This window comes from Paenibacillus vandeheii, assembly GCF_030433635.1.
Classification (GTDB): domain Bacteria; phylum Bacillota; class Bacilli; order Paenibacillales; family Paenibacillaceae; genus Paenibacillus; species Paenibacillus vandeheii.
Genome location: NZ_JAROCD010000006.1, coordinates 1 through 57,671, shown reverse-complemented (window position 1 = coordinate 57,671; position 57,671 = coordinate 1). Strand labels below are relative to the sequence as shown.

At 44.8% G+C, this 57,671-nt stretch carries 46 protein-coding genes (1 of these 46 running past the window's edge); 15 read left to right on the top strand and 31 right to left on the bottom strand.

Features of this window, described 5'->3' with window-relative positions:
* A protein-coding gene (locus P5G61_RS12830; protein ID WP_301246837.1) for an aldo/keto reductase crosses the window boundary here: on the bottom strand, window positions 1-864 show its 5' portion. 120 nt of this gene lie to the left of the window's left edge; 864 of the gene's 984 nt are visible here — the first part of the coding sequence; the start codon lies at window positions 862-864; its stop codon lies beyond the left edge, outside the window.
* 181 nt (window positions 865-1,045) lie between these two features.
* Here P5G61_RS12830 and P5G61_RS12825 point away from each other — a divergent pair, with 181 nt between their 5' ends.
* Entirely contained in the window at window positions 1,046-1,927 is an 882-nt protein-coding gene (locus P5G61_RS12825; RefSeq protein WP_301246836.1) for a LysR family transcriptional regulator, read from the top strand.
* 195 nt (window positions 1,928-2,122) lie between these two features.
* On the opposite strand, the gene P5G61_RS12820 is transcribed toward P5G61_RS12825, so the two are convergent.
* Complete coding sequence (locus P5G61_RS12820; RefSeq protein WP_301246834.1) at window positions 2,123-2,500, bottom strand: hypothetical protein; 378 nt, start codon at window positions 2,498-2,500, stop codon at window positions 2,123-2,125.
* A gap of 536 nt (window positions 2,501-3,036) precedes the next feature.
* Entirely contained in the window at window positions 3,037-5,160 is a 2,124-nt protein-coding gene (locus tag P5G61_RS12815) for a 5'-nucleotidase C-terminal domain-containing protein (RefSeq protein ID WP_301246832.1), read from the bottom strand.
* A gap of 285 nt (window positions 5,161-5,445) precedes the next feature.
* Between P5G61_RS12815 and P5G61_RS12810 the strand changes: the two genes are divergently transcribed.
* The 5 genes from P5G61_RS12810 to P5G61_RS12790 all read left to right on the top strand — a co-directional run bounded on the left by P5G61_RS12810 (window position 5,446) and on the right by P5G61_RS12790 (window position 10,558).
* The gene (locus tag P5G61_RS12810; protein ID WP_079345270.1) at window positions 5,446-6,015 is read left to right on the top strand and encodes a TetR/AcrR family transcriptional regulator; all 570 of its coding nucleotides are present in this window, start codon (window positions 5,446-5,448) and stop codon (window positions 6,013-6,015) included.
* Between the two features lie 7 nt (window positions 6,016-6,022).
* Complete coding sequence (map, locus tag P5G61_RS12805; protein WP_285075560.1) at window positions 6,023-6,769, top strand: type I methionyl aminopeptidase; 747 nt, start codon at window positions 6,023-6,025, stop codon at window positions 6,767-6,769.
* Window positions 6,770-7,063: 294 nt separating this feature from the next.
* Entirely contained in the window at window positions 7,064-8,668 is a 1,605-nt protein-coding gene (locus P5G61_RS12800; RefSeq protein WP_301246828.1) for a type 2 periplasmic-binding domain-containing protein, read from the top strand.
* Between the two features lie 93 nt (window positions 8,669-8,761).
* Window positions 8,762-9,652: an ABC transporter permease gene (locus P5G61_RS12795; RefSeq protein ID WP_079345264.1), complete on the top strand. Its 891-nt coding sequence runs from the start codon at window positions 8,762-8,764 to the stop codon at window positions 9,650-9,652.
* A 15-nt stretch (window positions 9,653-9,667) separates the two neighbouring features.
* Window positions 9,668-10,558, top strand: a complete 891-nt coding sequence (locus P5G61_RS12790) for a carbohydrate ABC transporter permease (RefSeq protein WP_301246826.1) — start codon at window positions 9,668-9,670, stop codon at window positions 10,556-10,558.
* Between the two features lie 73 nt (window positions 10,559-10,631).
* Here the strand turns inward: P5G61_RS12790 and P5G61_RS12785 are convergent, their stop codons facing one another.
* Entirely contained in the window at window positions 10,632-12,296 is a 1,665-nt protein-coding gene (locus tag P5G61_RS12785) for a cache domain-containing sensor histidine kinase (RefSeq protein ID WP_301246825.1), read from the bottom strand.
* A 103-nt stretch (window positions 12,297-12,399) separates the two neighbouring features.
* Window positions 12,400-14,025 carry a helix-turn-helix domain-containing protein gene (locus P5G61_RS12780; RefSeq protein ID WP_301246823.1) on the bottom strand — a complete coding sequence of 542 codons (1,626 nt, stop codon included), beginning with the start codon at window positions 14,023-14,025 and terminating at the stop codon, window positions 12,400-12,402.
* A gap of 244 nt (window positions 14,026-14,269) precedes the next feature.
* Between P5G61_RS12780 and P5G61_RS12775 the strand changes: the two genes are divergently transcribed.
* The 3 genes from P5G61_RS12775 (at window position 14,270) to P5G61_RS12765 (ending at window position 17,042) form a co-directional block, all read left to right on the top strand.
* Window positions 14,270-15,151 carry an AraC family transcriptional regulator gene (locus tag P5G61_RS12775; RefSeq protein WP_301246822.1) on the top strand — a complete coding sequence of 294 codons (882 nt, stop codon included), beginning with the start codon at window positions 14,270-14,272 and terminating at the stop codon, window positions 15,149-15,151.
* Window positions 15,152-15,260: 109 nt separating this feature from the next.
* Entirely contained in the window at window positions 15,261-16,541 is a 1,281-nt protein-coding gene (locus tag P5G61_RS12770) for a glycoside hydrolase family 27 protein (RefSeq protein WP_301246820.1), read from the top strand.
* A gap of 240 nt (window positions 16,542-16,781) precedes the next feature.
* Window positions 16,782-17,042, top strand: a complete 261-nt coding sequence (locus P5G61_RS12765; protein WP_301246818.1) for a hypothetical protein — start codon at window positions 16,782-16,784, stop codon at window positions 17,040-17,042.
* A gap of 83 nt (window positions 17,043-17,125) precedes the next feature.
* Here P5G61_RS12765 and P5G61_RS12760 read toward each other — a convergent pair whose 3' ends face one another.
* The gene (locus P5G61_RS12760; protein WP_301246817.1) at window positions 17,126-18,085 is read right to left on the bottom strand and encodes an AraC family transcriptional regulator; all 960 of its coding nucleotides are present in this window, start codon (window positions 18,083-18,085) and stop codon (window positions 17,126-17,128) included.
* A 164-nt stretch (window positions 18,086-18,249) separates the two neighbouring features.
* Between P5G61_RS12760 and P5G61_RS12755 the strand changes: the two genes are divergently transcribed.
* Window positions 18,250-19,008, top strand: coding sequence for an SDR family oxidoreductase (locus P5G61_RS12755; protein ID WP_301246816.1), 759 nt, complete (start codon window positions 18,250-18,252; stop codon window positions 19,006-19,008).
* Window positions 19,009-19,212: 204 nt separating this feature from the next.
* Here the strand turns inward: P5G61_RS12755 and P5G61_RS12750 are convergent, their stop codons facing one another.
* Complete coding sequence (locus P5G61_RS12750; protein ID WP_435874176.1) at window positions 19,213-20,379, bottom strand: chromate transporter; 1,167 nt, start codon at window positions 20,377-20,379, stop codon at window positions 19,213-19,215.
* A gap of 380 nt (window positions 20,380-20,759) precedes the next feature.
* Entirely contained in the window at window positions 20,760-21,371 is a 612-nt protein-coding gene (locus P5G61_RS12745) for a GNAT family N-acetyltransferase (protein ID WP_301246814.1), read from the bottom strand.
* 383 nt (window positions 21,372-21,754) lie between these two features.
* On the opposite strand from P5G61_RS12745, the gene P5G61_RS12740 reads away from it, so the two are divergent.
* Window positions 21,755-22,156 carry a VOC family protein gene (locus tag P5G61_RS12740; protein WP_301246813.1) on the top strand — a complete coding sequence of 134 codons (402 nt, stop codon included), beginning with the start codon at window positions 21,755-21,757 and terminating at the stop codon, window positions 22,154-22,156.
* Window positions 22,157-22,387: 231 nt separating this feature from the next.
* Here P5G61_RS12740 and P5G61_RS12735 read toward each other — a convergent pair whose 3' ends face one another.
* The 5 genes from P5G61_RS12735 to P5G61_RS12715 are packed head-to-tail and all read right to left on the bottom strand — an operon-like array spanning window position 22,388 to window position 24,719.
* A complete protein-coding gene (locus P5G61_RS12735; protein WP_079345245.1) occupies window positions 22,388-22,699 on the bottom strand; it encodes a spore coat protein in 312 nt (103 codons plus the stop codon).
* Window positions 22,696-22,905: a hypothetical protein gene (locus P5G61_RS12730; RefSeq protein WP_079345243.1), complete on the bottom strand. Its 210-nt coding sequence runs from the start codon at window positions 22,903-22,905 to the stop codon at window positions 22,696-22,698. Before P5G61_RS12730 ends, P5G61_RS12735 begins: the two co-directional genes overlap by 4 nt.
* 32 nt (window positions 22,906-22,937) lie before the next feature.
* A complete protein-coding gene (locus P5G61_RS12725; RefSeq protein ID WP_079345424.1) occupies window positions 22,938-24,074 on the bottom strand; it encodes a zinc-dependent alcohol dehydrogenase in 1,137 nt (378 codons plus the stop codon).
* Window positions 24,074-24,460 (bottom strand): spore coat protein, encoded by a 387-nt coding sequence (locus tag P5G61_RS12720; protein WP_006210206.1) that lies wholly within the window; start codon window positions 24,458-24,460, stop codon window positions 24,074-24,076. Before P5G61_RS12720 ends, P5G61_RS12725 begins: the two co-directional genes overlap by 1 nt.
* 13 nt (window positions 24,461-24,473) lie before the next feature.
* Window positions 24,474-24,719 carry a hypothetical protein gene (locus P5G61_RS12715; protein ID WP_024629944.1) on the bottom strand — a complete coding sequence of 82 codons (246 nt, stop codon included), beginning with the start codon at window positions 24,717-24,719 and terminating at the stop codon, window positions 24,474-24,476.
* 260 nt (window positions 24,720-24,979) lie between these two features.
* Here P5G61_RS12715 and P5G61_RS12710 point away from each other — a divergent pair, with 260 nt between their 5' ends.
* Window positions 24,980-26,476, top strand: a complete 1,497-nt coding sequence (locus P5G61_RS12710; RefSeq protein WP_301246809.1) for an amidohydrolase family protein — start codon at window positions 24,980-24,982, stop codon at window positions 26,474-26,476.
* Window positions 26,477-26,631: 155 nt separating this feature from the next.
* On the opposite strand, the gene P5G61_RS12705 is transcribed toward P5G61_RS12710, so the two are convergent.
* The 9 genes from P5G61_RS12705 to P5G61_RS12665 form a co-directional block, all read right to left on the bottom strand.
* A complete protein-coding gene (locus P5G61_RS12705; RefSeq protein ID WP_301246808.1) occupies window positions 26,632-31,659 on the bottom strand; it encodes a golvesin C-terminal-like domain-containing protein in 5,028 nt (1,675 codons plus the stop codon).
* 300 nt (window positions 31,660-31,959) lie between these two features.
* Window positions 31,960-33,168, bottom strand: coding sequence for an SGNH/GDSL hydrolase family protein (locus P5G61_RS12700; protein WP_301246806.1), 1,209 nt, complete (start codon window positions 33,166-33,168; stop codon window positions 31,960-31,962).
* A 17-nt stretch (window positions 33,169-33,185) separates the two neighbouring features.
* Entirely contained in the window at window positions 33,186-35,417 is a 2,232-nt protein-coding gene (locus tag P5G61_RS12695; protein WP_301246805.1) for an FAD-dependent oxidoreductase, read from the bottom strand.
* Window positions 35,418-35,501: 84 nt separating this feature from the next.
* Window positions 35,502-37,124: a response regulator transcription factor gene (locus P5G61_RS12690; protein ID WP_301246803.1), complete on the bottom strand. Its 1,623-nt coding sequence runs from the start codon at window positions 37,122-37,124 to the stop codon at window positions 35,502-35,504.
* Window positions 37,124-38,779, bottom strand: coding sequence for a sensor histidine kinase (locus P5G61_RS12685; RefSeq protein ID WP_301246801.1), 1,656 nt, complete (start codon window positions 38,777-38,779; stop codon window positions 37,124-37,126). The genes P5G61_RS12690 and P5G61_RS12685 overlap by 1 nt, the downstream gene beginning before the upstream one ends.
* 178 nt (window positions 38,780-38,957) lie before the next feature.
* The gene (locus P5G61_RS12680; protein WP_301246799.1) at window positions 38,958-40,544 is read right to left on the bottom strand and encodes an extracellular solute-binding protein; all 1,587 of its coding nucleotides are present in this window, start codon (window positions 40,542-40,544) and stop codon (window positions 38,958-38,960) included.
* Window positions 40,545-40,609: 65 nt separating this feature from the next.
* Complete coding sequence (locus tag P5G61_RS12675) at window positions 40,610-41,479, bottom strand: carbohydrate ABC transporter permease (RefSeq protein WP_301246798.1); 870 nt, start codon at window positions 41,477-41,479, stop codon at window positions 40,610-40,612.
* Between the two features lie 13 nt (window positions 41,480-41,492).
* Window positions 41,493-42,440 (bottom strand): ABC transporter permease, encoded by a 948-nt coding sequence (locus P5G61_RS12670; protein WP_301246797.1) that lies wholly within the window; start codon window positions 42,438-42,440, stop codon window positions 41,493-41,495.
* 316 nt (window positions 42,441-42,756) lie between these two features.
* Window positions 42,757-43,587, bottom strand: a complete 831-nt coding sequence (locus P5G61_RS12665) for an SDR family oxidoreductase (RefSeq protein WP_079345217.1) — start codon at window positions 43,585-43,587, stop codon at window positions 42,757-42,759.
* A gap of 97 nt (window positions 43,588-43,684) precedes the next feature.
* Here P5G61_RS12665 and P5G61_RS12660 point away from each other — a divergent pair, with 97 nt between their 5' ends.
* Window positions 43,685-44,098 carry a MerR family transcriptional regulator gene (locus P5G61_RS12660; RefSeq protein WP_301246794.1) on the top strand — a complete coding sequence of 138 codons (414 nt, stop codon included), beginning with the start codon at window positions 43,685-43,687 and terminating at the stop codon, window positions 44,096-44,098.
* Window positions 44,099-44,202: 104 nt separating this feature from the next.
* Here P5G61_RS12660 and P5G61_RS12655 read toward each other — a convergent pair whose 3' ends face one another.
* The 9 genes from P5G61_RS12655 to P5G61_RS12615 form a co-directional block, all read right to left on the bottom strand.
* Entirely contained in the window at window positions 44,203-44,958 is a 756-nt protein-coding gene (locus P5G61_RS12655; RefSeq protein WP_301246793.1) for a class I SAM-dependent methyltransferase, read from the bottom strand.
* A 17-nt stretch (window positions 44,959-44,975) separates the two neighbouring features.
* Window positions 44,976-47,264, bottom strand: coding sequence for an accessory Sec system translocase SecA2 (secA2, locus tag P5G61_RS12650; RefSeq protein ID WP_301246792.1), 2,289 nt, complete (start codon window positions 47,262-47,264; stop codon window positions 44,976-44,978).
* Between the two features lie 244 nt (window positions 47,265-47,508).
* On the bottom strand, window positions 47,509-49,809 hold the full coding sequence (locus P5G61_RS12645) for a stalk domain-containing protein (protein WP_301246790.1): 2,301 nt from the start codon (window positions 49,807-49,809) through the stop codon (window positions 47,509-47,511).
* A 332-nt stretch (window positions 49,810-50,141) separates the two neighbouring features.
* Window positions 50,142-50,864, bottom strand: coding sequence for a GntR family transcriptional regulator (locus tag P5G61_RS12640; RefSeq protein ID WP_301247221.1), 723 nt, complete (start codon window positions 50,862-50,864; stop codon window positions 50,142-50,144).
* A 10-nt stretch (window positions 50,865-50,874) separates the two neighbouring features.
* Complete coding sequence (locus tag P5G61_RS12635) at window positions 50,875-51,888, bottom strand: sugar kinase (protein ID WP_301246788.1); 1,014 nt, start codon at window positions 51,886-51,888, stop codon at window positions 50,875-50,877.
* On the bottom strand, window positions 51,881-52,636 hold the full coding sequence (gene dagF / locus P5G61_RS12630) for a 2-dehydro-3-deoxy-phosphogluconate aldolase (RefSeq protein WP_301246787.1): 756 nt from the start codon (window positions 52,634-52,636) through the stop codon (window positions 51,881-51,883). The genes P5G61_RS12635 and dagF overlap by 8 nt, the downstream gene beginning before the upstream one ends.
* Window positions 52,629-53,741, bottom strand: coding sequence for a DgaE family pyridoxal phosphate-dependent ammonia lyase (locus P5G61_RS12625; protein ID WP_301246785.1), 1,113 nt, complete (start codon window positions 53,739-53,741; stop codon window positions 52,629-52,631). Before P5G61_RS12625 ends, dagF begins: the two co-directional genes overlap by 8 nt.
* The gene (locus tag P5G61_RS12620; RefSeq protein ID WP_301247220.1) at window positions 53,719-54,768 is read right to left on the bottom strand and encodes an amidohydrolase/deacetylase family metallohydrolase; all 1,050 of its coding nucleotides are present in this window, start codon (window positions 54,766-54,768) and stop codon (window positions 53,719-53,721) included. Before P5G61_RS12620 ends, P5G61_RS12625 begins: the two co-directional genes overlap by 23 nt.
* Before the next feature lie 760 nt (window positions 54,769-55,528).
* The gene (locus tag P5G61_RS12615) at window positions 55,529-56,068 is read right to left on the bottom strand and encodes a cysteine hydrolase family protein (protein WP_301246783.1); all 540 of its coding nucleotides are present in this window, start codon (window positions 56,066-56,068) and stop codon (window positions 55,529-55,531) included.
* A 221-nt stretch (window positions 56,069-56,289) separates the two neighbouring features.
* On the opposite strand from P5G61_RS12615, the gene P5G61_RS12610 reads away from it, so the two are divergent.
* Together P5G61_RS12610 and P5G61_RS12605 are read left to right on the top strand one after the other, a co-directional pair.
* On the top strand, window positions 56,290-56,901 hold the full coding sequence (locus P5G61_RS12610; RefSeq protein ID WP_301246782.1) for a CPBP family intramembrane glutamic endopeptidase: 612 nt from the start codon (window positions 56,290-56,292) through the stop codon (window positions 56,899-56,901).
* Between the two features lie 21 nt (window positions 56,902-56,922).
* The coding region (locus P5G61_RS12605) for a MerR family transcriptional regulator (protein ID WP_301246781.1) at window positions 56,923-57,671 on the top strand (749 nt) is incomplete at its 3' end.

Below are 57,671 nucleotides of genomic sequence, written 5' to 3'. Positions count from 1 at the left end.
GACATTTTCTGAGATTCTATTAACATTTGTTGTCCCTGGAATAGGAACAATATACGGTTTCTGAGCAAGAATCCATGCTAGTGCAACTTGTGCTGTGGTTACGTTTTTCACCTCAGCCAGTTTACTCAAATAATCAACAATCACCTGATTCGCTTCCATCGCTTCCTTAGTAAACCGCGGAAGCTCGCCCCTGTTATCGTTCTCGGTGAAAGAAGCATTCTTGTCTAACTTCCCGGTAAGAAATCCACGCCCAAGGGGACTATAGGCTACCAAGCCGATCCCCAATTCTTCGAGTACGGGGAAAATATCGCTTTCAATTTCTCGCCACCAAATCGAGTATTCACTCTCCACTGCAGTCAATGGTTCAACGCAATGTGCGCGACGAATCGTTTCAGCGCTTGCCTCTGACAACCCCCAATGAAGGATCTTTCCTTCTTTTTTCAACTGCTGCATGGTCAAAGCCACTTCCTCAATAGGAACCTTGGGATCTACGCGATGGATGTAGTATAAATCGATATAATCCGTTTGTAATCTTTTTAATGACCCTTCAACCGAAAGGTGAATTGATTCTGGCCGGCTGTCAAGCTCATTCGTTAAGCCAGTGATCTTAAAGCCGCCTTTTGTTGCAATCTGCACCTTACTTCGCTGCCCTGCGAGCGCCTCACCAACAAGCTCCTCATTTGTGTAAGGCCCATAAACTTCAGCTGTATCGAACATTGTGATGCCCGCATCAATAGCTGAGTGTACAACGGAAATCATTTCGCGACGGTCTTTTGCCGGCCCCCGATGGTAGTTTAGTCCCATACATCCAAATCCAACTTCAGAAGTCTCCAAACCGTTGTTTCCCAGAATTCTTTTCTTCATAATCGTTTCCTTTCCTAAGCGTTTTTTTAAACCGTAAATTTGTGTATTTTATATACTCTCATGGTAATTTCCAGAGTGAATAATTTCTAATGCTTATGGTGAATGTTTTATCATGCCTAATATGTATCGTATAATACTAAGTAAACAATTCATCAGATGAAATACGGAAGGATGATATGAATTGGATATTCGTGTGTTTAAGTATTTTTTAACGGTGGCTAACGTTGGTAATATAACAAAAGCAGCAGAAATCCTTCATATTACACAGCCCACTCTAAGCAGGCAGCTTATGGATCTTGAAGAAGAATTGGGTACTCGTTTATTTGTACGTGGCAAGAGACAGATCACACTAACAAATAGCGGACTTTTGTTTCAGCAAAGAGTAAAAGAAATTGTTTCCCTCTTGGACAAGACAGAAAGGGATCTGGTGGAACAAAAAGATATGATTGGTGGAATTGTTTCTGTTGGTTGTGTAGAGTCCACTGTATCCCGAGCTTTGCCAGAGCTGTTAGAGGAATTTTCTAATCAACACCCCAGGGTACAATATGAATTATATAGTGCAGACGGAGATGACATTCGGGAGAAACTTGACCGGGGAAATATAGATATCGGAATATTACTGGAACCGATTGAAACAGCAAAATATGACTATATTCGATTACCTCATCAGGAAAAGTGGGGAGTTCTGATGAGACGTGATGATCCTCTCGCCCAGAAAAAATATGTTCGTATCCAAGACATCCTTTCCTTGCCCTTGATTATACCCCGACGTACAATTGTACAAAACGAAATTACAAGCTGGCTTGGTGTTGAGAATGATAGCCTTTGTATCTATGCATCCCATAATTTATTGACGAATGCGATGCTGTTGGTGGAAAGGAAACTTGGATATGCCATCTGTGTGAGTGGAGCATATACGATCCGGGAAAGTAATAGCACTTGTTTTGTTCCTTTTGAACCTGAACGAATAACGACTCATGTCATCGCCTGGAAAAAAAATAAGATTTTCAGTTCAGCTACTGCACACTTTATCCAATTTATAAAGGAAACCTATCCTTCGTAATATTCATTATCGATACTAAATGTGGCTATACTCCACGCTATTCTTGTCCCATAGCCTGCTAGGGTGAAAATGAATTAGCGGGCGTTTTTGCCTTTTTGGCGATCGCTACAAGTGCTTTCCTCGGTACGCAACACGAACTTTTAACGATAAAACAAAAAGAGAACCATCCTCAGTCGATTCTCTACATGACACCTGTTATTCTTTTTCAAACCACGTTTTGGCCTCTTGAGTGCTCAGCCTCCAGATTACGAACACAGGAAGAATGACCCCTATGATAAATCCGACATTAAGCCAGACTGCAAATTCAATCAAGCGTAATACAATCATGATGACTGATATTACAATAGCAGTTGTTCGTCCTGTCGCTGAAGGGTTTTGCATTCGAAAACCAACATATGCCGCAGCTACCCCCGTAGCAATCATCGTAATACTTATCCATTTCTTTAGAGGATCGGGGCTGCCAAATGAATATAATCCATTGATTACATTGAAAACGGCGGCAAGATATATAAGTATTTGGACCAAACGAACAGCAGCAGGTTGATGTGAGTCCGTTGCCTTCGTATTATTCATGAGTAATAGACCCTTTCTGATCATGTAATGACATCTTGCATAACCAAATATATAATCTGTTAACAGTAGTTCGTGCTTACGGTTTCTCGTCCAAGCTCTCTGCTCTGTTTCCCACTATTTTTACCATTTTCTTCCGATTAAATACTAGGACCGTAGCGGAGCAAGTGAGAATTACTTGTGCCAATCTCAACATCTTGCGGCCCCATAAAGCCAATACGGTCGTTCCCGTCCATGATCTACGCTTAATCTCGCTGTACTGGTCGTTGATAATGGCTCCCGGGTCCTCGTATCCAAAAAAGTCTTATAACTACGGATATGTATCGTTTAATACCTTTGAATCTCTGTCCAAAATAAAAGTAGCTAACCATAGATTAGCTATATTCATGGAAAATGAAAAAACACATCCTAAATTGGGACATTGAGCATGCTCCTGGATAAACCTTTTCATGAGTTGAGGTTTATCCATAGGAGAAAGCTTATTCACCAAAAAGAATGTGTTTTTCCTGTTTTAATATAAGGTTTGAATAATTTCTAAATTATGAAGCCTTTGCTGCAACAGCTTTTTGAATCAAAGCTTTTGCATCGTTATTAGAAAGACCTTGTTTAGGTTGAAGCAGGTTTTTCTCAGCTGCACTAAAAATACCTTTGTCAATCAGTTTTGCCATGGATTTAACCGCATAGGTAGAAACGGTTTTCCCATCTTCATAACCTGCAATGATCGCAGCCGCATTTTTATCAGAAGCTTGATCTTTTAACAATTTAGCAAGAATGGTAGCAGCTTCTTCACGAGTGATCTCACGATCAGGATTGAAGTTACCACCGTAGCCTTGAATGAAACCAGCATGAGTAGCTTCAGCGATTGCATCTGCATATGCAGCGTTAGCAGCAACATCCTTGAATGCAGGTGCTGTAGCTACTTCGTTAAGTTTCAACAGGTCTACTAGAGCACTTACAAATTCAGCACGGGAAATGAATTCTGTTGTTGCAGGTGTTTCTGTTTGCTCTGTAGGTGCAGCTAGATTCGTGATACGTCCTTCTGTTTTTGCTTGAATAGCGCCGCCTTTATACGTATCTACAATGTACTGGTAGAATACATCCAGATCGATAGGACCTGCTAAAGATGATTTGGCATCCACTAGCACCTTATAGTTATCTCCACCTGCGGCCATAAAGTTGTTAACTACAGCCGTATATGTTTTTGCAGGATCAATAGGTGTGCCATCTTCAAGACTAAGACTAGTAACACGTTCTGCAACTGGCTTATTGAAGTCTGCAGTATATTTCAGGCCAGAGATCTGTAGAGTTTTAGTGTTTGGTGTACCGTCAGCATTGGTTCCCCATTGTTGCTGCAACAAAGTTTTAATTTGTTCACCAGTCAACTCCAGTTTCACCAGAGTATTGCCAAAAGGTTGGATTTTAGCAAGATCAGCAAAGGTCACATCGCCTTTTGGCAGATCCGCACGAATACCACCTGGATTCATAAATGCAAAGTCAGCAGCACTTGCCTTATCACCAAAGTCTGCTTCACGCATTGAATCTGCAATGAGGTTGCCAAGAGCAGCTTCGTTATTATAAGCATCTGTACGTGTTACAGAACCATCCGTTGTACCTACTGGTTTAGTCAGCTCAGGATGCTTGTCCAATGATTTTTTAATAATAGCTAAAGATTCAGGGTCTTCTTTAACACCCTCTTGGAAAGTTGTTGTAATGGTAGCTGATTTCTCAGTTACATCCCCGGTAGCAGGGTCAATCATCAGCTTGATATCTTCAAATGCTGTACCATAGGAATAAGCCTGAACGATCAATTTTCCGTTCACTTCACCATTAGCTAAAGCGTGATTGTCACCTGCAACGATAACATCAACAGGGGAATTTGCTGGTAAAGCTTTTGCCAGGTCAGCCGCTTCGCCAGTTGTTACGCCTTCTTTGGTTGTTGCTGGATCATGCGCCAAGACAACGATCGTTTCTACACCTTGATCTTGCAATTCTTTTGCATATTTATTAACTGCTTCAACTTCTTCTTCTGCGCTTAGGAAACGCACGCCTGCTGTACCCGATGGGGATACTTTAGCAGGTGTAGCCTTCGTCACTAATCCGATAAATCCAATTTTGACTCCGCCCAATTCTTTAATTACGTATGGCTTAATCAATGTTTTGCCGGTGGAGGTTTCAATGACGTTTGCATTGACATAATCAAATTTTGCACCAGCATGAGTAACCTTGCCTTCTTTTGGATCAAGACCACCAAAGATTTGTGCTTTTAATGCAGCGATACCTTGGTCGAATTCATGATTGCCCAGTGAAGCTACATCAAAGCCCATCATATTCATCCATTCCATCGTAGGCTCGTCACGATCCAGAGATGAAACTGGAGCAGATGCACCGACAGAGTCTCCATTATGGAAGAGTAGGGAATGTTCATATTTTGCTTGAGCTTCTTTTAGATAAGTTGCAAGAATTGGAGCAGATCCCGCCTTTTTATCACTAATCACCGAAGTCGTATCTAACTGACCATGCAGGTCGTTGATTCCGATTAAGTGTACTTCTACATCTGTACTTGCAGCAGAGACAGGACCTACTGCGCCTAACAGTTGGGAAAGTAATAGTGCAGCAGTGGCTACACGGATCGTGCTTTTACCTACTTGTTTCTTCCATGACATGAGTTATAAAACCCCTCTCGAATTTTCGTTCCTGAGATATTTTAACATAAGTAAATACATTAAAATCATAGTTTATATCAAATCTATGTAAAAAAAGTTGAAAAAATTTTTATAGAGAAGAAACATATCAATATCTGGCTCTACCCAAACTTAGTACTAGAGTCCTTCCGGAATAAAGTAAAGCCTTTCATCGAACACCAACAGATCTTTTGCATTTCTCCTCCCCATGCGTTATTATCTTTTTATCGACATATTTGCAGGTCTAAACAAGGAGGTCCTCACACCATGTGCCCGCGTACCAAAGAACAAAATGAACTCATACGTATACAACGCAGAGAACAGATCCTGGATGTCGCCGCTCGCTCCTACTTTCGTACGGGCGGCAGCTTTGATATTCGGGATGTTGCGCGCGAGGCAGGGCTTGGTTACGGCACAGTGTACCATTATTATCCTAACCGGCATTTATTAATAGAAGATGTGTTGGGAAGCGGCTTCGAGCGATGCGAACAAGTTATTGTGAAATGGGCAAAGATCGGTGACAGGCAGTTATTAACGTATTGTAAATCGCTGCTGCAGCTGTGGCAGTTAGACGCCCGCGCATATCTCGTCTACAAAATGGCATCGGAACATTTTACAGGCTTGCCTGAGAAGGATCGACACCACGCCAAGAAACGATTTACGGAACGGCTGTACGTTCCACTCCAATCGATTGCCCAGTGCGAAGACGACAGCATCGACCATATGCTTGCTGTGCTAATCGGCTGTTATGGGATGTACTACTATGCGGGCAATTCTGACCTGGACGTCGATCGAATCGCCCGACTCGCTATGCAAGCTATTACGAAGGAGACCTGATACGAACATGATCATCTTAAAAAGCAAGCATGAAATTGAATCCATCCGCAAGGCATGCCAAGTGGTGGCTGAATGCCATCGTACCATTGCCCCACTCATCAAACCGGGTATCACAACGAACGAAATTGAGCGCATATTTGAGGATATTATTTTGAAGCACGGCGCTAAGCCATACGAAAAGGGCTACAGAGGCTATCCTTATGCGACCTGCGCATCCGTTAACGACGTGATCGCGCATGGCTTTCCTAACAATAAGCCACTTGTGGAAGGTGATATCGTGACGATCGACACGGTCGCGGAGCTCGACGGCTGGCTCGGCGATTCAGCCTGGAGCTATGCGGTCGGACAGATCTCGCCCACGGCTGAGAAGTTGATGCGCGTCACGAAGGAATGTCTTGATCTGGGTATCGAGCAGGCGCGGCCTGGCAATCGTCTCGGCGACGTGACAAGCACGATTCAGCGGCATGCAGAATCACACGGCTTTGGCGTTGTGCGTGACCTTCTCGCCCATGGCATCGGCCGTGACCTGCACGAGGAGCCGACGTATATGCATGTCGGCAAGCCCGGAAAGGGCGTACGTCTCAAGGAAGGTATGGTGTTCACAATTGAGCCGATGATCACCGAAGGCACCTACTTCATGACAATCGATGCGGACGGCTGGACCGCACGGACGATGGACAACAAGCTCGCAGCCCAATACGAGCATACGATCGCCATCACGGCTGACGGTCCACAAATTCTGACCGCGCAATAAGAATAGTTTCTTATAACAATAAAAATGAATTAGAAGCCGACCACCCAAATGGTCGACTTCTTTTTTTTTCGTATTCTTCGGAATTAGCTTCCGCTTGGCACAAACGTAGTCAAAAAAGATTTATTGAAAGTAAAAAAAGTGCACGTTCCTCTTTTTCCAACTCTCCTCATTCAATCAAAAAGTCAAAAAACGTACTGGTTCTGGTCAAAAACTTTTATATCACGTGTCCCCTTTCTCGTTTACACTATTTTCAAGCTATTGATATTAAACTATCGCGAAAAAGGGGGAAGCAATATGAACAAGAAAACCAAAACTTTAGTGTTGTCATTATTCATGTCGACCTTATTACTCGCAGCCTGTACAAATGGAAGCAGCACCGAGCAAAGTTCAACCAATACAGACCCGGATGCCAATGAGGGCGGAACAACTACCATTCACACGGTGACATCTGAATACACTTCTGCGAAATATCCGAAGGGCGACGATATCACAAATAATGTGTGGATTAAGCGATACAAAGAGAAGTTTAATATCGATGTCAAAACAGACTGGGTTAGCGATGAGTACGATACCAAATTGAATTTGGCTATAGCATCGAACGATCTTCCGGATGTATTCAGGGTGAATCCATCCCAATTAAGGCAGTTGGTCGAAGCGGATATGGTGATGGATCTGACCGATGTCTTTGAGCAAAACGCTTCAGATCGTCTCAAGGGTTACATGGAAGCGGATGCGGACAGTTATGAGTCAGGAAAGAAAGACGGTAAGCTGTACGGAATACCACAGATGCACTGGGGATTAATTGAACAACCAGACTTCATCTGGATTCGGAACGATTGGAAAGAAGAACTTGCGCTCCAGGATCCCAAATCTGTGGAAGACATCAAGAATATCGCACTGAAATTCATGGAAAAGCATGGCGGCTATGGTATTGCGGTTGACCAGTCGTTGGATTATCTCAATCTGCTCGCTATTGCGTGGAATGCGCATCCAGATCTGTGGATGGAGGATACCAGTGGAAAACTGGTGTACGGCTCAGTGCAGTCTGAGATGAAGAATGCGCTGGCTGAATGGTCAGAATGGTACAAGCGAGGCATCATTGATCCGGAATTCGCAATCAAAGACTTTAATGCAATGAATGCCGATATCGTAGCCGGCAAGGTTGGGATACAGCCTTATTACCAGTGGTGGGGTTATAATCCGGGAGTCGATACGGTATCCAATCTGGGTAAGGATGCCATCTTCTACCCTTATATCATCCCTACCATCGATGGAAAGGAAGCTAAACAGTCCATCTTTTTTGCCAACAACAATTATATCGTCATGAAAAAAGGATTCAAAAGCCCGCAAGAAGTGATAAAAATTTTGAACGACTATGCTTATATCGTTGATGAAGGCAATGGCAAGGAATCCACAGAAACGCTATCCGCTCTGCTGGACAATGATATTGCCCATGTGGTCGGAGCGTTCCGTGTACTTAATCCGAATTCCGACTACGAGCAATTTGAGGCTGTGTCAGCCGCTCTTCAATCCAAGGATACCAGTGGACTTACGACTTCGGGAATGTGGCAAAAATACAACAACAGTGTTGAATTCATGGAGAATGCAACACCAGGAGCAGTCGGTGATTATTTGCAGCAAGGAGCTCCAAAGAATGCCTATAGTCTTGCTAAAAAAGTGCTCGACAGTGAGAACTACACGAAGACAGCCCTATGGGGTGTTACACCGGAGGTACTGTCGAGCTATGGCACAACCTTGGATGACATCCTGACGGAAGGCTTCACCAAGATCATTATGGGTAGCGAAAGTATCGATTATTTCGATGTTGTCGTCCAGAACTGGCGAGCAGCAGGGGGTGATGAAGCAACCCAGGCAGTCAATGACGCCTACGGAAAATAAGAATGCTGTTGTCAAGAGGGGATGAGTTATTCTCCCCCCCTTTTTTGGCAGCGGTTACACGCCTATTAAACCAAGAACGGAGGAGGAACAGGAATGCTGAAAAAGTGGAAGCAGCAGAGTCCCTACCATTTAATGTTGGTCCCAAGCCTGGTATTGGTCTTCATCTTTAGCTACATCCCTTTTTATGGACTTATTATTGCGTTTCAGAAATACAATCCGGGTCTCGGCTTCAACTCACCATGGGTAGGATGGGACAATTTTTCACACGTATTTAGTCAGCCGAACTTCGTAAGGACGATCTGGAACACCTTATACATGTCCGTCTTCAAGATTATCGGAGGCATTATCGTGCCCGTTATATTCGCATTACTCCTTAACGAAGTACTGAATAGCGGAGTTAAACGTACATTCCAAACCCTGGTATATATTCCGAATTTCCTGTCTTGGGTCATTATGGCTGGGATCATGCTGGACATCCTTAGCTCCGATGGCATCATCAACACATTTCTGGGCGTATTCGGGATTGCACCTATTTCCTTTCTTGGCACACCATCCATATTCCCATGGACCATGATCGTCAGTGATATCTGGAAGGGCTTCGGATTTGGCACGGTTGTTTACCTTGCAGCCCTGACCAGCATTGATCCTGGACTTTATGAGGCCGCGGTGATTGACGGAGCCAAACGCTGGAAGCAGACCATTTACATTACCCTACCTCTGCTCATGCCAACGATTGTCTTAATGACTGTGTTGTCGCTTGGTAACGTGCTCAATGCTGGTTTTGACCAAATCTACAATCTCTACTCCCCTGTCGTCTATCAAACCGGTGATATCATTGATACCTATGTATACCGTCTGGGAATTCAGCAGGCACAGTATTCGATTGGTACGGCTGTCGGATTATTCAAATCCATCATTTCCAGTGTTCTGGTTGCCGTATCGTACGTTCTGGCCTACAGGGTAGCCGGCTATCGCATCTTCTAAGGAGGAACTATCTTTATGATCTATGATAAAAGTATGAGCAGGCGTTTGTTCCATATCCTAAACTACACGATATTGCTTCTAATCTCTCTACTGTGTATCCTGCCGTTTATCAACCTGTTGGCTGTTTCGTTCAGCAGCAGTGCGGCTGTATCTGCTGGTAGTGTAACGTTCTGGCCCGTTGAGTTTACGACCAAGGCCTATGAATTTGCCTTAACTGGAGGGTCATTTTTTTCTTCTCTCTGGGTTGCCATTCAAAGAACCGTTCTCGGAACATTGGTCAATCTTGTTTTAATCGTACTCACGGCTTATCCACTTTCCAAATCGAAACAAAAATTGATGGGCCGCAATATCTATATGGGATTTTTCATAGTCACGATGTTATTTAGTGGAGGATTAATTCCAACCTATCTCGTAGTAGTCAAAATGGGGCTGATTGATTCGATCTGGTCTCTGATCCTGCCTGGAGCTCTCCCCGTATTTAGTATGATTATTCTAATGAATTTCATTAGAGGCTTGCCAGAGGAAATTGAAGAATCAGCCATTATCGATGGTGCCGGGCCAGTACAGGTATTGCTTCGTATTTTACTCCCGCTCCTCAAGCCCGCTCTTGCTACTGTCGGTTTGTTCAGTATCGTCGGCCATTGGAACTCATGGTTCGATGGTATCATCTATATGAACAATCCAGCCAATTATCCATTACAAAGTTACCTGCAGACTCTCCTGCAGAGCTTTGAGCAAATCATGCTGAAATCTGGATCCGATTATACTCAACTACTATCCATGATGAATGCCAGAACTGGTCGCGCCGCTCAAATGTTTTTGGGTGCCATTCCGATTTTGCTCGTGTATCCCTTCCTGCAAAAATATTTCACCAAGGGCTTGGTCCTCGGTAGCGTTAAAGGATAACGGAAAAGGCTTGCAGTCCAAACTGCAAGCCTTTTTTTGGGTGTGTTCACCTCATGTTACCCCAAGCACAAAACTACTTTGTTTCTGATATAACAGGTAGCAGAATGGTAAAGACCGTACCTTCTCCAATCTGACTATCTACATCTATTCCATAGGGCTTGCCAAAATGAAGCTGAATGCGCCGCTGCACATTATGCAGACCGATTCCTGAGGTTCCGGTGCCTGCTTCAAGCTTATCTTCCCTCAAGTTCAGAATCATATGATGATCCATACCGACCCCATTATCGCGGACTTCGATCGTAATATCACTGCCCTTCGGTTGAATCCGAATGGTAATGACTCCGCCTTCCTCGAGTTCGGCCAGACCATGAAAAATCGCGTTCTCTACAAGGGGCTGAAGGATCATTTTGGGCATACGATAATCCATCAGGCTATCCTCAATCTCATATCTCATCTGAATACAATCATAGTACCTGACATTCTGTATCGTTATGTAATTCGCTATATTATCGATCTCCTCACGAATCGTAACGAGGGTTCCATCGGATCTTGTCGCATAGCGAAGCATCGAGATGAGTGCATCTGTCATTTCCACGATTTTGTCAGCCTGTTGCATGGACGCAATCCATTTCACCGATCCAAGTGTGTTATACAGAAAGTGAGGTTTGATCTGATCATGGAGTGCTCGCATCTCAGCTTTGGCTTTTTCGATTTCTTCCTGCTGCATACGTTCGACCATACGCTTCAATTCATGCGACATCTTGTTAAATCGAATCGATAAGTGGCCTATTTCGTCTCGTGAGCGAATATGTTGGACTTGTTCAAACTGCCCCTTTTCGACCAAAGCGATGTTACGCAGGAACTTCTTAATGGGGGTTGTGATGACATGAGATAGAAATATGGATATTACGGCAGCAAAAAGAATCATAACAATAGCCAGCGTCACCAGATTACGGCCCAATATTTTGCCGTCGGCAGTCAGCTCATCCAAAGGCATGTATAAATAAGTTGTCCATTTTTGCTGACTAAGCGGATTGGTCACCACGACATTCAATGATTCAGGTGGACGAACGTTGTCCCGGAACAGCGTGCCGATTAATCGGTCATTCACGTTATATACAATCTTGTCATTCTCATCGATAATCATGAATCTGGAGCGTAGCCCCTCCTGTAAGTTGCGATTGACAATTTCAATAAATTTAATATCAATACTGACGACGATCACGCCAAGCAGTTTCCCGCTAGACACATCATGAATTTTCCGAGCGTGCGAGACTGCCAGAATTTTATTCTCCAATTGCTCATCTATTCGGGTTGTCAACGTGATGGTTCGATCTTCATCATGCAAGAACTTTTTAAACCATAATTCGTTCGCTACTTTAAAGTTGGGGTCAATAGGTTGGTTAGGACTGACAAACAGATCTTGTCCCCCGTTCAAATTGTAGAGGTAGATGGAGAATACGCGATCTTTCATCATGATATAATTCATCAGAATATTGTATGCAGCAATCTCATGCTGTTCATCACCATCGCGGAGGAAATCCTGGATCGGAAAGCTTCCCTCATGTGTTGCAGAAAGGTTGTTGCTCAGTCCATTGCTGGCCAGCAGCGAGATTTTCTCAATCTCTTTTAGAAACTCGTCAATGCGAATGTTCGTCTGCTTGGCCAGATCGCTGAGCAGCTTCGTATAATTCTGTGCCAATAACCGTTCAGAGGAGTAATACGAATTGATCGTCATTACAAATACCGGAAGTATAATGACCGTTATACATATCACCATGATTTTGTACTGGATTCGAAAGAGTTGGGTATGCCTCATAGGATGCACCTCTATTCATGGATTACACGGATCCCTGCTGCAGTTGTTCTCGATATTCCTCTGGCGTGTGGCCCACCGTTTTCTTGAAAATCTTGCTGAAATAGGTGTAGTTATGATAACCCACTCTATCTGCAATTTCATATACTCTCAATTCCCTGCTCATTAGGTAGGCCTTCGCATGTTCAATCCGAACTCGTGTCAAGTAAGAAATAAAATTCTCTCCCTTATCCTGCTTGAACAATCGGCTGAGATACGAGGGATTGACATTAATTTGGCTTGCAATGCTTTGCAACGAAATATCCTCGGCATAATATTTATCGATTAACTCAATGGCCAGATCTGTGTAGGTAAGCTCCTGCATAAACTGGGAATCCGTTTTAAAATAGTACGCAATATGAGCCAGGATATCTTGATGAATATCCTCCCAATACTCACCCTTCAGAACGATTTCGTAAGGAGATTTCTCGGTAAAGGAAGGCTTAGCTCTTTCTGTAGCCCGTGATACATGGGAGTGTATTGTTTCCAACATCAGGATATACTGCCTGCGAATACTGTTCTCATCCGCTCGTAGCGTCTCCAGTTCAGAACGAATTCCTTCAAGGAAATCCGCCGCCTTTTTGTTGTCTTTACTTATCCATAATTTCAGAAAATCTCGTTCTTGCTCCGGGTTCAGCATCCCATTCACTTCTTTCCGAGCTGGAGCTCGAATTACATCCTCGTAGTACAGGATCTGGTTGCTGCCTGTGAAGAAACCCTGTCTTAAGGCGGACTCGGCTTCTTGGCATGCCTTTCTAATACATTGAAAACCGGAAACGATTGTACTTACACCCGCTGTAAGCGACAGGTTCATAAAATCCCTGATTGAAGAAAGAAGCTTATTACATAGTTTATTTAAGTCCGCATGCACAGATTTACTCTCAGGAAGTACATTGACTATAACCCAATAATCAGACGAATTCTCAACGAAAATTTCTTTCTCCCATTTCGATGGAATGATTTCTTCCATAATATTGAGTATAGAAAATCGGAGTAGTTTCTCCCCCTTCTCCACATACTTCCTCTTCGTATCCTCGTAATAGTTCACAATGAACTTGATAACAACCAGTTGATCCGATCTTATACGAAAATGCAGCTCCTCAGCTTTGGTGACGATTTCCTTCTCATTTATGAATCCGCTTACAATATCTTGAAAGAAGCTATCCTTTAGATGCCTCAGGCTCTTCGAGTAATCTTGTGCCATAGTGGGGATGTTAGTCAGGTTAACATGTTCGCTTTGCAGTTTCTGTTCAATGGTAGTCAAGAGTTCGATAAGGGAGGTTTCTGTAATCTCGCTTTTAATCAAGTAATCAGTGGCGCCTAGTTTTAGTGCTGTTTTCACATAATCAAATTCGTCAAAGTTACTTAGGATGACATACTTACAGGTTTTCAGTACTCCGGAGGACTCTTGTATTAGCTGCAGCCCATCCATAATCGGCATCTTGATATCCGTAATGATTAGATCGGGAGTCACTTCAAGCGCAAGCTCCAACGCCTCTTTTCCATTCCCCGCTTCACCAACAACATAGAAATTGTGCTCTTCCCAATTCAGCATGGAACGAATTCCAACTCGCATGAGTAATTCATCATCTACGATCATCAGTTTGTACATGAAATCCCCCGATTTCGTTAGTCATATACTTGTTCTTATCCTTCCCACGTTACCCTAACAAATCTGGCTTGTTTCGGTTTCTCAAATCATTGAGCAAGCTGCTCATATTTCATATAATCAAACTAATTCCTAAGTTTTATACAATATTAATAGAGAACGGCTTCAAAGAACACCCTTTAATTTTAAGTTTAGATTATACATAACTTGACCACTATTCATATTTACTACCGCCAGGAGGACGTATATGAACATTCCCAAAGGTACGTACGGATTTCGATTTGCCGAAGATAAAGAGCTTCAGCTGTGTGTTTTGTTTGCAGCCGGATGTGATTCTGTAACCGATCCTTCTTATCGCTGGGATGGATTGGAGCGTGCGGATGGCCCACTTCTGTTATTCCAGTACACGACCTCTGGCGAAGGTGTATTTGAGTCGAAAGGTGAAATTCACCGTGTCACCACAGGACAAGCTTTTTTGGCCGAAATTCCAGGCCCGCACCGCTATTATTATCACTCGAAATCGAAAGAGCCGTGGGAATTCCTGTTCCTGCTATTTCGCCCCAATCTGATTCTGCCCCATTGGCAAAAGTACCTTCGTGAAGCAGGAGAAGTCCCCTATCTTCCCATTGATGGTGCACCAGTCCGATTGCTGCGGATGATTGTGGCTGATGCGGCAGCAGGCAGGATCACAGATCCTCTGATCGCTTCATCTTGCGTCTATCAGTTCATGACAGAACTGGTCAGATTACAGAAAACAAACCTACGGAACAGGGAGAACTGGTCGGAGAATATACAACGTGCAGCCGAATTTATAGAGCAAAACTATTCCAGAATGATCAGCATGGATCAACTTTCTGAGCACGTTTCCCTATCCAAATATCACTTTATACGTCGCTTCTCATCCAGCATGGGCTTGACACCAGGAGCTTATCTAACTCGCATACGTATCGAAAAGGCTATTGAGCTGCTTCGCGGGACGCCCCTTAGTGTTGAATCTATCGCCGAACGCGTTGGTTACTCCAGCGGAAGCTATTTTATCAAAGCATTCCGTAACTTAACCGGTCTTACACCGGGTGAATTCCGAAGTGGCGGAGAAAGTCTTGCTTATCGTAAACTGTTCTTCGACTAACCGCAATATTGTGCTATTGGCCCTTCAAGATTACTGTGGATTATTAATAAACTCCTATACTATGATGAAATTAGCAAGAGCAATAATTAATCAGTAAAGGAGTATTACCATGAAGCATATACTTGCGGCATCAACACCGCCCCTTGGCTGGAACAGTTGGGATTGCTATGGCGCGGCTGTAACCGAAGAGGAAATCCGTGGCAACGCGGAATATATGGCCGAACATCTCAAAGATTTTGGCTGGAGCTACATCACTGTCGATATTCAATGGTACGAACCCCATGCAAATTCTTCGCAATACCGTCCATTCGTTCCGCTGATAATGGATGAATATTCCCGTCTTTTGCCTGCGGAGAACCGGTTTCCTTCTGCTGCAGGTGGAAAAGGGTTTAAGCCATTAGCTGATTACGTACATAGCCTAGGACTTCAATTTGGCATTCATATCATGCGCGGCATTCCGCGTCAAGCTGTCCACGATGCTACCCCAATCCTGGGCTCTACAGCAACTGCACGCGAAATTGCTCATACGAACTCTATCTGTCCATGGAATACGGATATGTACGGTGTGGATTCTTCAAAAGAAGGAGCACAGGCTTATTACAATTCTCTCTTTGAACTTTACGCTCAATGGGGCGTTGATCTGGTGAAGGTGGACGACATTGCCGCTTCCAGACTATACGCAACTCATCAACCGGAGATTGAAATGATCTCCAAAGCGATCGAGCGCTTAGGGCGCCCTATGGTACTGAGTCTTTCTCCAGGACCAGCCCCGGTAGAACACTCGGAATTTTTTGCTGAACATGCCAACATGTGGCGAGTTACAGATGACTTCTGGGATCTTTGGCCGCTGTTGCTGGATATGTTCGACCGCTGCCGGACATGGCAGGGCGTCCCTCAGGCAGGATGCTGGCCGGACTGTGATATGCTTCCTCTGGGACATATTGGGATTCGTTCTGTAGATGGCGGTGGAGCAGATCGTTGGACCCGATTCACGCCTGATGAACAGTTGACTATGATGTCACTGTGGAGTATTTTCCGTTCTCCGCTCATCTTCGGTGGTGAACTGCGGGACAATGACGACTGGACACTGTCACTGCTGACCAACCGTGAGGTTCTTCGTATGCATCGAGAGAGTTATGGAGCCAGAGAAGCGTTGCGGAAAGAGGATCTCATTGTATGGACAGCTCAAAACGCTGAAGGTTCCTCTTATGTCGCTGTGTTTAATATTAGTGAAAACCTGCTTCAACTGGAAATGAACTTTGCGGAAATCGGCCTTTCCGACCTTACCGAAGGTACTGAACTTTGGAGCAGAGTGCCTGCTGAATTTACAGAAAATTCGCTCCGTGCCACTGTGCCACCTCATGGTGTACGACTCTATCAATTTTATTAATTCCGAGCATGGCCCAAAACGTAACTGGAGCTAGTCTTGCAAGCGAAAAGAAATACTGTATCGTTTTTTTAGAACGGGACGATCGGTTTTTCTTTCCAGACGTAAAAAAACCGCTGACAGCCGTCAGCGGTGCCTGTTTTCTGCTAGAACTTCTGCAGTTATGGAGAATAGAACGTCCATTGCATTCATAGGAGCAGAGGTTAAGATTTTAGTTAATACATAGACTTAGGAGGCTTCATGATGAATAACAGTCCTGTACCTTGGCGAAAAGTTTTTACAGACGAAGCCACTCACACCATCACGGGCAATGTGAAGATTTACGAGTCATTTCCGATTCCACAATTGCAGACGGAGCGTAGAGTTTGGATTTATTCACCTAAGAGTTATAACGGGATACTGGAGAAGCAGATTCGAGTTGACGTTATTCCTGGTGGAACACATCATGAATCCACATGTGGCGTGCTGTTTCCTGAAGTGCATCGATGGCTGCTACAGCCATAGGATTGATATATATATAAGAAACCTCCATCCTGTAAATCAACAATAACTCTCCACCTTGCTTAAAGCTTCCTTACCTAATCGTTCTAGTCCTGTTCTTTATTCCTTTCTACAATGCGCTTTGATGTCACAAAGCGATTCATTCCCTCCCCTTTACTTAGCGAATCGTGCAGGTGTTGGACATCGCTCATCGGGGGCCGCCCGAATAATCGTGCGTATTCTCTGCTGAATTGAGAAGGACTTTCGTATCCAACACGAAATCCTGCCGTTGCTGCATCCAGGCCCTCCGTGAGTAGAAGCCTTCGTGCCGTTTGCAGCCGGATTGTTTTCTGATACTGCAGTGGGCTCATAGCTGTTACCCGTTTAAATTGCTTATGAAAAGTTGTAGGGCTCATGCTAACAAGAGCTGCCAACTCTTCGATTATTAGCGGCTCCGAGTAATCTCTGTTGATTAGATGGATGGCGCTTGAAATAACCTGGGCATAACTTCCTAACACGGAAAATTGCCTAATGAGCGCCCCTTGCTCTCCCTGCAGCACTCGATAAAATATTTCCCGGATGACGAGCGGTGACAGCATGTCAATATCCTCAGGCGTTTCTAACAATTGGACGAGGCGCAGCATCGCATCCAGCAAGGGAGGGGTTGACGAATTGACCAGAATGCTTCGCCCCGATGTCTCCCCCCTCTCCTTTGGAGAAGGGTTATATTTCTTGTTTATATCTACAATGACATCCGGATTGAGCGTCAGGGCTAAACTTAAATATGGCTTTTCCTTCGTAGCCTCAATAATTTTCCCAATCACTGGCAGATGTACAGATGTCACCATATACATACCCGGATTGAGCAGGAAGCTCTCTCTGACTAACGCCGCCGTTTTGGAACCTTGGACAATCACGTACAGCGAGGGCCTGTTGATTGAATGCGTTGGTTCTGATTCCCTGGACACACGTCGGAAGCAGAGCTCAGGAATAGCTGTTGCGTGCACACCATCGTTCGGCGCAAGCCGCGCAATTTGACGAGCTAATTCAGAAACATATTGATTCAAGACGGGTTCTCACCTCCTTTTCATTGAACCTTGTAAAAGTATTATAACCCAAGATCCAGACAGGAATAGGCAAGGATTGCGTAAGAATAGTCTACTTGGGTTTACTAGATTTTTCTTATCATGAGACAGGTAAGGAAAATATTAAATGAAAGAAGGATCCGGTTATGAAAATGAAGGATGAATTGATGTCAGGAATCAAAGGAAAAGTTATTGCCATTACAGGAGCAAGCAGTGGAATTGGCGAAGCAGCAGCCGTCCGACTCGCGGAGCTTGGAGCAAAGCTGGTTATTGGGGCGCGGAGCACGGATCGCCTTAAAGACATCGTGGCACGAATCGAAAGCCTCGGCGGAGAAGCGGTATATGTACAAACGGATGTAACAAGCCGCGAAGATCTGTCCAATTTGGTACAGCTGGCCTGCGAACGCTATGGTAAACTGGACGTGCTCATCAACAATGCAGGTATAGGCCCGATCTCTCCATTAGATGATCTTCGTGTCGAAGATTGGGTAGCGACCATTGACGTTAATACGAAGGGCGTTCTGTACGGAATAGCCGCAGCGCTGCCTGTTTTCCGCAAGCAAAGCCTGGGTCACTTTATAAACATCGCCTCTACTGCTGGATTGAAGACCGTTGCAAATCAGGCTGTTTATTCCGGTTCCAAGTTTGCTGTACGCGCAATTTCTGAGGGTCTCCGGCAGGAAGCCGGCGATCACATACGCGTTACGACCATTTCGCCAGGTGTTGTGCAGACCAACTTTATCGATGGGATACCCAATCAAAAAATAAAGGATCAGCTAGCTTCGGTTAGAGATGGGCTAGGATTACGGCCGGAAGCCGTTGTCAGTGCAATCATTTATGCGATTGAGCAGCCGTCCGATGTGGATATTAACGAAATCGTCATCCGTCCCACGGCACAACTGTAGAGCTAAAAAGTCTCAATTAAATTCACGTTAAATAGGGACTCGGTACACGGAGTAGCTGGGGGAAGCAACTTGGCCGCTTTCGCTCCCCTTCTTCTTACCGCAAATCCAGTCTATTAACAAATAAAAAACAAACGGAAGTAATGAAACCTTTTCCGTTTGTTTTGTTTTTAAGATTCAAGAATAATTAATTTTGTATAAATCATTTTAAATGAGTGACATTAGGGTTCCTCCAAGGGCACCTGTTACAACAGTAATCCAAGGTGGCAACTTCCAATAAACCAACATACTAAACAGTATAGCTGCAAAAGCAAAGTCAATGGGTGCCAAGATAGAACTAGTCCAAATCGGCTGATAAAAAGCAGAAATTAGAATACCAACTACTGCTGCATTTACTCCCATTAACGCACCTTTGACCTTTGGATTGCGACGTAGGCTATCCCAAAAAGGAAGTGTTCCTATAATCAATAAAAATGCAGGTAAAAATATAGCAACTGTTGCTAATAAACCTCCAACCCACCCATTCATCACCGTACCTAGGTAGGCTGCAAAGGTAAACAAGGGTCCCGGAACCGCTTGGGCTGCCCCATATCCGGCAAGAAACTCCTCTTCACTCAACCAGCCGGTGGGTACAAATTCTTTTTCAAGCAAAGGTAAAACGACGTGCCCTCCTCCAAACACAAGGGAACCCGAACGATAGAAACTGTCAAACATTGCAATCCAGTGAACAGAAGTCACTTCTCTTAGTATTGGAAGAAGAATTAATAAACCAAAAAATAATACTAAACAACCTACTGCAAATCCACGGGTTACTGGAAAACTAACTTTCCCATCAGATTCGTCTTTCTGGTGTCTATATATTAGGAAACCAATAATTGCTGATATAAGGATAACTCCTACCTGACTATAGGCTGTTTGCCACAATAATGTAATCACTAATGCTAACAAGGCAATTGCTTTTCGTTTTAAATCAGGTGTTAGTTTTTGAGCCATTCCTATAACAGCATGTGCAACAACGGCGACAGCAACAAGTTTCAAGCCATGTATCCAGCCTGCGTTACTTACATCTAGTCCTTGGAGAATCAATGCAAAAATAATGAGGGCAAGTACTGAAGGTAATGTAAAACCAAGAAACGAAACAATACCTCCTAATACTCCAGCTCGCATGACACCTATACCAATCCCTACTTGGCTACTCGCAGGACCCGGTAAGAATTGACATAAAGCGACTAAGTCAGCATAACTTTTTTCGTCCATCCACTTCCTTCTACGAATATACTCGTCATGAAAATATCCCAGATGAGCAATTGGCCCACCAAATGATGTAAAACCTAATCTAGTCGATACCCTTAAAATCTCGAGTAATGACTTCATTAAACTTTTTTCTTTCATTACTGCTTCATCCAATTACTTTTCTCCTTCCATTCTATAGGATTGTTATTTAATCTTTAATTTTTCGTCATTCAATTTTGATTATCTAAAACAGATGGTAACACATAAAACGATGCCTAGAACCGCATTTACAGAAACTTTACAATATTACATGCTATCCAGATAAGTATTTCGTGGAGGACATTACTTATGTAAAGAAACTCATCCACCCAGCTTAAAATGCTGAACAAACATAACATTAGCTGATTTTTGATTTGGGTGTTTCACGCACTTGACTGGCTAAAGCCATACAAAAAAAGCCGCTACATTAGCGACTTGTAACGGAACTATCTTCGTGTCCCTCGACCTAACCACGAACCTAATTAATACTTTAGTTTTTTTACCATTCTATACAACGAAATCGTCGGTTTATTCACTTCCGATGTAATTTCATACCCGAGTCTGGCATACAATTTTCCCGCCTGATGATTTTCTTTTTTAACTGTCAGAGAACTTACATTATAGCCTTGTTTAATGGCCTGCTCTTCCGCATGAAGAATAAGTTTGGAGCCGACGCCCATTCCTCTGCTTTCGGGCATTGCTGCAAGTGTTGCAATATGAAACTCCCCTTCAAATCCTTCTTTCAGAGTGATATTGGAAAATAATGCTCTTGGATGCAATAGGTTGTAAGTAATTAAGCCTAGTTTTCTGTATGACAAGAGTTGTTTCGCCGTAGCTGAGACCAATCTCTCCATAACGGTAACAGGCAAACACGTAATCATTCCAAGCGTTTTATCTCCCATTTTTGCTTCATACGCATATTCATGACTGAATCGATTGTTCTTAGACTGCCAGAGTTTATGGAAGGTAGCACCTACGATGCTTTGATTGGTTGAGCCAGCAATCGTATTTGCTATATCCCCAAGCGCCATTAGATTTAGTTTAGATCCCACAAGAGAATGTGGGGTTCCATTTACAATAGAAATATTAGTCATATAATCACTACTCCTGTCACTAAATATATAATCCTGCTATTATCAGTAAATATAATTATCGTTTATTATTTGATAGATTTTACTATCAATTAATTATACATTACTTCATTTTTGAGTGCACCGTCAAGCAATGATAGATAAAAGAACACAAAAAAGACTTAATCATTAAGGGTTTTCATGCAAATGCTTTACGTACCCTCAGTTAGCTTCTGCAAAGCTTAAATGATGATTCAATGTACATTCCTTGAAGGATTTAAACTATATGGAAATAATCACATGACAGGAATGTCCTACCTTGCGTTTCATTTATAAGATTCGCTTCTACTTCCAGAAGTAAAGTATAGTAAGAGTAAGTTGAAAATATATTTCAGGAGGCTACAGCCATGTCCCAGGAGATCTGGATTAACCTGCCAGTCAAAGATGTTGAAAGGTCAACTGTCTTTTTCAATGAGATTGGATTCCAAGCGGTGAGCGTTGGTAACGAGAGAGCCAAGCTTGTCGTAGGCCAAACAACGATTCTGCTGTTCCCGGATGCGGCGTTTGAGAAGTTTACAGGTTCAAAAATCGCAGATACTTCCCAAAGCGCAGAAGTAATATTTTCCATTGGTGCTGAAAGCAGAGAAGAAGTAGATACTTTTATTCAAAAAGTAGAGTCTGCCGGAGGAAACATCTTTGGCAAGCCGAGTGAAATGGACGGCTGGATGTACGGCGCAGGATTTGCCGACCTGGACGGGCATCGCTGGAACCTGCTGTACATGGATGAGAGCAAAATGCCGAAACACTAACATGAAAAACGCCGATGACCGGCGTTTTTTTATATCCCCTGTAATCTCATATCTGTCATTCCAATCAAGATCGTTGCTTGGAAGGAAAAATTCGCGGGTTAAAGAACTTAAGCAGTTTATTGAATCACATTCTTATAAAGGTAGGTACTTCACCATAAAAAAACCGGCTGTATGGCTACAGCCGGCTCTCTGCTAAATCAGGTACGGTTATTTGTAAGTGTGTGCTCGATACTATTGTGTTGGTGATGGTGAGGGTATGCTCTGCGCCGTTTCGATCTGCTGTAGATCGACGCGGAACTGTTCCTGTACGTTGAAGGGATGATACAATCCCTTGGCAATCGCATATTTGCTGATCTTTTCATGCGTATCGATTGCCTGTTCCAATTGGCGTTCCAGAACACCCTTGATTTCCGGTGTGACGCATTCCGTTACGGCCATCGCCAAATTCCGGACGCCGCTCTTGGCCGTGGCCAGAAAGTCCATGGCGATCACATCATCTGTCATTTTGTTCATGCCAGTCATGTATTCCAGTACAGGATTCATTGCAGTGTCTCCATTCCTTTGGTCATTATTGCGGACAGCTCGGCCAGCTGATCAGACGACATGGCGGCATCCTGCTGGAGAATAAGCTTCAGCTCGGGGTCCGTGACCAGCGCCTGCATCGTCTTGGACTTCGTCATGCAGACCGTCTTGAAGGCAGCAATCTCATGCACCTCCAAGGCTTCATGCATTGCATACGTTGGGTTCATCTAGTACTTCACTCCCTTGTTTAATCAGCTCTTTACGGCTTTAAAATAACTTTAATGCAGTTATCTGTCTTCGTATCAAACATTTCATAGCCGCGTTTGGCCTCACTCAGCGGAATCACGTGCGTAATGATATCGGCCACGTTGACCTTCCCTGTTGTCACCAGTTCATACATGTAGGGCATATAATGAATAACCGGTGCTTGTCCGGAGCGAATGGCTACATTGCGCTCCATGATATCGCCCAGCGGAAATCCGTTGTAACGGCCGCCGTATACGCCGGTAATTTGAATGGTTCCGCCCTTGCGAACCGCTTGGGAAGCAATAATTATCGCGCTCATGGTTCCGCCTTGCAGCTTCAGACCGCTCGCCAGGAATTCGAGATCGCTCATCTTTCCGTCCATGCCCACCGCATCGATGACCACATCCGCTCCACCCTTTGTAATTTCCTTCAGGTAGCTACCGACATTTTCATGATGCTCAAAATTGACGGTTTCGACGTTATTATTCTTTTTGGCATGCTGCAGCCGGTAATCTACATAATCGACAGCGATAACCCGCTTCGCTCCTTTAAACCAGCAAAATTTCTGAGCAAGCAGTCCAACCGGACCGCAGCCAAGCACGATCACCGTATCGCCCTGTTTCACGCCCGCATTATCAACGCTCCAAAAAGCGGTTGTCATCGCATCGGCGATCAAAGCAAGGCTTTCATCCGGCTGCTCATTGCTTTCAGGAATTTTAAAATGCGTAAAATTGGCAAACGGAACCCGCAAGTATTCGGCCTGCCCGCCAGGAAACCCACCGGTCGTTCCCGAGTAACCGAAGTATGCTCCCATATCTCCGTTATCATTAGAATTGTCGCACTGGCTCTCCAGTTGATTTTTACAGTAAAAGCATTCACCACAAGCAATATTGAACGGGATAATGACACGGTCCCCTTTTTTCAGCTTAGTGACTCCGGGTCCGACTTCCTCTACGATCCCCATCGGCTCATGCCCGATGACGTAATCCTCCTGCAGATTGGGAATCATGCCGTGAATCAGGTGTAAATCGGAGCCGCAAATGGCGGTGCTGGTCAGCTTGACGATCATGTCGTCCGGCTTTTGAATTTTCGGATCAGGGACGTCTTTGACGACAACGTTTTTGACTCCTTGGTACGTCACTGCTTTCATCATGCCTGGCTTTCCCCCTTATGCTCATCCGGCGTCCTGTCAAACATCCCTTTGCGCGACGTATCTCCCGGAAACAGGTTCATTCCGGCAATCATGGCCGTATTTTTGGCGGAAAGCTGGTCCAGCTGATATTGTTCGTTCAGCTCATATGGATGAAACCATTTTTTTCGAATCATGAGCTCAGTAATTTCCTGGTGAAGGGCAATGCCCTGTTTTAACTGCTTTTTGAGCAGTTCTCTTGCATCGGACGATACGGTTTCGGTCAGGGCAACGGCGGTGTTCCGTACCCCTTCCTTGGCTCGAAGCAGAAAATCCATGGCGAATGTCATGTCGGCCATTTCAGGCATGTTAAGCGAATTGATCGGATCTAAATAATCGCTGTTCATCAGGTCATCACCTTTAATTTAGAATGGGAGTAGGTTTGCTTTCGGGAACCGGAGCCTGGAATGGCGCTCTTTGATAGAGCGCTGTCAGCTCACTGATATCCACCGTGGATTGTTCTACGTCTTTTTGCATGAGCATCTTCAATTCCTGGTCGAAAACGACCCCCTGCATCAGCTTGGACTTTGCCGCACAGAGCGTCTTGAAATTCAGCACTTCATGGAGATCTAGCGATTCATGCGGGGCGAGTGAAATATCTTTCACGTTTGACTTGCACCTCCTTCATTGAACACGGATGTAAAATTAGGTTATCCCTCTGCATAAAGCTTGATTCGGGCTTCTCCTCCTATACCGCATATAAAAATATTCCAATTATGGATGTCCAAAAAAATATGGCATACCCGTTTCCTTCACTCGTAAAAATGTAAGCTTTTTGTAAGAATGAATTAATAAAAATTCAGGATTTGCTCTCTACAATTAAATTATATCGATTGATATTATTTAATTTTACGAGGAGGACAACAATGAGTTTAACAAGGAAGAGAAACGTACTTAGCTTCAGGAAGTCCCTGTTGGTGTTAGGGATCTTCGCATTATTAATTGCATTAACGGGAGCAGGTACCGGTTATGCAAGCATCGAGCCTGTGACTAGGCAGACATTGGTACTGCAGCATGCAACAATCGTGGACGTAAGGTCTGGAAAGTTAACTAACGATCAGACGATTATCATTACGGATAATAAGATTAGTCACATTGGAAACAGCGCTCAAACGGCGATTCCCATTTACGCGCAAGTACGTGATGCAACGGGCCAATACGTCATTCCTGGTTTGTGGGATATGCACGTCCATTTGGAAGATAACTATAAAGACGCCTTCCCGCTTTTTCTGGCTAACGGAGTAACCGGAGTCAGGGAGATGGGGGCAGCTCTGAAAAACGTCGATATATGGAAAAATAGCATTCGAGCCGGTATGACGGCCCCACGTCTTGTTTATGCGGGTTCGACCCTGAATGGAGGTCCAGCTGACGATGCCCCTCACATGTTCTACTTGGAAACAGAGGAACAAGCACGCAAAGCCGTACGTCTCAATGCGGTCAAAGGAGCGGATCATATCAAGGTATACTCTTGGTTGCCGCGTCCTCTGTTTTTGGCGGTCATGGATGAAGCCCGGAAGTACGGCTTGCCAGTGGTTGGTCATTTGCCGGTAGAGGTACGGGCCAGCGAAGCCGTTCAATTGGGGTTTAAGAGCATAGAACATCTGCACGGTTTGTTTATTGCCACTTCGAGCATTGAAGATGATATTTTCAAGCATGCAGACATGAGCGATTTGCTTGGTTATTCGCTGGCAGAGATCGAGGCCTCCCAGGCCTATGATTCCGTAAAGGCTAACAAGCTGTTTAACACATTCAAAGAAAAGGAAGTCTGGCCTGTACCCACCATGGTTACTTATTTGAATATGGCCAAAACCGAAATCGATCCGCGGTCCACATATGTACCGACTGCCGTGCAGGAGCAATGGGCCGAAGTGATTCGCTCCACGCCTCCGGAACAAACGGAATTAATGACGGCCATCAATTCTACAACGCCAGATATGGTCAAAAAGCTGAATGATGCTGGCGTGCCTATGCTTGCAGGTACCGATTCCAGTTTCGAAATGACCAACTTTATATACGGCGTTTCCTTGCATGATGAACTCGAATTGCTGGTGAAAAGCGGCCTGTCCCCGCTACAGGCATTGCAGACGGCAACGCTGAATCCTGCACGATACTTGGAAAGAGAGCAGGAACTGGGTACCGTAGAAAAAGGAAAGCTCGCCGATCTTGTGCTGCTTGAAAAGAACCCTCTGGAGGACATTCGAAACACAACAAGCATCTCTGCGGTTGTCTTGGACGGAAAACTTATCGAAAAGAAGACCTTGGATCAAGCAGTTAAAACATACCCCGTGATGAAGGTTGCCGATATGAAAGAACCGGAAAGATCAGACTCGTCTGACACTAAGTACATCCTTCATAATCATTAATGCGTAACTGAAGTAGGACGAAAAGCCGCAAAATAGCGACTTTAAATAAGTTGTTGTACACCAAAAGATCTCTTCAGTAGTGAAGAGATCTTTTGGTATTTTACATATAGCTGTCTTCTGCAATTCAAAAATTCAATGACTCGCCTGCTCAGCTATTATTCAGAAATTGTCGGTTCACCTGGCTCCTCATTTGTAAGAAGCTCTGGACTCACGGAATGTCGTTCGAACTTAACTGCATCAACCCTCGTATAGATCATATCGGCCGGAAGCGTTGGCGGGTCTACCGTTGTTGGAGTCTCCCTCGTTAAACGAACATATTCGCTGCCGTCTCCTGTAAAGTCGAACGTTCCTAGATTAACCCAACCCGATGAGCCGACCGTTGCATCGATATACGTCACCTCGGTACCCGTCTTATGCTTCACCTCCACTTTGACATGATTATCGTTTGCCGTCGTATGGACGAGTTTGAAGATGGAGACCGTATATTTCCCCTCCGGAAACTGGCCTTTCCACGTTGCTGATGATCCTTGTACTGTAGTGTAACGCGACTTAACCCCAATTTTGTATCCAGCTAGATTGCTTTGGTTCCAAGACCCTTCTGTCGTGTACAACCCTGTTGTATTTGTACTGTCGACGATAACCGTTAGGTCCTTGATCGGTATGGTCAACGAAGGAGTTGTTAAGGTCACTCCGTCAATCGTTACTGTGGCCCATACCTCAATGTGATCCGTTGCCTCATCGAGATTTAGAAGGGTTAACTTACCGCTGCTATCCACTTCAGCCAGATCCGTACGGTCAACGAAATACTGCACATTGGCCTGTGTCAGATCACCGATCAAACCGTTATCCAAATAGCCGGTTACGCTCAGCTGTGCGTTTTGAGTCATCTGCAGCTCGTTCCGATCGGACAGGATCACCGCCGATTCCAATTGCGGTATCCTGTTTGGGTCCACCCACATGATCGCATCGGCAACGACCCTTGACTTGTTGGCCTTATTGGTTAGTTCCACGTAGCCGCTATCGCCTGCCGCAAAAGGATAGTCACCTAGATGTACCCAAGTACCATTGGCCGTTGTTTCATCAACGGTAACCGTCTCGGAGCCCCCGCTATAATATACGGTAAATGAGGCATTCGTCGCCCAATTTTCAGTCGCAGCCGTTATTTGCGGAAGCTTGTAATACACACTGTAAGTAACACTTTCCGGCAGTTCTGGCCGCCATTTCATTTTGCTTGTCGCTGTGCCGGCTGTCGATTTGGCATACACATAGTTATCATAGTAATAGTCGTTAGCCGTCGTATCCCTTATCCAAACCCCTTCTGTCTCCGCCTCCGTATTATCCACAATGATCGATGAACCATCCGGACCATCGGGTTGGACTGGAGTTTCCGTTACCTGATCGGGCAGATAGAGTGTCCGCTTGCGGGTCTGTTTCCCTTCCGATTCCACATAATACGTGAAGGTTTGGGATAAATCGTCCACCCGTATCGACCATTCCATCGGATATATCGTATCTGGGATGGTTGTATATGTAGCCCCGCCATCCAAGGAATAATGGATTGTCGCTGGTTTCGTCGTTTTGGCCTGCACATAAGCATCATAAACCGTTTCGTCAGGCTTGACGATCAGCATGCCTTTAACCGCATCGATTGGACTATGGGTATCGAAGAAATAGCTTGCATCCGATGGATCAGCCGTTCTAACCTGATGCAGCGGCACATCAATATCGAGTCCCTCTACAATGATAGCGGTGATTCCCTTGCTTGAAACCGTGGCTTGAATGATTCCGCCCCTCATAACCGCTTGTTCTGGTGTGCCATTATCGCGGATGATCGTTACGTTATAATCTTGTGCCGGGTTGAACCCAATGATCTGTTCATTCAATTCGATCGGAGTCTGAACTTCTTCTGACGATGCGTTGCTTAGCCCGATGTAGAATTTATCCCCGCTCTCACCCGTTATCCAGTTCAATTGAGGATGGTTGGTCTGAATAATCCCCTTGGGCATCCAAAGCCAAACATCCGAATTACCATAAAATTGACCTGGTTTATTCCCATAGAGGTGATATTTGAACCATAAAAAATTCGTTTCGAATACGGAAGGAAATGTAATACTCCCGTTCGATTTCAACGTTTGTTCGCTGATCAAATAATCCATCGTTTGCCCGAGCTGCCCCGGGATATGGTGATAATAGATGGATGTAGCCCCGCTTGGGCCTTCCAAAGGAAAATCGGGTTCCAGTTGGCTAACGGCAAAGCCCTTATAGTAATAACCTGGATAACTGGAATATCGACCAATAACCGCATTATGAGCAATATCCTGCAGCAGTTTATCACCTGTATAGAGCGACAACCTCAGCATGAATGGAGCTTCCTGGGCATTCATCCGATAATAACCGGTTGTACTTCCAGCTTCAAACGTCAATCCGCTCGGTGAAACGAGCCATCGTTCCGCTTGTACGCCTCCGGCTATATCTTCTGGAAGCTTGAGCCTAGGATATTGAAATTTTCCGCTTTCCGGCCAATGGAAAGACTCAGCATAGTTATATGTCTCAGGCTGCGGAATCGTAACGTTCCCTTCAGGAACTGGACGAGCAACGAACATGGTTGCATACCGTTTGGCTTCCTTATAAGCGGCATCCAAGTATTTGGGATCCTGAGTTTCCTCATAAAGCTCCAAGATCTCCATCCACAGCTTGCTATAATAATAAATGAACTCATTTTTACTCACATTCACGGATGCAGGCGTATCAATATGCTGCATGATATAGCTATCGGCTGCATCCTTGGCAGCTTGCAAATACTGTGCATCTCCCGTCATACGATACATCATCAGCGGCTGAATGACAGGGCCTCGGTCTTTCTGGTCAGGATCACGCACGAGGTACTCTTCCTGTGCCATCGCCTCAATTCCTGCCGAAGTGCCCATCATCTGATTCACTGCGGCTACGCTTGAAACATCGAACGGCAGAGCAGCCATTTTCCATAATGAAGGCACGCCGTATACATTCTTCTTCGTCGGCGACCATCCGATGCCATTTCGCGAAACGCCATACTGGACGGATGGCAATGCTCTCGTATCATAAAGCTGGTCATCACCGCTCAAATAGTAAGCTCCCAGAAGAACCGCATTCGAGCTTGTTCGAACGCTATCCTCGTTTTCGATATCAATAAAACCCTTGGCTCGGCTCCACCACCCGCTGGGTGACGGGACATAATCAACAGAGTCGTCCCCTTGCGGCTCTATCTTAAGCACATCAATCATATTGAACATCGCGTCAGTAAGCGACTGCTCGGAGACATTTTCCCGGTATGCCGAATATCCGTACTCACTGCGAAGAATATTCGCGTAGGACTCATAAAGTTTGCTGCGTTGAGCGATTAACCCAATATGAAATTGGTAGGTGCTCTCTGCGGTCATTTGCGAATAAGACCCCAGTTGAGGGGCATACAGGATCGGCTGCACGCTGCCTTCGTTATTGACCAAGCTCATGCCCAGCCGTTGTTTCGTCACACCTCCCGTCGGTTCAAATTCAACCGGAAGCTTATCTGATGGTACAAATACCCCATACGTCAAAGGATTCCCCGCACCGTCATTCTTCTCAACCAGACTCATTGGAGCGCTCAGCTCCCTCAAGCTTGTTGATTCCACCGTACCTACCATTTTGGCGTGCGACCTGAATCCACTTAACACTTCATTGATGCCCGAGACGACCTCTGTTGTGAAGGACTGATATCCAATCACATAATTGCCATCGCGGCGAGGTGTAAAGGCGAAGGAAACATCAGGTTTGTCCTCTGCCATAGACCAGTTCACTTCAAAATCGTAATCACTGCCATGCGAAGAATCGGTCAATACCGCTGTGTGGCTGTCGGGAAAATGAATTCCGTCGAATGTAATCCAGCGTTTGTTCATCGTATCGTAGTAATTGGTTAGGCTCCCCGCATTCCCATCCAATAAAACCCATTGCTCCTCAAGTCTTTCCGACACATTATTTATGGGCATCCAGTTTCCTGTGTCCGTGTTCTTGTAGAACATGTCACGAACGATGGATTTGCCCCCATCCCATGCTGCTTCATAGAAGGTCGCTTTATAGTTTTCATTTTCGATGCTGCCTTTTTCTGTGTAACTGAGATTCTCTAATGTGCGGCTGCGCAGCGGAGGCAATGGTGGTGTTTGCTGCCGGATATTTCCTTCGAACTTGACCGCATCAGCCCGGGTAATAATCTTGCCCGTCGTAGGTTGAGTTCGAGTCAGCCTGACAAATTCGGTATCATCACCACTAAACTCATACTCCCCCAAATCCACCCATCCGACGGATGGACCCGACGAAGGTCTCAGATCCATAAACATGACATCCGTAACCCCGTTGTGAACAATCTCAATCTTTACATTACTATCTGCTTTATCCGCCCAATCCAGCTTATAGAACGATATTCTCGCCTTCCCTGCTTCCAAACGCGGGTTCCATGTGATGCTTCTGCCTACGGCGTCCGTATATTTGGAACTGGAATTATTGTATCCCTTCACTCCCGTACTTGTGTTCCAATAAGGAGCGGAGAAGCCGTTAGTGGTATTGCCCGAATCAACAGTAACGACATTATCAATCGTAAGGCTCCCATCATCAATGATGATCGTCTTATGTGGCTCTTTCTGCCTTATATTCCCTTCGAACTTGACCGCATCAGCGCGCGTAAGGATCGTGTTCGAGGTGCTGGTAGAGCGGGTCAATTTAACAAACTCTTCACCAACCCCTGAAAAATAGTACTCTCCCAAATCAACCCAACCCGCAGGATCGCCAAATGAGGGTCTCAGATCCATAAAGACTACATCCGTCGTTCCATTATGAACAATCTCAATTTTTACATTACTATCTGCTTTATCCGCCCAATCCAGCTTATAGAACGATATTTTCGCGGTTCCTGCTTCCAAGCGTGGATTCCATGTTATCGTTCTGCCTGCTGTACTCGTATATTTGGAGCTGGAATTGTCATACCCCTTTACCCCTGTGCTTGTGGTCCAATTTGGAGCCGAATATCCATTGTTCTCGTTATCTGGATCCGGTGTCACAACATCATTGATCTTGATGCTTCCGTCATCGATGATAATCGTTTGATAAGGTAAGGTCTCCGCATAAGCAGCCCTTATTCCAGCCAGGCTTAAAGGAACTACGATCGTCAACATGTAAACGATTGAGAAAAACAGCCTCCTTTTAACCATATAACTCACAGCCTCTCCTATTAATGATAACGCTTCCAAAAAAAGATGTCCCTTTGCTAAAATGATCGTAAAAAAAGAAATTAACATTATCCTTCTGGCTAATCCCGCTCTATCGTTTCTATCTTAGCATGTCACATCACCGTGAAATTTCTTTCATTTTAACAATTTCTTATAAGATTTTAAGTAAAAAAAAGAAACCTACATCCGAATTGATTGCTCCGTTGCATTCAGATAGAATATAGGTCTTCCAAGTGGACTAATTCATTATAATGGCGGCTGCACCAATAGCAATTTCCCAAGCTGAATGACCGTTTGATCATACCAAGCTGGATGCTGCCGAACATGCTCCATACTTCGTTCATTTCCGGCTGCCTCAAACACGGCCACTTTGTCTGTCTTCTCGTGATCAACTTCGAAACGAATTGTATGTTTCCCGTTTGGTAGCTCCGGTAAGAAAACATACTGATTGCGATTATGATCGTTATATGGTGTGAATCGATCAATAAGGAAGGGTTCCCCTCCATCCACAGACACCTTCAATCTGCCGGAATCCGGCCCCCCGATATCGAATAATCCGATGTGAGTTCCCTCAAACTCCACTGTGATCGTCTCTCCGGGATCGACTGCTCGCCATAGACCGGGGAACAACCAATCGTAATCGCGCACTAAAGAAAAATCATCAGGGGTCATGTAAGACCACCCTGCGGAAAAATGAGTAAAAATATCCAGTGGCAGCATGGTTGCATACTCCCAAGGATTGGCCGGGACCAAAGGGTCCTGCGGCAAGTGATGTTCGACCTTTCCCAAGTGATCTCGAAGTTCTCTCATTTTCTCAAACGACCGTGTGATTGTATCTGTGTAAATCTGATGTCCTTCAGGAATCGTTGGATGGATGGAATCATGTGTAAAAATAACGGCTCCGGGGATGGACACGTCTTCCCTTGAAGTAAAAATAAGCTTTCCATCTGAAACCAATCGACTGACCGCTACACCCAGATGAATCGAAGGAATACCATAATAGTCGGCGACTTCATCTTGCATAAGAGCTCCCTTCTGGTATTCGCCGGATTGAAATGAGGTCAAATCCCGCTCCTTAACCGTATATACAAACAGGATATCCGTAAAACGGCTCCGCTTGCGGATCTGTCGGACAATTCCTTCGATTCGCGCTTTGGATTCGGGAACTCCCCCATCGTTTCCAACAAATTCAACAAATACGAGATCAGGCTGATGACTCAGTACATCGGTCTCCAAACGGGCGCAGCCGAGGTCCGATCCTGTCCCATCAATGCCTGCGTTCACAGCGCGGATATCCGCATGGGGATATTGCTCTCGCAGCCAATCCGCCGTCATGGCCCGGTATCCTTCAGAACGCGTATTACTGCCGCCAAAATAGACGATTGTTACGGTTTCCCCATTTTCCAACTTTTGAATGACATTAGGCAGCCCTCTTCGAGGGAAAAATTCCTTCATCGTGACTTCACCCGCCCTCACTTAGCGTTTTTGGGAGCAAAAAATTTTACAGCAAACACTTCATAATAAGGCGAACCATACGTTGCACAGAAATCAAACCGGATTCGGGTTACACCTTTTGCATGCACCTGATGTTTATTCAACGAAAGATAATTACCACGGATATTCATTTCACTCTCGGTTCCGTCTTCTAAAGTTAAGGTCACATCATAATCTTGGATCAATGGCTCGATCGGATCGTCAAAATGCTCCAAATTCAGCTGCGAATTGAGAACAAGATGGATTTCATCCAGATTCTTGGGGCTTGCAAAACCAAATTCCAACCATTCCTGTCCTTCGGTACGTTCAGAAATCCAACTGTTTGGCAAACCATAAGGTCTGGAGAAGCCATTGACGACATTCTCAGGATGATACATATTTTGAGATGGCAATAGGTCTTTGAAGCAAATGCTTTTATTAAGCTTCTTCAACCTGGAAGGCACTTCTGGTCTATAATGGAAGCTGACCGCTCCTGTCAACTTCTCTTCATTGCCTTGTACGGCAAGGCTCGCCGGGCCTTCCAAAACGATGTAGATTTTGTCGTCAGCCGGCTTCGCGCAGCCCAGGTCCAGCGTAATCCAGTCATCATGGCCCGCTGAAATAAGCAAGTGATAGTCTTTCAGCTCGCTGGTGGGAATATAGTTTTCCTTCCGCTCCCCGCCAAACAGCTTTACATGCAACGTTTCCGCATGCTCGGACCTGTTTTTAATTTTGATTCGCACGCTTTCAGCCACCGATGTCTGAATTGGCAATACCAAACATAACGCTTTATCCAATGAGATCTCTTCAGTTGGCTCAGGATTATCATAGCTGCGCTGAGACGAGGCACGAATCGTTAAACCGTCAGCGAAATAAGGTTCCAACTCCGCTTGAAGCCCTACAATCGTTTGCCCGTCTCGAAGCAGCTGCGTTTGAAGCTCACCCATATGGTTTTTGACCAAGGACGTGGGGTCTGTCTCATATTTCAAGCATAACGCAGCAGCCGTTCCTACCGCCTGCCCCATACAACCGCAGGTTGCCATCACCCTTGTAGACCCAAAAGCTACATGGGTAGCGCTTATATTGCGGCCAGCGAACATGAGATTGGGAACATTGCGTGAAAACAAGCTACGGAAAGGGATATTATACAATCCCGGCACGAAATTCCACGCTGTAGCCGGCCCTTCATCGTAGATGCCTTTATTCGCATGCAGATCCATATACCAGCCCCCGACGGATACCGCATCTTCGAAATGAGTCTTTGCTGTAAGATCGTTCTGAGACAGCATGTGTTCCCCGATAAAACGTCTCGACTCCCGCTTTCCCGGAATCGGGCATACATAATCCAAGATGAGATTGTCTACATCATCAAACTCGCCGCTATTTTTGATATAATCCCAGATTCCATACACCAATTTCCGCAGTTCCAATGCGATGTCTTCATTATTCTTGATAATATCCATATGTCCGCCGTATTCCAGCCACCACAATCCGCCAAGCCCATTGATTTTCCTTGGAAAAGACCGATGGTTTAATCCTTTTCTGATACTATCGAAAAACTCCAGCTTCGTGATATCATACGCAAAGCCAGGCCTTTTGTAAGGAACGGAATAGTTTACGTCACGGGCTTGAAACAGAATCGTATCGCCCATCGTGTAATGATCCGCCACTTCTGGAGCAAGCTCCTCCTTGTATTCATGCTTCGCCTCTCTTCCCCATCGGAAGTCAGCACCTGCTTGGTATCCAACAATTCCATCACCGGAGCAATCGATATAGGTTGGGCTTTCAAAACGGAATTTTCTTTCGGAAGCCAATTGAAGGCCTTCCACCCATTTAATTCTGCCGTTTTCCATGCCCGTTTCATGTACACATGTATTCAGAAATAGAGAAATGTTAGGCTCATCATAAACCATGTCGAGCAAGACCGTATCCGAAAGCGAAAGCATAAGCTTCTTGTTGTATAACGGATTATAATGAAAGATCTTCAGCTTGAGTTCTTCTACCAACCCGCCCTCGCGGGCATAATAGGATGGACTGTTTCCGAGATATGCCGACCCGTTGATATGAACTCTGACCTCGCTGCTCGCATTTCCCCCAAGCACCGGCCGATCATTAATAAGTGAAACCTGCAGACCTTGGCGTGCAGCTGCAATGGCAGCGCATATCCCTGCAATACCTCCACCTACGACGGTTACATCTGCTTTCATAAGCTCCATTTTGATAACCTCCATGATTAGATGCTTCTATCATGGTAATGGTTTTAGCCCCTTTTTTTTTACAGGATTTCGCGAAGAAATCATACATTTTTTACATCCTTATTTGGATTCGTACCGTGTCATTTTTATCCGATATTGCTTAGGTGTATCACCCGTGTATTCTTTAAATAATTTGCAAAAGTAACCTTCATTGACGATGCCTACTTCCTCGCACAATTCCAATAAAGAATAATCCCGGACGTTTAACAACTCGAGAGCGAGATGGATTTTTTTACGGTTGATATAGCTGATCACGCCTTCGTTCATTGTTTTTTTGAATAAGCTGCTAAAATACGATGGAGCTAGATTCACTTCCTCGGCAATCGCCTCCAACGTTAAACGCTTTTTCAGGTTTTTCTCTATAAAATGCATAGCACTCATGATTTCTGCACGATGTAATAGTTGGCCCGCGTGTACGTATTCGAAAGTGAAGTCGCCAATATAGGAGAGCTGCTCCTGAAAAGCCATAAATTCCATAGGGAAGTCCGAAACTTCCCTGGCCATCTTATTCCCTGATTTAAACTTTACGGTAATGTCTCTGTACAAGTCTCTAATCATTGGAGCCATGATAGACTTGTGGATTTTATGGTCCGTAACAAATTGGTTCAGATCGGCAAGTGCATTCTCCAGCTCTTCCTTGGAAATCTTCCTCTTCAGCCGCATAAGAAAATCAGCCAGCTTCTGCTGAAAGTCTGCTTTTTTGTCATTATGGTATTGGAACCGATGCATCGGTGTTTTTACTACTTTCTCGGTATGATAATAGAAATCCTCACTCACATTTTTAGCTTCCGTATACGCCTGTTTGATCGATTCCCAGCCTCGGTGTGGGCCACCAAAAGCGACAGATACCCTTTGATTCAAATATTGATGCAAATGAGAGACGATCTGCCCTCCCAAGGATAGGCAAGCATATTCCGTTTCCATATCACTGCGGTTATTTTCCCAGGATAGAAAGCCAATAAAACAATTATCGGACAGATCCGCAGCTACCCCACTGCCACCATTCATCACCGTTTCTTCGATGATATTCGTAATCGCATATTTCAAGATGTTTTGATCTGCGGCAGCGTATTCGTTTCGGAAACTTTCATACGTATTCATTTCGACGATGAAGCAGCAATAGTTGGCTTGAAAGAAATGAAACTGCATGCGATTAGCAAAATCCGATGCCCGATGAGAAGGAATTTCGCCTCTGATCAGTTCGTTAAAAAATTGCTTGCGCACTCTATATTTATTTTCAAGCACGGATACGTTTAACGATTGAAATTCCGCTTCTTTTTTCTTAAACTCATTTAAAATTCCGGCTGCCTTATCCAAAGCTCGATTCAAATCCGCTTCCCTCAGCGGAACTTTTACAATGTACTCCAATACGTTGGCTTGAATAGCTCGCTGGGCGTATTCAAAGGATGAATAGGCGGTCAAAAGTATGTATTGGGTATGGGGGAGCTCCGCCTTGAGCTGCTCAATCATGGAGATTCCGTCCATTCGCGGCATAACGATATCGGATATGACGATGTCCGGCTTAAGTCTTAAAATCTCCTCGATCCCATTCAGCCCATTATTCGCTTTGCCCACGAGAACAAATCGCTTATCCCTATGAGAGAGTTCATTAAAAAACAATTCCAATCTTTGAATGATCAGGTCTTCATCGTCAACAATGAAACAGGTATAGTCTCTCACCATTATGCATCTCCTTTTTGCAATTCTGCCGGGAATAAAGCGCGCACACGGGTTATTTCCTTAGGAATGCTAATGATTTGCAGTCCGAATTGATCTCCGTAGTGAAGTCTTATTCGGCCATGAATATTATTTAGCCCGATTCTTTTCCTTTTTACTTCCATTTCACTAGGTTCTGAGATTAAAATATGCTTTATTTTATCAGCTGGAATTCCCTCGCCTTGATCAACAACTTCTATGATGACGATACTGTCCTCCCTGTACGCATGAATCGTAATAGGTCCCTCAATTCCCCCTCCGTTATAACCATGGAAGATGCTATTCTCCACAAGCGGCTGCAGCAGCATTCGAAAAACTGGGAAATCCATTAACCCTGCTTCGATATTTTCTATCAAGTGGAAGTTTCGGTTATACCGAATGTTCTGGATCTCGATATAGTCCGCTACATTGCGTAGTTCCTGACGTAAGGAAACCTTCTCTGAAGCATCGTCTATCCCGTATTCCAATAATGAAATGAGCGATCCGATTACCACATCTACTTTCTCTATTTGTCCGAGACGTATAACGTTGCTGATCGAACCCAGTGTGTTATACAGAAAATGAGGGTTAATTTGAGACTGCAGCACCTGGATTTCCAACTTCCGCTCAAGCTCATTATGAAGTTCCGCTCGCCGGATCAGTTCCACAATTTGCTGCAGCATACGATCGAATGCTCGTGAAAGATCTCCAAACTCATCGTTTCGATTAATCGTAATTGTCGTTGTGAGTAAGCCTTGCTCCACTTGCTTCATTTTTGTTTTGAGTGTATAGAGTGGTTTCCTGATATATTTGGCAACCAAAAAAGAAATGAACAAACTTAAGAGAAGACCTGCAGCTAGAAGCTCAATATAATAGGTTTCCAATCTGGATAAAGCGGCTTTCAAGCGTGACTCATCATTGATTGAGATGATGGTCCAGTTGAATTTCTCCGTCGGTTTTTTCAGAAGGGAGACCGGAATGCCATCCATGGTATGCAGTTGAAGACTTGTTTCTGTCGTATCCAGGATTTGTTCCGCAGACGTTTCCCCGATCGAAAACGTATGATCTTGAATATTCAGCAGTCCTTTATTTCCAGAAAATCCGGCAATGATTTTACCTGACGCTGTGATCAGAGCCAGATTCATTTGTTCTTGTTTATTAATTTTGAACAAAGTTTCTTCAATGGCATTTAGATCCAAGTCAACCGCAATGGCCATAGGAAACGGAGCACCGTTCAGATATCGAACCATCGTAACGGTCCAGCCGGAATACTTCGATTTGTAAGGTTCACTAACAAAGGTAGTCCTTCTGTTCTTGTCAGCCGCATCAAACAAAGGTTTTCTTTCAGCTAAAGGTTCATCGAATATTCGAGTAGCTGTACTTCCGCCTAGAATGGATAAATCGCTTTTGATCAAATAAATATTACTGACGTAATTACTATTGAGTTCGTACAGTTCTCTTAATTGTTTTTTAATCACTTCCGTATTGTCAATATTGGCTTTCACGGATGTTTCGACAGAGAAGAGAATCGTCTGGAAGGAGGAAAAATTAACAGTGAAGTACTGGTCTACCTTGTCAAGGATTTGGTTAGTGTAAAAAATGTCATTGGTTCTTATTTCCTTTTGGACATAGCGATAAGACATTTGGCTTATCAAGATGATGCACCCTAATACAAATGCAAACACGATCAAAAATAATTTTAAAGGCAAGCTGATTCTTCTTCGCATCGATCATCTTCCTTTTAGTTCCGTTTTAAACTAAGAATAGCATATGCTAATAAAGAGAGGGGCTACGAATAGCCACTCTCTTCGTTTATTTATTTTACTTGATAAGGCCGGCTTCTTTAAATTGTTTGATTGCTGTTTCCTTATACTTCTGCATGTCAAACTTGGTATCCAACGTTTGAAGGAAATTGTCCCAGTTGGAAAGAGGCTCTTTGCCTGTCATAAATTTAACTAAACTTTCATTAATGAAACGTGTGCGGTCAGCATCCAAGGTATCGCTGGGGTCTGGGGTCAATAAATTTCCGGGCAACGTTGGCCCTACATATTGCTGATTGTCCTTGAACGCTTCCGCTGTCTTAGGATTCTGGAAGCTGAAGTACTCCGCATCATCACCACGGCGTGGCATTCTGTAATGATCGACCCACAGGTACTTCTCTTTCATTTCCTTCGATAACTCGGAGGTTTTATTTTTGATCTTGCCGTCCACTACATCCCAATGAATACCTTTAATTCCGTATGCAAAATTCGGATAAGCTTCTTCGTCTGTAAAGAGATAATTCAGCATGGACAAGATTCGAATGATTTTGTCCTTATCCGCTTTCGCGGAAATGGCCCATGAATTGCCTTGGAATGATTTTCTCTCTACAATTTGATCACCATAAGGACCTTTCATCGGAGGAATGACGATCCATTCCGGCACCTCGCCACTAATTTCTTTCATTTTCTGCTGATAATCCGGCTCCAGCCTGCGGGCATCTCTGATCATGAAGCCAACTTTACCTTTAAACATCTTTTGGTCCAAAAGATCAGGCGAATTCATCGTCACCCAGTCTGGGTCTACCACTTTGGCTGCCATCATTTTGTTAATGTAAGCAAGCGCCTCTTTCATTTTGGGATCGATAAACAGGAATATCGGTTCATTATCTTTTATTTCAATGGCCGAAGGAGGATTGACGCCAAACATCCACATCAAGCTATCGAAGCCGTAGGTTTGCAGATTGCCTTCTTTGTTCATACCGCCGATGAATCCGTACGTATCGTTTTTGCCATTACCGTCCGGGTCTTTCTCTGTAAAGGCTTTCATAACTTCGAACAGCTCATCCGGTGTCGTCGGCACTTCCATATTCAGCTTTTTCAGCCAATCATTGCGAATGAAAAAGCTTCGGCTGATACCGTTAACATTATCATAGCCTGGAACTCCAATCGTTTTTCCTTGATAGGACATTGCCTCCCAAGAGTCGTTGCCAAACCGTTTCTGCAATTCAGGGAATTGATCCAGATACGGTGTCAAATCCGCAAGAACGCCTTGGTCGTAATATTGCGCAAGATCAGCCCGACTCTTCAAGAAGATCAAATCTGGAATATCTCCGCCTGCAATGAGCGTATTCAGTTTGGTTGTTGCTTGCCCAGCTTGAGGAATCATCATATCCAAGTCGATGTTCAACTCTTTTTCCAACATTTGGCGTTGAACATCTTCATCACGTGGAGGTACCGGAGCGGCAGCGTTGAAAGTGCCTTGGTTAAACATTGAGATTTTCATTTTGGTTGCAAACTGGCCAGACTGCCCTTGCGAATTACTCGAAGTTGTCGATGTAACTTCTTCATTTCCCCCACATCCTGACAATAGCGTTCCCAGTCCTAAGATTGCCGACAGAATAGCAAATGAAATCTTTTTACGCTGCATATTGACCTCTCCTTTGCTTGTATATTATCACGGTTTCACCGTAATAAGTTAGGTTGGAACACCTTTTAACCCTTAACGGATCCCAAGAGCACACCTTTGGTAAAATGCTTTTGTAAAAATGGGTAAACGATCAAAATCGGAACCGTAGTTACAACAACTGTAGCCATCTGCACAGCGAACGTACTTACAGCTCCGGAATTGGCGAGCGACTCAGCACTTTGTGTTGCGACGTTAAGCAGGATGTTGCGCAAGACGACTTGAAGCGGCATGAAGTTGGAATCATTGATATAAACAATAGCATCAAAATAGCTGTTCCAATGTCCCACTGCGTAAAATAAAGAAATGGTGGAAATGACGGGCAAAGACAGTGGTAAAATGATCCGCCATAACGATTGAAGTTCACTTGCACCGTCAACCCTCGCTGATTCCTCGATTTCACCAGGCAATTGTTCGAAAAAGCCTTTAATGATCACCAGATTAAATGCACTAATGAGATTGGGAATAATCAATACCCACGGACTGTTTAGCAACCCCAGAGAGCGAATTAGCAGATAAGTCGGAATTAACCCCCCACTAAACATCATGGTAAACACAATGAATAGTAAAAACGGACTGCGTCCCGGCAAATATTTTTTGGATAACGGATAAGCTGCTATTACCGTAAAAAACACATTAAGCATCGTGCCTACAATCGTTCGAAACAACGTAATTTTATACGCCTGCCAGATCCCATGAGAAATGAATACTTCTTTATAGGCCAGAAAGGTAAAAGATTCTGGTATAATAACGATCCCTCTTCTTAACACTTCCGATTCTGGCGTCACTGAGACAGCAATTACATACAGAAAGGGTAGTAAGCAAAGTAGTGATAAAAAAATAAGAATAACATAAACGACGGATTGCCAGACTTTTTCCCCGATTGTCAAATTGATCATTTTAAAAACCACCTCACCAAATTTGCCCATCGAATTTTTTGGCGAGCTTATTTGCTGCCAAAACTAAACCAAATCCAATGACAGCTTTGAACAATCCTACAGCAGTAGCCAAGCCAATCTTAAGACGCTCCAACCCTTCACGGTATACCCATGTGTCGATAATATCGATCTTCTCCTGATTAAAGGTGTTGGCAAACATGTATATTTGGTCAAAGCCGGCATCCAGAATATGGCTTAATTTAAGGATCAGCATCAGAATAATGACTCCTCGAATCCCTGGTAAAGTGATATGCCAGAGTTGTCTCCATTTGGAGGCGCCATCCATTCGAGCCGCTTCATATAAGCTTGGATCAATACCTGCTAATGCGGCGAGGTACAGGATCGCTCCCCATCCTATGTCCTTCCATATTTCAGATGCGATGACCAGCAGTCTTCCCCAAGCAGGCTCCGTTAGAAATGAGATGGGCTGAAAACCACTTTCTTTCAAAATCATATTAAAAAGGCCATCGCCTGGAGCTAATAATGCTACCATCAATCCATATACAATGACCCAAGACAGAAAGTGGGGTAAATAAGTAATGGTTTGTACGATTTTCTTAAACCATTGGGTATGAACTTCATTGAGCAGTAAAGCAAGTAAGATGGGAGCGGAGAAACCGAACAATAACTTATAGAGCGATATAACAATCGTATTTTTCATGATGTCCCAGAAATAAACGCCGTTCATAAAATCCGTAAAATTTTTGAATCCCACCCACGGGCTATCCCATACTCCCAAAGCCAGGTTGTAGTTTTTAAAAGCAATCAATATTCCCGCCATAGGAATGTATTTGAATACGGCAAAGTAAATTAAGGCCGGTAATAAGAGAGCATACATCACTTTATATTTTTGGATCGTCCTTATCCATGACTTCCGCTTTTTGGAGAGGGGAATGGCGTCCGCTGCCAATTTCGCTTGCATATCATCACCTCGTCTTTGTTTGTATTTGTATATTAGCACCCCCCTATCGGATAAATTTCTGAAATTTCAAGAATTTCTTACAAGATATTAAGTAAGTTTACCGGAGCCTATTGTGAACAGTGCCGAACAGTTGATAAATAGCTTATCTTGGACTTGTACCGCAAAAACTAACCTTCTTGGATAGTTAAGATTCAGGTTGATAAAAATTTTAAAAAAAACAAAAAAATCATCGTTGCCTGGTTTAGTACTTAGGCAACGATGATTTTTTTGTTAAATATAACATCGACAGCAAGACGTTTGTTTCATTCCGGTTAAGCTATTTTGTGAAATAATGTCCTTGTTCCAGATCTGCGAGAAGTCCTTGCTGGACTGGCTTCCAGCCGAGCAGCTCCTTCGTCCCTTCACTTGATCTTGCTAAGTCAAGCGACGCGATCATACCTAGAAAACCGAAGATGGCTTGCGCTTCTTCAGGCGGGATGCTGACTACCGGCACATCCACATGACGACCAATGACCGTGGCAATGTCGCTGAACGCAATGCCTTCATCGTGCACGCCATCCAGTCGTGCGCCTGCAGGCGCAGATTCTACAGCGAGGCGGAACAAAACTGCCGCATCCAAGCGATGAATCGCTGGCCAACGGTTAGAGCCGTCTCCAATGTAAGCCGAAGAACCTCTTTCCTGAGCGATCCGGATTAATTCCGGCACGAAGCCTTTATCTCCTTCTCCATGAACGGAAGGTGCAAGCGAGACGATCGATGCTCTCACGTCTTGTTCTATAAACGCAAGCGCTGCATCCTCCGATGCTTTGCCATTCGCATGTGCTGTGATAACAAGTGGTTTACCGGAGCCCGCGAGCCCCTCTCCCATTGCTTCGATGGCGCGAAGATCAGTTGCCAGTGATCCGGCGAAATTAGAAAAATCGTGGTTAAATGCGAGATGAATAACGCCGTCTGAAGTGGCTGCACAGCTGCGCAGTAAATCCAGATCCTCTAAAACACCGCGAGCCACCTCGGCTCCCAAGCTTTCTAATACGTGAGCACCACTCTCCGAACGGGTCAGGCCAACTACCTGATGGCCCGCACCGATGAGTTCGCTGACAACGGCTGTACCAATATAACCTGCTGCACCAGTAACGAATATACGCATAATATTTGAACGCCTCCTTAAGCATTTGACGAAGATATGACTTCAGTCTAAACTATGAAGTGAACTCTAAGGCAAGCGTTTGGAGGTATGATTTTATATGAAAATTCAAGAATTAGCAGATTTGATGGGTTTAACCCCTCACACCATTCGATTTTATGAGAAGGAAGGCTTGCTTGATAGCAGACATATTCAGCGCGAGAAGAATAATTACCGCAACTACTCAGACGAAGCCATTGATCGGTTAAAGCTGATTAAGAAATTTCAAGGCATCGGCTGTTCGTTAGCGGAGCTGAAGACAATTTTGCAGGATCATGATACGAACGCACGCACCAACCAAGAAGTAATCGAATGGATTCTTCAGAAGATCAATGAGATTGAACGCAAGAAGGACGAATACGATCATATGCTTGTAACGCTGAATTGGATGCTGACATACAGGAAGCTGTTGAATGAAGATCCACCACAAGCTGAGGCTATGATGGCCGAATTACGTCTTAAAATCAACATCTAGCTGTATAATTGTGAACAAGCTCTATGGACGTAAATTCCACAAACGTACCCAGCTATAGCTTGAGGATATAGCTGGGTATAATTTGAGGAACATAATTTGAGGAATTATACTTCTCCCCAAAAAATCTCAGTTTCATAATCAAATTCAACAGTACCATTTTGATTATTCCTATTAAATAAATTTTGCAGTTCTGTCATCATTGGATCGTAATTTGCATGCCCGGGTGCAGGGCTGTAGGAAGATGATAGCAACCGGCCTTTCAAACCCTCGAAATCGAACTCCTGACTCATTCTGAATCGCATTTCATGCATTGAGCCTTCCTTGAAAAAAGAGAGCAGCATTGTCTGAGAAATATTTTTATGATTAACTTTTTCGTAGTCGGTTCCGTATGTATGAAGCAGTTGATTGTACTCTTCACGAAATGGAGTACCGTGTGTAAGACGTGAATTCCAGATGAGTATTACTCTCCCACCTGGCCGTAGAATACGGCGAAACTCGATTTGGGCTGCGGAGCGATCGAACCAGTGAAATGCCTGAGCGCAGACAATAAAATCAACCGACTGATCAGATAATCCAGTAGATTCTGCAGAACCTGATGTACTCTGAAATTTCGGATTACTTTCTAACATTTGCTCGGCGGCTTCCCGCATTACCTGATTTGGCTCGACCGCGATTACATCGCTTCCGCGTTCCAGAAGTAGCTTTGAGATGATCCCAGTACCTGAACCGATGTCTGCTATGTTACTGTTCGCACGTAAACCGACGACGTCGTACAAATGGTCAATAGCCTCTTTTGGATAGCTCGGGCGGTATTTTAAATATGAATCGACCCGGCTCGTAAACCGTTCTCTACTGTTCATTGATTTTCACGCTCCCATCAATATTTTGACAGCCGGTGTACCGGCCACAGTACCAACCTCAAAATCTCGCGTCCCCAAAAAGCAAATACCGTCGTTCCGGTCCATGAGCTGCGCTTATCTTGGCTGTATTGATCGTTGATCATATAAGTCCGAGTCGAAATAGGACTCTTCAGACCGAACTCTTCCCATTTGGCCGGATCATTCGAACCTCCAAGTTTTCTAAGCATATTCGCCGACTCATGATCTATTTTAGACGGAATTTGCTCGAATGCTTGGGTGATTTGCGTATGAAACTCGTCGATCGGGTTGCGACTGGTAATGCTCTCGAGATGGATGCTTTCGCGAATGTAAGAAACGTATGCCAGATGGTCAGCCCAGAACTCATCGATATAAAAAAGCCGTACCCGCTGCTCCGATGGGCTCATCGATCTCTCGCATTTCAATATTCCGAGCCGCTCCTCGTATAGGATTCGCCTCTGGTCCTCCACCATATCCGAATAACCGTTCAATTCCCGCTGAATATCGAAGTTTTGACCCATGATAACGCGCTGAATATGCTCGATTTTGCTGCGGAGCGCCGGATCATCAAGAACCTCGTCCTGCCTGGGAGCGCGAAACAGTCTATGAATGCCGAAGCGAAGCATCAACTCGTCTTCCAAGCTTAAATAAAATACGGAAGCTCCCGGGTCACCTTGGCGGCCAGAACGCCCGCGCAGCTGGTTATCTATCCGCATGCTTTCGTTCACATGTGTACCTATCACGTATAATCCGCCCAGTTTGGCAACCACTTCTGCCTGAGCGGGATTACCGCCGCCGAGACGAATGTCGACGCCGCGCCCTGCCATATTTGTAGATACCGTTACGGCGCCTATTTCTCCCGCTTTAGCGATGATTTCGGCTTCTTTCGCATCATTTTTTGCATTCAGAACCTGGCAAGGTACGCCGGCAATCGCAAGTGCCTCCGCCAGCATGTCAGACTCCTCGACGCTTGACGTACCAATAAGAATGGGGCGTCCCACCCTATGGACGGAAGAGATTTCTTGTACAAGCGCCTTATATTTGGCTTCTTTATGGGTGTAAATTCGGTGCTTGTGGTCGATCCGTATGTTTGGCTGATTCGGCGGAATTTGCACGACCTGCAGCGCATAGATATCTTCGAATTCCATTGCTGAAGCTTGCGCCGTAGCCGTCATTCCGCAAATTCCTGAATACAGGCTAATGAAGTGTTGAATGGTGATCGTACCGAGAATTCTACCACCAGCCTTCCACTGCAACCCTTCTTTCGCCACAAGCGCAGCTTGCAGTCCGTCCGGCAAATACCTGTTCTCGGCCACACGGCCGGTATGTTCTTCGATTAGCTCAATTTCACCGTCCCGGACGATGTAATCGACGTCTTTTTTTAATAACGATTCCACATGCAGCGCACAATTCAATGACGTTAACAAATGACTATTATGGCTATCGTACAAATTGCCGCATCCCAGCAGCAACTCCGCTTTCGCAGCTCCCGCATCATTCAAGTATACGTTCCGCTGGAACTCGTCAAAATCGTAATGCTCTCCTGGCTGGAGCTGCCGGGCCACTTCTGCGAAAAGAACGCCGTCACTCTCGGAAGAACTCGAATCGCCACTAATGACCAGCGGCACCCGCGCTTCATCAAGAAGAAGTGAGTCCGCTTCGTCGACGACGACATAGTGGAAAGGGCGGTGTACGGTATCAGCTTCATTTAATGCGATTGTGTCGCGCAAATAATCGAACCCTGCTTCTTTAGCCGTAACATAGGTTATATCCTTGGCGTATGCTTCCCGTTTCTCGAACAGGCTCATGCCCGCTTGAACTGAGCTTACGGTTAACCCGAGGAAGCGGTAGATCGGGCCCATCCACGCCGCATCTCGATTTGCCAAATAATCGTTAAAAGTGAGCACATGAACGCCTTCGCCTGTCAACGCGTTTAGATAAGCAGGCATAACAGCAGAGAGTGTTTTTCCTTCACCGGTATGCTGTTCGATCAAATATCTCTCGTGCAAAGCGATAGCAGCCATGATTTGAACATCGTAAGGCTGTAATCCGAGTTTTCTCTTCGCAGCCTCGCAGACTAACGCATAAGCATCAACAAGCAGCTCATCCAGAGGCGTGCCTGATCTAGCTTCTTCTTGCAGCCGAAGGGATTCCGCCTGCAGCCGCTGATCGTCCCAAGCTTCCAAATTCCGTTTCCTGATAAGTTCCACTTTGTCTCGATAGTCTTTCAACAAACGCCGGGTATCGCGGTCTTTGAATTCGCGTATCAACTTGACGACTACATTCATCGGAATTTGATTCCTCCTCAGTAGAAATAAGTGTAAGAAATGACTTAAATCATAAGCTCGTATTCGCCAAGTTGACCTAAAACACTGTGTGAAGCATCTCATATGGCTTTTTAAGCGGCATCTATTCCGTATGTCCTCATATTGACCAGTTACAAGAAAAGACTCCTTATGGAGTCTCTTCTTTGGATGTTAACACGTCAGTCAAATCATTCATTCCCGCTCTAGCTATGCGAGACAAACTACATTACTTCTCCGATGGGAGCGGTGTAAAGAGCAGATTGACCGGCAGGTTGCTTCCTGGCGCGGCAGAGAAAAGAATCGTTACGCTCTCTCCATATGCCCCTGTGCGGTAAAGAACGCTTTGCTCACTTGAATTGCTAACAGCAACGTTACCATCAGCAATGGATACAACCTGATTGTTCACTAGAGCTACCCCTGAGTACTTCCCTCCACGAGGGTTAAATGAGATTAGTGTACGTGGAGCGACATTGTTCAACGTGATTTTGTATAATACGCCGAAATTACCCGCATTGGACGCATCTGTATAAGCCATTGGATCTGTACCAACCAGATTGGGATCACTTGCGTTATCACCAAGCGGCAGACGAGCTGGTTTGGCTCCCACTTGCTGATCATACGTTATGATACGAGTGGCATTAGGGTATGTTCCACGGTTGTGCACACCGTCACGATCAAGAACAGGTAGCATTGGTAAAGCCTCGAACGGATCTTTATTTTCTTCGACCAGGATAACGTTATAGTCGAGGGAATAATCACTATAAGCATCCGAATAGAGTGAAATCACTTGCCCTTCTTTTATTGGAGTTTTATTTAGTTCGGTTAAAATCAATTTACTTTCTCCAGGTTGAATAACCTCTTTCTTTTTATCGGCTCCGGTCTGGATCGACTTAAACCATTTATCAATAGACAATTTCCCAGCTACAGTAGCATAAGGAGTAGGTCCTGCAAACCCCATATTTTGTTGTTCAAATACTGCCGCAAATGGGTTGTTGTTTGTTGCTATAACATACATTTTTACCCTTTTACCTGTATTGTTCACATGGTGAATCATGAAACGGGTCTGACCCAAAGACGATTCTTTATATACAATGCCTTCCGTATTCACCGTTTCCGGACTGTTGCTGCGGATCAGCAGACTTGGCTCATCCGTGTACGTATAAGGTACTTTTTCCATAGAAGTCACTTCGCCACCGTTAAAGGTAAATTTCTGTCCTACCGGCGTGAACAGTAAATTGAAATCGGAAAAAGAATATAATGTCTCATTGGTTATAGTTATAACTTTGGAGTACGTGTTCGTCGCACCGTGATTGTCAGTAACCGTGAGTGTCACCGTTTTGGGACCAGGTTCAAAGAAGGCCAGCGAATTGTTCTCCCAAACCGTTTTTTCAATGCTGTTTTCATCATCTGTACTCTGGTCAATATACGTTATTTTTTCGCCCATTTTATATTGTTCCTTGTCGGTTGTGAACATGGCTACAGGAGGAAGATTAGGACTCAGAACTTGAATCGTAATTGTATAGGGATCACTCCATTGGCCGCTTGAATCCTGAACTTGATATGAAATCGTATATGTACCCGCTTGATCAAACGATTCCTGACGACCTGTCCAGCGTTCGTCAACGATCTTCAGTCCATTTGGAGAAACGGAAGAAGTTATATAGTCCACCTTATCGCCCGCAAAAATTTCCTTTTGGGAAACCAAAAAGCTTGCAACGGGTTTAGTATTTAGATTCAGCACAACCGTTTTAGCGGACTGATTCACTTTATAGGTGATGTTCAGAGCTTGAGTAATGGAAGTTAACGGCACCATGAACGTATTTTTTTGCTGATAAGCAGGGCCCTTCATCGTTCTGGACTCTCCATTTACGGTATAGTCCGTGCTGTTGGTTTTGAATCGGAGCTCATTAGCACCACTGATGATGATGGTTTCCTTGGTTTTGTTATCGTATTTGACCCCGTATCCCACACGGTCCACGAGTGCGCGGATCGCAACATAGGATACACCGTTTTTGACAGTCATCGGCTGGCCAGCAAGATACGTTTTGCCATCCTGTTCCATTTTGTTGCTATTCATGTACAAGGTCAGATTCCCGCCTGATGCTACGGTAGAATCCCCCCCGATGGATGGCTGCTCTATTTGAGCAGGCGGAGTTTGTGTTTCAGCACCCTCAGTGGTTCCTTCCTGGATCGTAGATCCCGTTTTGGTTTCGTTTGTAGTTGTTTCCTCCCCGCCAATGGCGGATTTGTCCACATCTGTTTTAGGTGTTGCCTCCGTGCCCGTTGAAGTTGCGGTTTCTTTTACTTTAGTTGACAGAGTAGTGCTGGATGCGTTACTGCTACCCGTTTTCACTTCTTGCTCTGCAATTGGCTGCTCTTTCTTTAGCACCTCAACCGATTCTGTTTTGGCCGTATTTACTGACGCTGTGTCATCTTGCGGTGTTGATTGCGCATTCACAGAACCGACTGCAAATGCTTGAAAAACGGCTAAAGCGGTAAAAATGGACAATTTCTTCTTCAGATTCATGCTTTGTCTTTGGCTCCTTCTGCTCCCAAGTAATGTTTACCCACATAAAAAGTCATAGTATTAGACGCTAGTTTCAGGAAAAAGTTTCTAGTGAAATTGTAAATTGTGGATTTAGAGCATCTATTTTTCAATGGAGATGCTTATCACTTCATAATCAATGATAAAAAAAAACAAAACCCACCGTTTAAAGCTAAATGCCCACGGTGGGTTTTGTATTAACACCTTTCGTTGGTACTCGATCCGTTGAATAAGCCATTTGCAAAGCCTGCTCACAAGATGTCCCTAAGACACACAGCTGCTTATCGAACTATCCGGCTACTGCTTAACCGACTTCAAGTGTCGTAATTGACCAGATAGTGATGAAGCTCTGTGTTATAGCAGCCGATACTGTGCTCAATGAGTCTGCCTTCCCCGTCGAAAGAGTTACGCAGGCGTTTGAGCACATGCGTCCCTGGTGGGATCTCCAGCAACTGACACACCTCAGGAGTTGCCTTCTCTACAAAGAAACGGTCTCTGAAGTTTTCCAGCGCAATGTCGTTCTCCTCCAGTGAGTCATATAGCGACTGGATGTTTGTGACCATTTCTGCCGTACCTCCACCGGGTAATGCAGCTGCGGCCAAGAAATGTATCAGATGAATATATGGCTGTCCGTTTAAAATGTAGAGCCGTTCAATCCGCTGACAATACGGCCCGTAGCGGTCATATTCCTCCGTACCGGCATCATTCGAAATTAACCGGGAATTCAGCTGTTTCTTTTCCAGCTTGTGTCCCTCTTCTACGAGCAGCTCTGTAAACCGTTTGCCCTTAGAGAGCTTCTGATGGGAGGTATTGCGCATGACAATCGTTCCGATACCGCTTTTCTTCTGCACATAACCTTCCTGGGAAAGCTCCTGAACCGCGCCGCGGACCGTCATTTTACTGACACCAAATTCCTTCTCCAGCTGCGGTTCGGAGGGGATGATGCTCCCTAAAGGATATATGCCATGCAAAATCCGGTCTTTGAGAATTTTCTGGATTTGCTGATATAAAGGGCCTTGCTTGCGTTTCAAAGACACTCGTTGTTCACTACCTTTCAACATCTAAGGTATGGTCCGACAGCGCTCGGAGCACCTCGATCTCGGTAAAAAGCGCTGTATCACCTTGAGTGGTATGAGCCAGCATCGCTGCTGCCGCTGCCATATTAACCGTCTGCTGCTGCGGATATTGCTGCAATTCCCCATGAATGATGGCGCTGGCAAAGGCATCACCGGCACCGATCCGGTCATACACCGGGAAAGTCAGCTTGCGAGAAAACAGAAACGTACCTTGATGATAGATATATCCTGTCAGGGAATGCGTATGGTCAGCGTTAATCTCACGGTGGGTTCCCGCTGCCGTTCCGATTCCGAAGCGCTCAACCACTTCGGGAATCGCCTGCTTCAACTGTGTCATTCTATCATATTCTCCAGTTCCAAAGCCAAGGATAAACTGTCCGTCCTTCTCATTCATCAGCACCAGGTCCGTCAGCTCCAGCAGTTCCTCATAATGCGGGCGGGCCTTGGCATAGCCATCCACTCCCCATAACGCAGGACGGTAATTGCAGTCAAAAACAACTTTGCCCCCGTTACTCTTCACTTCCGAAGCAAGCCGTTTCATTTGTTTACGCACACCATCATTCATAGCCAGCGTAATCCCGCATAAATGAAGAACGTCGATCCGGGAGGCAAGAGCAACCATATCGTAATTGCCTGCCTCCGCGGTATTGAAGCTGCTGCCCAGTCGATCTGTGTAAGTGACTCTGCCGGGTCGTGCTCCAAAGCCATTCTCCAGAAAGTACATGCCCAGCTGCTTGCCTCCCCGGCTAATTAGTGAGGTATCCACCCCAAGTTTACGCAAGTAAGCAATTGCCGCTTCGCCTACCGGTGTTTCCGGCAAGGTGGTAATAAGCGCACCGTTATGGCCGTACCCAGCCAGCGCTGCCGTTACATTAACCCCGCTGCCGGAAAAAGAATATTCCAGCCTGTTGCTCTGGACCAGCGTTTCATGGCCCGGGACCTGCAGCCGCATCATTACTTCACCGAAAGCCGCAATCCTATGCATACCGGTCCACCAGAGATTTCATCGTTTCAAGCAGTCTGACGACATCCTGGACGTTCGTGCTTCCCGTCTGCCGATCAATAATAGATGAATACACATGCGGGATAACCTGGGGCACCCCAGCCTGAAGTGCAATCTCCAAAATGGGCCCGAAGTTATCCAGGTCGATTCCGCCCGTAGGCTCCAGAGCAAACCCGGCTTCCCCGCAGGCCTTGGCAACCGCACGATACTCCTCCTCCAATTTCAAGCCCTGCATGGGATAATACTTCAGCGCATTGCCGCCCATGTCACGAACCAGCGCAATGGCGGCTTGAACCGGAACAATAGCATACGGAGTGGTGCCTGCACTGACAGGGCCGGTCGATATATTCACATAGCCGGGTTGCCCGCATGGAGAAACCAAGCTGTTAATCCAGCTGTCCTTAGCTCCCAGATTGGCGCGAGTCGCCCCCACTGCTGGAAATACCTGATTAATATGGCTTCCCGGGTAACTTCCGGCAATCTCCGCCACAACTGCCGCCTGTCGGTTATCTCCGGCACCCAGTCCGATGGATACAGCGTCCTCGATCGTCTGACCGTATAGGGTCATCGCGGTTACCGCTTCCTCCGCCGTAGCATAATTTTTGGAAAGCACACCTACCAAAACATATCCTTCCGCAGCCTCGTACACTTCCTTCGCGTTCTTGATACTGCCCGCCAGTACATTAAGTGCGGCTCTGTTCTTATATAGACGCTGCAGAATATTACTCATTCTTGTTTCCCCCTACGATTTCATGTATTCTGCTGACGATGACCTGAAGATCATCACCTTGAAGCGACCTTGGATCTATATCGAAATACCCCTGCTTAACCCCATAATCCCTGGTGTATACGGCAATTACGCCTTCACGCAGCCAATCATTGACATGCCTCGCATCCACTCCTGCAGCAGAGGAATCAATCTGGATGCGCCCACGGAAAATCGCTCTGCCCGCTTCATCCTGCACGATGCGGATTGAAACTCCCGGAAGCCCCTCAAGCGGCTGAAGAGCCTCCAGCGCCTGCCTCTCCCGTTCACTGTTGTCGGCTTTGTCCTGGTATTCATCCAAAGCCTGAAGCAGCCCGAAGGTAGTCTCTTTACCCACCTTCATGCTGCGGCCGATCCCGTGCAGATGTACCTTTAACCACTCGACATATTTCATTTTGCCGGCGACAATGCCAGAGGTAGGGCCTTCAATAGCTTTTGATCCGCTGTAAATCGCCAGATCCGAATACTTAACATATTTGCGCAGATCCTCTTCCGCAGCCGCATCGACGATCAGTGGCACTCCTCTGCGCACTGCAACCTCCCACGCCTCCTCTACAGAAATCATGTTCTTCTGGACGGCGTGGTGGGATTTGACATAAAGAATGGCTGCGGTGCGTTCACCAATCGCCTGTTCAATATGCTCCTTGCGGCCTTCATTGGCATATCCAACTTCCACCACTCTGCCTCCGCCAAGGAATACCATGGTTTCGACCGGAGCTCCATACTGCACGTTATGGCCCTTCAGCATAATAATCTCATTTTTCAATATCGGCTCCTGATGCAGGCGAAGGCTGAGTCGCGGATCTCCGGAAGTCACAAAGGCTGCCACCGACAGCGCAATGCCGCTGGATGCCGAGTTCACGACAACCGCCCCTTCCGAGCCAAGCAGTCGTGCAATATATTCTCCGGATTTGTCCACAAGATCTGCAATTTCCACGTACTGCTGTCCGCCCTGCTTCATCGCCTCCATAACCGAATCTGTTGGTGCGGAAACGCCAAGGATGCTCATTCTTCCACTGGCATTAATAACACGTTTCAATCCATATCTAGCCTGTAATGAATGACCCATTCGTAAAGACTCCTTTAGCCTCAATATAGTACTGCGCGACCCGAACATCGCCTTCCGAGTCCTTAAGCTGCTTCTCGCCTGCTTCCAGTGCAAACAAAGTCAGGTTGGCTTGCTGCCCCACCCTTATCTGTCCGAGCTCCGGCTTGCCGAGCCACTCCGCTGCGCTGCTTGTTACAGCTTGGATGACCTCTTCCAGGCTATAGCCGAGAATCAAAAATTTCGTCAGCACATTTGACATATTGTACACCGGTCCGTTCAGACGGTTGCCCCGGTAGATATCCGTGCTGATGGTATTCAGCGCAATGCCTGCCGCCTTGGCCTGTTCTGCAATCTGGAAGGAGAAGCTCGCCGTGCCATGCCCCACATCCAGATGAACTCCTCGGGCAGCTGCATCCACCAACCCTTGCAGGGGTGTGCCGTCCGCGTGGAACAGATTGTTGGACTTGCCGTTAAGGTAATGGGTGATTACATCACCCGGTTGCAGCAGCTCCAGCACCTCGGATATCGCGGGCGGAGCGGAGCCAATATGCACCATGAGCGGAAGCTTCGTTTCTTCCGACATTGTGCGTGCCAGCTTGAGCGGCTGTATACCGCTGTCTTTGACAACACTCTGGCTGATGCGGGCTTTCAGACCGACGATGAATTCAGGATAGGTTGCTGCCGCTTCCAGAACTTTGTCCCGGTCAATCCATTCCAGCTGAGACAATTCATCTGTCCGTTCAAGCCCGATTCTTGAAATATTTAGTAAAGCAAACACTCGGGTATCAGCCTTCAGACTCGCGGTATACAAAGCTCCTATTCGGTCTGCACCACAGCTTCCGGCATCCACCAGCGTCGTTACTCCCTGCTTTACTCCAATTTCGTCGATATCATCGCCATAGGGATCAAGCTCCGGTACGGCGTGCACATGCAAATCAATCCATCCGCTGGACACATATAACCCCGTACAGTCTAGTCCGCTCTCTCCTTCCGCCTGAGCTGCCGGTGTAATGGCAGTGATAATCCCATCCTGAATGGCTATATCCATTATTCGCCCATCCACAAGCTGCAAATTGCGCAGCACATTCTCTGTGCCCACTCATCCCATCTCCTTCTTCAACCCCGGTATACAGAAAAAATTCAAAAAAAATGATAAGTGTCTTGGAAGCAGAACACCCCTAAATTGAATAATAAACTTGGTGAGCTGCTCCACTTTAAAGATTATAATGTTATAATGTTTATATTAGCACGGTGTAATCTAGAAGAGAACAGTGATTTATAATCCCAAGATGTATATAAATGAAAGAATCCAATCTTACCGGGGTCATGGATTCGATTTTGAGTGATTTCAAGGGCAGCATTAGTTGTAATTCTATGTAAATTTCCAGATGATTCCTAGACCAAAAACGTAAGACAATAGTCAAAAAACAATAGGTTTCAGTATTTTTATTGCGATTTTCCATTGTGATTATCTAATGGATGTTTATTTATTTTAGTGTTAATAGTACAATCCGGATATACAGTGTGGGCCGTCGCGAGCCTCTGTACGGCGGTAGACAACGGAGACACTGTACATGTGCAACATATCATTTCTCTGCTCGTAGATGGTTTGCGCTATCGTGCGAACCGCTAACATCTCCAAGTGCTCAAAGTTTATCTACGCAGCAAGACCATTAGAATATCGACAGTGCCTTCCCTCACCGGCCGATGCCGACCCCGACCTTGAAACATAAAGGGCCCCCAAAATTGGGGGCCCTTTCCCTAACAATGATGCTAAATCTCCAACCAAAACGTAGATGGATATTTGTTTATCTTGAAACCGACATTATGATCTTCTGAGTGTCGCTTAAAGAAACAAACCAGTTTTGTAGAATAATATTATGGTGTAAAATGATCTGTTCTGCACTTAATAAGGAAGACTCCGCGGTACTGTGGGCATCTTCTACTAGAATAACGTCATATCCCAAGCTAAATGCTCTTCGACATGTCGCATCAACACATATCTCCGTCTGAATTCCCGCGACAATCAGTCGATTAACGCCTAAATGATTTAAATGTGATTCAAGGTTGGTACCTTGAAATGAATCCGGAAAGTCCTTTTCAATTTTTACATCTTCAGCTAACAAGGGTAAGTCGGGGTGAAGACTCCAGCCTGAAGACGTTTTTGAGGTAATTGTCCCTAATTTCCCATTATGCTGAGTAAGTATGACTGGAATTTTACTTATGTGGGCCCAAGTAATAAGCTGATTGATATTGGTTATTAATTTTTCACTGTTATGAATAAAGAGAGGATTCTTAAAAGATCCGGTTTGCACATCTATAATCAATAAAGCTGGCTTATGGATCATAATTATCCCTTCTCTCCTCTTCTTCTTCATTAATTTCTAGAGGTTAGAATTTCCTGTAACCATAATTATATTCATCATTTTTTCCAACTTATCAGATATTAGACCAAGTTCTTGCCCTTTGTTTGGGACGAGAGCTTTTTTCTGAACAAAAAGCCAATGTTGCTTGGGACGCTACGTCACAATCTATAATGAAAAAAATGTGATAAAAGGAGCTTTTCATTATGACTGAAACCAAGGCAAAGGAACCGTACAAAATACTGTTGAGAGTATCACTAACGCTTACGACATTTCTTTTTATTGGATTGGTTCTTATTTGGATAGTTAAACGGGGAGAAATGTTACCATTTATAACTTCCTTATTTATACCAAATGAGATTAGTATTTTATCCGCAATACTCATTGGTCTTATTTCCAGTTTGTTTATAACGACTATTGTTCTAGTTACATTCATTAAAACAAGAACAGAACTACCCCAAACCGAGGGCTCAGATATGGTTAAAAAAATAATGATTAGACCAAGTGGTATAGCTGTATCTGCAATAGGCGGTGGTTTTTTTGAAGAATTCTTTTTTAGAGGCGTGCTCATTGGTTTATTTATTGGATACTCTTTAATAGTGGATTGGCTCGTTATTTTAATTAGCACTTTTCTATTTTGGGTAATACATGTTCCCCAATATAAAGGAGCCGTCGGCATCCTCACAGGTGTGTTTGTAAATGGTTTGATTTTTGCACTACTTTTTTATTTTACCGGGTCGTTAATTCCACCCATGCTTGCCCATGGGATTTATAATACTTCTATTGGAATTATTATGGCGAAAAAATACAAGAAATGATTTTTTGAAAAGAGGAATGATATGAAATTAACAGTGAGTAAATTTGCAAAGCTGGCTGACACTACTGTTCGTACATTACGACATTATCGACAACTTGGAATATTAGTCCCCTCACAAAAAAATGAAAATGACCATTATATCTATGTAAACGAGGATTTTAAAAGGCTTCATGAAATCCAATTATTACAAAGTTTAGGTCTTTCTTTGAATGAGATTAAAGTCTGTTTGGAAAATCCGAAATATTCTTTCAAAGAAATAATTAGAGTTCAAGAACAATCACTTCAACAAAGAAGAGAAGCGATTGATTATTCTTTAGCATTAATTGAACGAATACAATTGTTAACCGATCAAGATCAACTCTTAGAATCAAACTCAGAAATTCTCATGCTCCTTATGAATTCCATGCGTGTTGAGAAGGCTCAAAAAAAGCTGCTTCAAAGGTATGTCTCTATGGATATTATTGATCAGGTGTTTCCAGAGGATATCTCTAAGCAAACGTACTTGGATGGACAACTATATAATTTGTTATTGCTTGTCCATCGAGCTATCGTGAACGATCTTAAACCAGATCATCCCTGCATCCAGCAGCAGCTGCAAGACATAGTTGCAAATACTCCATTAAATAATCTGATTTACTATAACGGGGTACATGACGAAGAATTTTATAAAAACGTAAAACCCTATGAGTCGTTAGTGGTCATACCCCTGTCAAGTAGACAGATGAAAAAAGCTATGCTGCCAGTGCGCATCGATATTCAATCGGTGCGCGC

Coding starts and splice junctions, on each gene's coding strand:
- P5G61_RS12820 (WP_301246834.1), bottom strand. CDS start 2,500: ATGAATAATACGAAGGCAACGGACTCACATCAACCTGCTGCTGTTCGT.
- P5G61_RS12815 (WP_301246832.1), bottom strand. CDS start 5,160: ATGTCATGGAAGAAACAAGTAGGTAAAAGCACGATCCGTGTAGCCACT.
- P5G61_RS12810 (WP_079345270.1), top strand. CDS start 5,446: ATGTGCCCGCGTACCAAAGAACAAAATGAACTCATACGTATACAACGC.
- map (WP_285075560.1), top strand. CDS start 6,023: ATGATCATCTTAAAAAGCAAGCATGAAATTGAATCCATCCGCAAGGCA.
- P5G61_RS12800 (WP_301246828.1), top strand. CDS start 7,064: ATGAACAAGAAAACCAAAACTTTAGTGTTGTCATTATTCATGTCGACC.
- P5G61_RS12795 (WP_079345264.1), top strand. CDS start 8,762: ATGCTGAAAAAGTGGAAGCAGCAGAGTCCCTACCATTTAATGTTGGTC.
- P5G61_RS12790 (WP_301246826.1), top strand. CDS start 9,668: ATGATCTATGATAAAAGTATGAGCAGGCGTTTGTTCCATATCCTAAAC.
- P5G61_RS12785 (WP_301246825.1), bottom strand. CDS start 12,296: ATGACGATCAATTCGTATTACTCCTCTGAACGGTTATTGGCACAGAAT.
- P5G61_RS12780 (WP_301246823.1), bottom strand. CDS start 14,025: ATGTACAAACTGATGATCGTAGATGATGAATTACTCATGCGAGTTGGA.
- P5G61_RS12775 (WP_301246822.1), top strand. CDS start 14,270: ATGAACATTCCCAAAGGTACGTACGGATTTCGATTTGCCGAAGATAAA.
- P5G61_RS12770 (WP_301246820.1), top strand. CDS start 15,261: ATGAAGCATATACTTGCGGCATCAACACCGCCCCTTGGCTGGAACAGT.
- P5G61_RS12765 (WP_301246818.1), top strand. CDS start 16,782: ATGAATAACAGTCCTGTACCTTGGCGAAAAGTTTTTACAGACGAAGCC.
- P5G61_RS12755 (WP_301246816.1), top strand. CDS start 18,250: ATGAAAATGAAGGATGAATTGATGTCAGGAATCAAAGGAAAAGTTATT.
- P5G61_RS12750 (WP_435874176.1), bottom strand. CDS start 20,379: ATGAAGTCATTACTCGAGATTTTAAGGGTATCGACTAGATTAGGTTTT.
- P5G61_RS12745 (WP_301246814.1), bottom strand. CDS start 21,371: ATGACTAATATTTCTATTGTAAATGGAACCCCACATTCTCTTGTGGGA.
- P5G61_RS12740 (WP_301246813.1), top strand. CDS start 21,755: ATGTCCCAGGAGATCTGGATTAACCTGCCAGTCAAAGATGTTGAAAGG.
- P5G61_RS12735 (WP_079345245.1), bottom strand. CDS start 22,699: ATGAATCCTGTACTGGAATACATGACTGGCATGAACAAAATGACAGAT.
- P5G61_RS12730 (WP_079345243.1), bottom strand. CDS start 22,905: ATGAACCCAACGTATGCAATGCATGAAGCCTTGGAGGTGCATGAGATT.
- P5G61_RS12725 (WP_079345424.1), bottom strand. CDS start 24,074: ATGAAAGCAGTGACGTACCAAGGAGTCAAAAACGTTGTCGTCAAAGAC.
- P5G61_RS12720 (WP_006210206.1), bottom strand. CDS start 24,460: ATGAACAGCGATTATTTAGATCCGATCAATTCGCTTAACATGCCTGAA.
- P5G61_RS12710 (WP_301246809.1), top strand. CDS start 24,980: ATGAGTTTAACAAGGAAGAGAAACGTACTTAGCTTCAGGAAGTCCCTG.
- P5G61_RS12705 (WP_301246808.1), bottom strand. CDS start 31,659: ATGTTGACGATCGTAGTTCCTTTAAGCCTGGCTGGAATAAGGGCTGCT.
- P5G61_RS12700 (WP_301246806.1), bottom strand. CDS start 33,168: ATGAAGGAATTTTTCCCTCGAAGAGGGCTGCCTAATGTCATTCAAAAG.
- P5G61_RS12695 (WP_301246805.1), bottom strand. CDS start 35,417: ATGGAGGTTATCAAAATGGAGCTTATGAAAGCAGATGTAACCGTCGTA.
- P5G61_RS12690 (WP_301246803.1), bottom strand. CDS start 37,124: ATGGTGAGAGACTATACCTGTTTCATTGTTGACGATGAAGACCTGATC.
- P5G61_RS12685 (WP_301246801.1), bottom strand. CDS start 38,779: ATGTCTTATCGCTATGTCCAAAAGGAAATAAGAACCAATGACATTTTT.
- P5G61_RS12680 (WP_301246799.1), bottom strand. CDS start 40,544: ATGCAGCGTAAAAAGATTTCATTTGCTATTCTGTCGGCAATCTTAGGA.
- P5G61_RS12675 (WP_301246798.1), bottom strand. CDS start 41,479: ATGATCAATTTGACAATCGGGGAAAAAGTCTGGCAATCCGTCGTTTAT.
- P5G61_RS12670 (WP_301246797.1), bottom strand. CDS start 42,440: ATGCAAGCGAAATTGGCAGCGGACGCCATTCCCCTCTCCAAAAAGCGG.
- P5G61_RS12665 (WP_079345217.1), bottom strand. CDS start 43,587: ATGCGTATATTCGTTACTGGTGCAGCAGGTTATATTGGTACAGCCGTT.
- P5G61_RS12660 (WP_301246794.1), top strand. CDS start 43,685: ATGAAAATTCAAGAATTAGCAGATTTGATGGGTTTAACCCCTCACACC.
- P5G61_RS12655 (WP_301246793.1), bottom strand. CDS start 44,958: ATGAACAGTAGAGAACGGTTTACGAGCCGGGTCGATTCATATTTAAAA.
- secA2 (WP_301246792.1), bottom strand. CDS start 47,264: ATGAATGTAGTCGTCAAGTTGATACGCGAATTCAAAGACCGCGATACC.
- P5G61_RS12645 (WP_301246790.1), bottom strand. CDS start 49,809: ATGAATCTGAAGAAGAAATTGTCCATTTTTACCGCTTTAGCCGTTTTT.
- P5G61_RS12635 (WP_301246788.1), bottom strand. CDS start 51,888: ATGCATAGGATTGCGGCTTTCGGTGAAGTAATGATGCGGCTGCAGGTC.
- dagF (WP_301246787.1), bottom strand. CDS start 52,636: ATGAGTAATATTCTGCAGCGTCTATATAAGAACAGAGCCGCACTTAAT.
- P5G61_RS12625 (WP_301246785.1), bottom strand. CDS start 53,741: ATGGGTCATTCATTACAGGCTAGATATGGATTGAAACGTGTTATTAAT.
- P5G61_RS12620 (WP_301247220.1), bottom strand. CDS start 54,768: ATGGATATAGCCATTCAGGATGGGATTATCACTGCCATTACACCGGCA.
- P5G61_RS12615 (WP_301246783.1), bottom strand. CDS start 56,068: ATGATCCATAAGCCAGCTTTATTGATTATAGATGTGCAAACCGGATCT.
- P5G61_RS12610 (WP_301246782.1), top strand. CDS start 56,290: ATGACTGAAACCAAGGCAAAGGAACCGTACAAAATACTGTTGAGAGTA.